Consider the following 55092-nt stretch of genomic DNA (forward strand, 5'->3'; position numbering starts at 1 on the left):
ACCAACCAGAACCAGATTCTCTGGAAGGAAGTGTCCACGGGCCGCTTCCACTTCTGGTCGCTCGACAGCAACTGGAACTACGTCTCCGCCGGACCCATCGTCTCTCCCACTAGTTCCACCGGCCTGCAGCTCCAGCAACAGTTCACGGTCACTGCCACCGGCGCGCCCCTGGTCAGCACGCCCCAGTTGGCCACCATTGAGACGGTCGACCCGATCATCGGCGGCGGCACCAGCCTCGCCCCGGCCGGCAGCGACGACATCGCCAGTGCCCCGATGGCCTTCGGCGACGCCCTGACCACCGATCCGCTGCTCGGCAGCGAGCCGATCATGGCCCTGACGGAGCTCGCCTCCCTCGGCGGCAGCCAACCCCTTGCCACCGATCCCCTGACCTCGCCGTTCCCGGCCGCCGGCTTCGGCGCCACAGCGACCACCCCCTGGCTGGTCGACACCCAGCCCCTGCTTTGACCCCTCGCCCACGCGCCGGCGTTTCACGGCTGATCGATCCAAGAGCCGCTGCCTCACCGCAGCGGCTCTTCTGCATGGGCCCTCAGGGGGATCAGGACGCCAGCCCCAGGGCCTCCTCCAGACCGGCCAGCACCACATCGGCGGTGATCTTGATCCGGTAGCGGCAGGCCTGGGTTTCGCTGCAGGCGAAGGTGCCGTGCTCCCAATACTTGTTGCTGCCGGCGCCGCCGCCACAGAGGCCGAAATAGGCGCACTCGTCCCGGCAGCGGTCGGTTCCGGCGCGCATGTCCGCCAGGATGCGCCGGAACTTGGGGCTTTCGGCGATCGAGACGAGGCTGTCGGTCTGGACGTGGCCGAGGACGAAGTCGCCGTAGGTGTCGGTGTGCACCGCCAGCAGCTCGGGGTCGAAGGTGGAGATCGAACCCCTCGCATCCACGTTGACGATCGCGAACGGGTTGTTCATGTCGGTGCAGGCCAGCCGGGCATCGGCCTGGGCCAGGCTGCAGATGCCCTCGAACTCCCGCACCCGCATCACCTCAGGCCGCTCCTGCCACAGCGCCCAGAACCGCTCCAGAAAACGGCGATAGGCGGCCTCGGCCCGGGGGCGGCTGAGGGTGGAGACGCGGTTCTCCCCTTCGGTCTCCTCCATGTTGAAGGCCACGTCGGTGATGCCGTTCTCCACGAAGAAGGCGTAGAGCTCATCGGCGTGGCCTAGGGACTCCTCGGTGATCACGGCGATCACCTGGAAGGGGATGCCGCGGCGGCGCAGGTGCTCGATACCGCGCAGTGTGGCGGCATGGGTGCCCAGGCCGGTGCGGGTGCGGCGGTGGACGTCGTGGAGAAAGGCCGGCCCGTCCATGCTCACGCCCACGGCGATGCCGTTGCGCTCGAAGCAGTCGCACCAGGCCTCGTTGATCAGGGTGGCGTTGGTCTGCACCGACTGGTGGATCGTCAGGGGCTCCCCCTGCCAGCCCTCCAGCGCCCGCCGCACACACGCCGTGGCCGCGTCGTAGAAGGCGATCGGCACGGTGAGCGGTTCGCCGGCGTGCCAGAGCAGGGTGAAGTCGCCGCCCACGTAGGGGCTCTCCAGCACCCGCGCCAGGGCCGCCTCCAGCAGCTCCAGCGACAACCGCTGCCGGTCGTCACGGTTGGGCAGATAGCAGTAGTCGCAGTCGAGGTTGCAGTAGGGCGTGGGCTGGACCACCAGCAGCTGCAACGGCCCTAACCCTTCCGGGTTGCCCGGTGGCGGGGTACCGGTGGCGGTCACCAGAAGTTGCGGAAGCCGCCGTTGCGGAAGCCGCCGTTGCCCCAGCCACCATTGCGGAAGCCACCGTTGCCCCAGCCGCCGTTGCGGAAGCCGCCGTTGCCCCAGCCCCCATTGCGGAAGCCGCCGTTGCCCCAGCCGAAGCGGGGCCCGCCGCCGTTCACGAAGATGTAGGCGAGGCGGCCATCCGGGGCCTTGGCCCGGCCCTCCGCACCCGCCGGCTGGCCCTCTGCCCCCGCCAGCTGGCCCGTGGCCTGTCCCATGGCCTCCGAGATGCGCCGCAGCCGGGCGTCGATGGAGCCGGGCGCCGCCGCCAGGGGGGGTGCGGACGGTGCGTCGATGACGGCCCTGGCCGCGGCGCCGGCCGGCGCCAGGGCGGCCAGCAACAGCAGGAAACCGAACAGACCGGAACGGGGGTGGTTCGTCATCGGGTTGCTGCCAGGAAGGAAGGGGAGGCGGAAGAGTGGGGCGGAACGGGGGGACTCAGGGGCGGGGCGCCGGGGCGGGGGCCGCCAGCAGGAGGCCTTCGCGGGTGATCAGCACCGATTCGAAGAAGGCCCGCACCCGGTCGGCGGGGAGCGCCAGCACACCGGTGGGGCCGAACCAGGGGGCGACGCTGGCCACGGCATCAGGACGACCCTCCAGGTAGCCCTGGAAGAGGCTGGCGATGGCCAGGTTGACCACATTCAGCAGCCGGGAGTTGTTCTCCGGCACGATGCAGCCGACGCCGTAGCTCACGTAGGGCTGCTCAGGCACCAGGGCCACGCCGGAGAGCTTGCGCTCGTGCCGCAGGCCGGCCAGCACGTTGGCATCGCCCAGCACCCCCGCCACCTTCTTCTGCTCGAGGGCCGAGACGGCCTGGGGCAGGCTGGGGAAGCTGACCGCCTTGGCACCGGGCTGGAGGGAGCCGAGGAAGCCCGCCCCGAGCGACCCCTCCACCACCGCGATCGGCTGGCCGGCGAGGGAGGCGGGGGACCCGTCGGGGCCGCCGCTGCGGGTGAGCAGCCTCAGGCCGGAGAGACCGATGGGCAGGGAGAAGTCCACCAGTTTCTCCCGCTCCCAGCTGAAGGGCACCCCACAGGCGAGGCCTGCCTTGCCACTGGCGACGGCCTCCACCGTGACGCCGGTGTTGTCGACGGGGGCGAAGCGGATCCGCACCGACTCACCGAGTTCCGCCTTGAGCTGGCGGTCGATGCGGCGGGCCAGGTCGATGGCGTAGCCCTCCGGCTCCCCCTTCGGCCCCATCCGGATCAGCGGCGGGCTGTCGGCGGGACCCACCATCAGCACTTCACCGGATTTGGCCGCCTGCTCCAGTACGGCGTCGGCGGCGTGGGCCGGCAGGGCGGCCCCCAGGGAACAGAGACAGGCCACCGATCCCAGGGCCAGGGCCCTGGCGCGGCGGGATCGGAGGGAACCGGGGGCCACCGCAGCGGGAGAATCCATTCGCCGATTCGTCAACGTGCTGCACCTTAGGGGCGGTTCGCTGGCTTGCCCACGGAAGCTTCCGGGCTTGAAACGCAGGCTCCGGTGCCGTCCCTGAAGGGGGCCTACCAGTTCCGGAAGGCCCCACCGCGCACGCCGCCCCCATTCACGAAGCCGCCCCCGCCCCTGGCATTGACGAAACCGCCGCCCCCGTTGCGGAAGCCGGCGCCGCCGCCGTAATAGGGGTGACCATTGACGAAGCCGCCGCCGCCGGCCACATTGCCCCATCCGCCCCGGCCGGCGTTGGCGAAGCCGTAGGCCAGCCGCTGATCACCGGCGGCGGCGCCGTCAGCACCGCTCAGGTCACCCTGGGCGCGGAACGCCGCGGTGATGCGCTGCAGCCGTTGCTCAATGGAGGCTCCGCTGGCCGGGGAGGGCAGCTGGGCCGCCTGAGCGGCGCCGGGTGCGGTCAGGGCCGCCAGGGCCAGGGAGAAACCGAGCAGGGCCGCGCGGGAGGTGATGGACATGGGAGGAATCCGCTTAGCGAGCAGGGGAGGTGGGGGCGACCGCCGATGGGGTCGTGGCCGACAGGGGCCGGACCCGTTCGTAGTTGAGCAGAACGGACTGGAAATAGGCCTTGATCACCTCGGGGGGCAGCTCCAGGACTCCCTTGGGACCCAGCCAGCGGTTGACGCTGGCCACGGCCGCCGGCTCATCGTCGAGGTAGCCCTGCACCAGCCGGGCGATGGCCAGATTGACCAGGTTGCGGAAGGTGGAGTTGTCCTCCGGAAGAATGCAACCCACCGCAAAGCGGGAGAAGGGCTCCGCGGGCACCAGGCTGTAACCCTTGCCCCCGAGGCTCTGGAGGGCACCGGCGAGCAGCAGGGAATCACCCCCCACGCCATCCACCTGGCCGGCCAGCAGCGCCCGCACCGCCGGCTCGATTCCGGCGAACGGGACCCGCACCGCCGTCGGCTGCACGGCCGCGATGGTGGCGCTGCCCAGGGAGTCCTTCACCACGCCGATCCGCTTGCCCGCCATCGAGGCCGCTGAGCCATCGAGTCCACCCTGCCGGGTGAGAACCCGGATCCCGGAGAGGGCGAAGGGCATGGAGAAGTCGACGAACATCTCCCGCTCCCAGGTGAACTGAACCCCACAGGCCAGGTCCACATCACCGCGGCTCACGTCACGGAACACCGCCAACGGATCCGCGTTGGCGGTGTAGACGATCTTCACCGGCCGGTTGAGATAGGTGGAGACCTCCGCCTCGATCAACCGGGCCACATCCAGGCTGTAGCCCACCAGCGTTTTGCTGGCATCGCGGTAGGCGAAGGGCACCATGTCGGTGGGGCCGGCCATGGTGATCTCGCCGGTGCGCGCCGCCTGCTCGAGCACCGATTCGGCCCTGGCTGCCGTGGGGCTGCCCAGCGCCGCCACCAGCGCCAGCACCAGGGAGGGCCCTGCCACGGCGCAGCGCCGCGCCCAGGCGGCGGCGCTCGGGACGGCCTTGCGTCGGGGTGTTGGCTGCGGAAGCTTTGGAAGCGGGAAGGGTCGCTGCGGCACGCGGGTCGGCGCTGGGGGGCATTGAGGCTCACTCTGACAACCGATCGGCGGCGAAGCCACGGCGGCCAGGGGAGTGAGGCGGTTCTCCACCATGGCGCCAGCCGGGCTCAGGCCACGGCTCAGGCCACGGTCGCCGCGAAGCGCATGCTCAGATCCAGCCAGGGGCTGCGGGTGACCGGGGCACTGGTGGAGATCAGATCGATGCCGGTGGCGGCGTAGGCGGCCAGCTGCTCGGGCCGCACCCCGGAGGCCTCGAGCACCACCGCCGGCGCCAGGGCCCGCAGCCGGGGCACCAGGTCCGCAAGGGCCGCAGGGGTGAAGTCGTCGAGCAGCACCGCATCGGCCCCGGCCCGCACGGCGGCCTCGGCTTCGGCGGCGGTCTCGGCCTCCACGATCAGCCGCGCCGGCCAGGGGGCCGAGGCCCGCACCGCCGCAATCGCCGCCGCCACACCGCCGGACCAGGCCAGGTGGTTCTCCTTGAGCATGGCGGCATCGTCGAGGCCGAGGCGGTGGTTGCAGCCGCCGCCGCAGCGCACCGCGTACTTCTCCAGCACCCGCAGGCCCGGGGTGGTCTTGCGGGTGTCGGCCAGCCGGACACCGGTGCCCGCCAGCACCTGCACCAGGGCGGCGGTGGCGCTGGCGATGCCCGAGAGGCGCATGGCCAGGTTGAGGGCCGTGCGCTCCGCCGCCACCAGGGCGGCCGCCGGCCCCTCCAGCTCCAGCAGCCGCTGGCCGGCCAGCACCGGCTCGCCGTCGCCCACCAGCAACCGCACCGAGGCCCGGGGATCGAGGATCGCCAGCAGCGGCGCCACCAGCACCCCGCCGCAGAACACGCCGTCGGCCCGGGTGACCCAGTGGGCCCGGCCGGTGCGGCCGACCAGGGCCGGGGCCGTCAGATCGCCGCGGCCGATGTCCTCATCCAGCCACTGGCGCAGCTGGGCCTCCAGGGCCGGGGAGAAGGACAGCACCGGGGCCTGGGCCCCACCGGGTGAGATCACAGGCCGCCTCAGCTGCCGGCGGCGCCGACGGGGGGGGCGGGCACCGGGGGTGGGGCGAAGGGCGGGCAGACCCGCTTCACCGGATCACAGGCATAGATGGTGGGTTTCTGCCAGGCCAGGGGGATCTCCAGCAGATCGCGGCTGCCGGTGATCCCCTGCGCCACGAACAGCACCGCCGCCAGGATGGAGGCGCTCAGGTGGATCCGGCGCCAGCGCAGCTCCTTGAGGATCTCCGGGCGGGCGGCCATCGAGAAGATCATCAGGCCCACCACGGCCACCCCGGCCCAGTAGTGGGACTGCCAGAACTCGGGGCTCAGCGGGTTGTCGCTGAGGCGCCACACCTCCGGCTGGGCGCCGAGGCCGAGCACCCCGGCCCAGGTGAGCAGGGCGAAGACGAGCCGGTAGCCCTTGGCCTTCACCCGCCAGAGGGCGAGCAGGGACACCACCGTGCCCACCAGCACCAGCAGCAGCTGCAGGGCACGGCCGGGGCCGCCCGTGAAGCCCTCCGCCGGCTGCTTGGTGACGATCACCACCGTGAGGGCCACAAGCACCAGCAGCACCACGCCCGCCGAGAGCCACTGGCCCAGGTCGGCGTGGTCGCGGCCGGTGGTGGGGGGCAGCTTGGCCTTCTCAACCCGGCGCTCCCGGGCCTGGACGCCCAGCCGCACCACCATGCCGATCAGGGGATAGATGAGCACCACCGCCAGGGCGGGGTGCAGGATCCAGAGCCAGTCGACCGTTTGCATTCGCCGCTGGGAATCGCTTCCCAAAGCATTGGGGCTGGAGGTTAAGCGGTCAACAGGGGTGAGCGTTTCGTGATGGCGGCCGGCGGACCGTCGGGGGGGCTACTTGCCGATGCAGAAGCGGGCGAAGATCCGCTCCAGCACCGCCTCGCTCACCTCCTCGCCGGTGATCGCCCCGAGGCCGGCGATGGCGCCGCGCAGGTCGATGGTCCAGAAGTCCCAGGGCAGACCCAGCGCGGCGGTCTCCAGCGACCGCTCCAGGCTGGTGGCCGCCGCCGCCGCCAGCTCCCGCTGCCGGCCGTTGAGGGCCACCTGCAGCCCCTGGATCTCGGCGGCGCCGCAGAGGCCCAGCAGGGCCGCCACCAGGCCGTCGCGGCCCGCGCCGGTGAGGGCGCTGATGCGAACCAGGGGCGCCTCGGGCGGCACGGACGGGACGGCGGCGGCGGCCGCCCCAGCCGGCAGGGCATCGAGCTTGTTGCCAACCAGCAGCAGGGGCACCCCCTCGGGCACCAGCGCCCGCAGTTCCTGGTCGGCGGCGGTCCAGCCGGCCAGCAGGTCGAAGAGCAGCAGCACCGCATCGGCGCCGGCCAGGGCCTGGCGGCTGCGTTCGATGCCCAGCAGCTCCACCCGGTCGTCCGTGGGCCGGATTCCCGCGGTGTCGAGCAGGGTGAGGGGCACCCCATCGAGCACCAGGTCGCTTTCCAGCAGGTCGCGGGTGGTGCCGGGCAGGTCGGTGACGATGGCCCGCTCGCGGCGACTGAGCAGGTTGAGCAGGCTCGACTTGCCCACGTTGGGCCGGCCGACGATGGCCACCCGCAGGCCCTCGCGCAGCAGCTCCCCCTGGCGGGACTCGGCCACCAGCCGCTCCAGCTCGCCCCGCACCGCCTCCAGTTCGGCCTGCACCGCCCGGCCATCGAGGGGGGGCAGGTCCTCCTCGAAATCGACCCTGGCCTCCAGCTCGGCGAGCTGATCCAGCAGCCGCTCCCGCAGGCCGCCGATGCGGCGCTGCAGACCGCCGTCGATGCCGGCCATGGCCAGGTCGGCCGCCCGGCGGCTGCGGGCGGCGATCATCTCGGCGATGGCCTCGGCGCGGGTGAGGTCGAGGCGACCGTTGAGGAAGGCCCGCTGGCTGAACTCCCCCGGGCCGGCCAGGCGGGCGCCGGCGGCCAGCACCAGCTCCAGCACCCGCCGCACGGCGACCAGACCCCCGTGGCAGTGGAACTCCACCACGTCCTCACGGGTGAAGCTGCGGGGGGCCCGCATCAGCAGCAGCAGGGCCTCATCCACCCGCCAGCCATCGGCCGGATCCACCACATGGCCGTAGAGCACCCGGTGGCTCTCCCAGGCCTGGGCGCCGGGGGCCACGAACAGGCGCCGGCCGATTGTCTCGGCCGCCGGACCCGAGAGGCGCACGATCGCCACGCTGCCGGACCCGGCGGCCACGGCGGTGGCGATGGCGGCGATGGTGTCGCCCAAGAGCGGGGGGGAGGGGGGAATCAAGACGGGGAGGGGCTGGGGCCGCTCAGGTTGCGCTGGAGGACACCCAGCAGGATCAGCCCGAGGCTGGCGAGAACGCCGGGCGTGAGCGGTTCGTGCAGGAAGGCCGCGGCCGTGAGCACCGTGACCACCACACTGGCGCTGCCGGCGAAGGCCACCTGGGTGACGCTGAAGCGGGCGGTGCTCAGCTGGCGCAGGATCTCCGTCCCCAGGCTGAGGGTGAGGCCGTAGATGACGATCACGCCGATCACCCACCAGAGCTGGAGATGGAAGAAGTGCTGGGGGCCATAGACCAGCAGGGCGATCAGTCCGAACACCAGGGCGCCCACCAGGTTGGTGACACCGCCGGTGAGGCCGCGGGACAGGTGCTGGGCCACCAGTTGGCGGCGCAGGCAGTTACGCGTGGCCGTGGCGATCACCGCCAGCAGCGCCCACAGCAGTCCCGGCAGCTGATCCATCCCCATCCCGAGGCCGGAGCCGAAGACCCTGCCGACCACCAGGCCCAGCAGGATCAGGGCCAGACTGAGGGGAAAGCGCTCCGGCAGCCGTTCCTTCAGCCACCACAGCGCCAGCAGGGCCGAGGCCGGCAGGGTGAGGGAGAACAGCAGGGTCTGGGTGATCACCGCCAGCTGGTCGAGGGCCATGTAGAAGGCGAGCGGGGCCAGAAAGCAGCCGAGGAACGCATCGGCGGCGATGGCGAGACGGACCCGGGGACGGAGGCCATCGATCTCCCGTCCCACATCCACGGGCTCGGCGATCAGCAAGGCCAGGCCGATCATCAGCTGCGAAATGAAGAAGACATTGCAGAAGCTGATCGGATTCTCACCGGCGATGGCATGGGCCGCCCCCAACAACTGCAACCCCTTGAGCACCGTGCTGCGCAGGCCAGAAACGACGCTGTAGGCGATCAGGACGAGCGCCGTCATCGAAGCGAGGCGGCGCCGGGCGGGAGGAGCTGGGGCTCGGTGGGGAAGGGCTCCCCCCCCTGCTGCAGCACGCGGCCCGTGAGGCCATCGACCTGCAGATAGCCGTCCGCCCAGCCGGACAGCAGCTCGAAGGTGGCGGGGCCGGTGGCGAAATACCGCCGAATCGCCGCCCGGGAGACGTAGCGACCCATGGCCTGATATCGCTCCAGCACCCTCCTTCGGCTGAGGGATTCGGGCACGCTCACATGCAGCAGAAACACCCTGTATCCCATCGCCCTGAGCTCGGGAATCAGGCGTCGGTAGCGATCGGCCCGGCTCATGGTTCCATCGTAAAGAAGGTCGAAACGGCAGGGCCGGCCGATGCCGGCCAGCAGGCGATCCACCAGCACGCCGCTCTCGGCCTGGGTGAGGTCCGCATTCCAGCCGCGGTACGCCGGTAGCTGGGCCCGCAAGGCATCGGCATCGATGCGCAGCGTGCCCGGTGCCAGGGCCACCGGAGCATGGGTGCGGAGCCCGGTGGATTTCCCCGCCCCAGGGGGGCCGCCGGTAAGGATCGCGATCGGTGACCTGTGCGACACACAGGCTGCCTCCTTCTGCGCTGCCGCGATGATGCGCTGCCGCTCCGATTCAGGGCTGCTGATCGGGGCGAAACGGCTCAGACATCGCTCCAGAAAATCGATCGCAGCCGGCGAGATCTGCGGCAAACCGGAAGGCTCCAGGATCTGGCAACTGGCGGGAAGCGCCTCGCTCGCGGTGGCCGCCGGCAGCGGAACGACGATGCTGACCAACCCCGCCAGGCCCCAGAGCGGCAGCAGGAGCGAGGCGTGCCGCACAGCCCATCCGATCACCCAGGGACGCTAGGCGGGACGCCCCGCCACGGCCAGGCCACGGTCGGGCTGGCCGCCGGGCAGCCGGGGATTCCTTCCCTTAACGTTTTTGCGGCGTTCGCCACGGCCCTCCGCGGCTGACCGGATGCCCCACCCTCCGCGCCCGGACCTCCACTTCTGGCCCTGCGAACCCTGAAACGTCGCTTCCGCCAGGCCATCGAATGGGTCTGGCGCCAGGAGGGCAGCCACGGCCAGCGGGCCCGGGGGCTGGCGGCCGGGGTGTTCATGGGCTGCTTCCCGATCTTCGGCTTCCAGACCCTGCTGGGGGTGGGCCTGGCCAGCCTGGTGCGGGGCAACCACCTGCTGGCCGCCGCCGGGACCTGGATCAGCAATCCGATCACCGACATCCCCCTGATCTGGTTCAACTACCAGCTGGGCAGCCTGCTGCTGGGCCCGGGCAAGGGCTGGCCGGGACGCCTGACCCTGCATCACGAGACCCTGCGCCAGCTGGGCTGGGACTTCACCTCCCGCCTGCTGCTGGGCTCGGCGGTGGTGGGGGTGGTGGCGGCCACGCTCAGCGGTTTCCTCTGCCTGCGGTGGCTGGAGCGCCGCCAACGGGCCTCCTGAGCAGGGTGTCTCCGGTGATCGACATTCTCGAGGCCGACTTCGCCAACCCGGCCCACGCCGCTGCAGTTCTGAGCCTGATGGAGGCCTATGCCCGCGACCCCATGGGCGGTGGCCAGGGCCTGTCCGCCTTCACCCGGGCGAATCTGGTCGACGCCCTGGCCCGCCGGCCTTCGGCCCACGGGATCCTGGCCTTCGCGGGGGAGGAGCCGGCCGGGCTGGCCATCTGCCTGGAAGGCTTCTCCACCTTCGCCTGCCGGCCCCTGCTGAACGTGCACGATCTGGTGGTGGCCAGCAACTTCCGCCGCCAGGGGGTGGGGCGGCGACTGCTGCAGCGGGCGGAGCTGATCGCCCGGCGGCTCGGCTGCTGCAAGCTCACCCTGGAGGTGCTGGAGGGGAACGGGGCGGCCCAGGGCGCCTACAGGAGTGCCGGGTTCCGTCCCTATCAGCTGGACCCCGCCATGGGCCGGGCCCAGTTCTGGGAAAAGCCGCTCCCTGATGGAGGCTGAAGCCTCAGGATTCGGCCAGTCCGGGAAACACCATCAGGTCGATGTGGCCGCCGGAAGGTTGACGCCACTCACGGAATTCCGCCGCCAGGGCCCTGTGCTCATGGTCGAGGGATTGCGACTCCAGATCCAGCAGGCGCTGATGCACCAGATCGAGCGTGTTGTCGATGAGCTGGGCGGCCTGTTCGGAAGTCATGGCATCGCTGCGATGGAGAAAGCCTGAGCTTCGAGGTGTTGTAGAAGACGCCGCCTGGGTCGGCTGTAGCCCCTGACACGGGCCGTCTCCAGCGTCGGCGGACCCGCACCGATCACACCGTCCGCGCCAGCCATTGCTGCAGGGGTCTCCAGTCGTCCTGTTCATCGATCGCCGCCCAGATCCGCTCGATCACCGGCCGCACCGGCGTCTCCGGCAGGTTCCAGCGCTGCAGGCAGGCGCTGATGGCGGCCTCGGCGGTGCCCTCCGGGGCGGCCACGGCCTGGCTCCAGTGCCACCAGCTGTCCCGCCAGGCGAGCCATTCGGCCCGGGGCGGCGCCGGGGCCTCCGCCACGAAGGGCGCCAGGCCCTCGGCCGTAGCCGGCAGCCCGCCGGTCCGGATGCGTTGGGCCAGGCCTGCGAAGAACGCGCCGTAGGCCACGGGCCAGCCGGCCAGCAGCCGCAGGGTGGGGGGCACCGGATCGGGGAGATCGGCCAGCGCCCCGGCAGGGAGGAGGGCGGCGTCGAAGCCGAGGCGGCGGAGCAGGCAGCGGCGGTAGTGGGCGTCGTAAACCTCACCGAACGGCTCCAGCGCCGCCTCCAGGGGCCCCCGGGGCAGCAGCATCGCCAGGGGCTCCTGCAACAGCCGCAGGTTGTGCTGGCAGACCAGCGGCTGGCGGCCGTAAGCGTAGAGGCCGTCGTGGTCGAAGTAGGCGGAGGTGAAGCCCGGATCCCAGGCCTGGAGGAAGGCGTAGGGGCCGTAGTCGAAGCTCTCGCCGGCCAGCGACATGTTGTCGGTGTTGAGCACCCCGTGGGTGAAGCCCGCCGCCATCCATTCGGCCGCCAGCCGCGCCAGCCGCTGCACCAGCTCGGCGTAGAAGCCCACCAGCAGCTGCTCGCCGTCGCTGTGGATCGCCGCCAGGTGCGGGTAGTGGACGGCAACCACGTGGCGCAGCAGCCGCTGCAGCTGGGCCGGCTGACGACGGAAGAGCAGTCGTTCGCAGGTACCGAAGCGCAGGTGGGTGCGGGCCAGGCGCACCATCACCGCACTGCGGGTGGGGGAGGGCTCATCGCTGCGCCAAAGGTCTTCACCGGTCTCGATCAGCGACAGGGTGCGGCTGGTGGTGACGCCGAGGCGCTGCAGGGCCTCGGCGGCGATCACCTCCCGCACCCCGCCCTTGAGGGTGAGGCGGCCGTCACCGCCCCGGCTCCAGGGGGTGGTGCCGGACCCCTTGGTGCCCAGGTCCTGCAGCTGGCCGTGGCGATCGCGCAGCTGGCCGTAGAGGAAGCCGCGGCCGTCCCCCAGCAGGGGGTTGTAGGTGCCGAACTGATGGCCGTGGTAGCGGAGGGCCAGCAGGGGCATGCGGCCCTCGAATCGCCCGTAGGCGGCCTCGATGTCGTCGTCGCTGACGCTGGCCGGGTCGAGGCCCAGCTGGTGGAGCAGGGGGTCGTTGCGGAACCGCAGGCGCGTGAGCGGAAACGCCGCCGCCTCCACCACATCCCAGTATTCCGGCCCGAGGTCCTCGAGGGCGCCCACGAAGGGCAGCCCCAGCAGGGGGTTGGGCCGGGCGGACATCGGTGACTGGCGCGGGGGTGGCGCGGTGGCGGGGCCGGTGGCCGACCCTAGGGAACGGGGCGCGGACGGCAGCGTTACGTTGATGGCCTCGCGGATGACTGCCTTGCGGACCGGTGCGATGGCTCGTCGGATCAGCCTCTCCATCCCCGCCCTCGCCCTTGCCGTGGGCGTGGGGTTGGGCGCCCCTCAGGCGCTGGCCAGCGCCACCGGCAACAGCGCCGGAATCACCGCCGCCCGGGCGGCCGCCATTGCCCTGCAGCGGGTCCCCGGAGGCACCGTCGTCGACATCGATCCCGGCCTCGAAGGCGGCCGGGCGGTGTGGGAGGTGCTGGTCCGCAGGCCCGACAACACCGGCAGCGAGATCTACCTCAACGCCACCACAGGGGCGGTCCTCCGGCAGGAACGGGAGTCGATCCCCCGTGAAGCCATGGGACCCGGACCGGCGGTCACCGTCCAGCAGGCGATCCAGACCGCCGCGGCCGCCGTCCCCGGGGGCCGGGTGATCGCGATCGATCTGGATACGGAGAACGGCCGCAGGGTGTGGGATGCCAAGGTCGCCGGTCCGGGCGGACGGATGGAGATCACCATCGATGCCGCGACCGGCAGGGTCCTCGAGCAGAAGCGCGCCGAGTAGGCCGGATCTGGGTACCGTCAGGAGCCGCCCCAGGGGCCGCCGGCATGTACTTCGTCATCGTCTTCGCCCTCATGCTCGTTCTGCCGGTGGCCGGCATCAGCGTGGAGGTGCTGGCGGGCCAGGCCGCCTTCACGCCGGCCCTGGTCGGCAAGTGGTTCGTGTTCTGGTCCGTGGGCGTTCGCCTGGGGATGGCGGGCCTGCGCCAGATTCTGCAGCCCCGCTATACGGCCGAGGTGATTCTTTCTCTCAAGTCAGAGGATTCTCTGGTGCTTGTCAGGGAACTCGGCTTTGCCAATCTGTCGATCGGACTGATTGGCCTGGCCAGCCTGATCCAGCCATCGTGGAGCTCCGCCGCGGCCCTGGCCGGCGGTGTGTTCTATGCCTTGGCGGGCGTCCAACACACGTTCCGCGCCGAGCGCAACGGGAAGGAAACGATCGCCATGGCCTCCGATCTGTGGGCAGCCGTCGTGCTGCTCTCCAGCCTCTCGCTGCAGCGCATTCCCTTGATCTGAGCAAAGCAACCGGCCGGACTGCAGCAGATCTGCACTGTCAGCATCCGTCAGGGGATTCCTGCATAAGGTTAAAGGGAGTGAAAGTCCTGACGCAGGAAGGGGTGATGATGAGAATCGCGCAGATTTCAACGCTCCATGAGAGAGTTCCGCCGATCGGCTATGGGGGAACGGAGCGGGTCGTTCATTACCTCACCGAGGAACTGGTCCGCCGCGGCCATGAGGTGGTGCTGTTTGCCAGCGGCGACTCCCTCACCAATGCCGAACTGTTCCCCTGTGTCCCGCAGTCCCTGCGGCAGAGCGGAAACGGCGGTGATCCCAGCGTTCATGAGGCCATTCAGCTTGATCATGTGGTGAAGAGGCACGATGACTTCGACATCCTCCACTTTCACAACGGCCATGGCCATTTCCCCCTGGCGTCACTGCTCGGGGTGCCCCACCTGAGCACGGTGCACGGCCCCCTGCATGCCCCCGAGCAGACGAAGCTGTACAGCCATTTCCATCAGATGCCGCTGGTCTCCATCTCGGAGTTCCAGCGCCTGCCCGTACCCCAGGCCAACTGGCTGGGAACCGTCTACCACGGGCTGCCCACCGACCTCTATCGCTACCAGGATTCCCCTTCCCCCTACCTGGCCTTCGTCGGTCGCATCTCACCGGAGAAACGGCTCGATCGCGCCATCGCGATCGCCACGGCGGTGGGGCTGCCACTGAAGGTGGCGGCCAAGATCGACCCTGTGGATCGTACCTACTTCCATGAGCAGATCGAACCACTGATGCTCAACAATCCGCTGGTGGAATTCATCGGCGAGGTCAACGATGACGGCAAGCAGGAGTTGCTGGCGGATGCCCTGGCCCTGCTGTTCCCGATCGACTGGCCGGAGCCCTTCGGCCTGGTGATGATCGAGGCCAACGCCTGCGGCACGCCCGTGATCGCCTGGCGCAACGGCTCGACCCCCGAGGTGATTCTCGATGGGATCAACGGCTTCCTGGTGGATTCGATCGAGGAGGCCATTGCCGCGATCGGCCGGCTGGAGCAGCTGGACCGCGCCCGGGTCCGCAGCCACTTCGAAGTCTGTTTCTCGGTCAGTCGTCAGGCCGAGGACTATGAGCAGCTCTACCGGCACCTGATCCAGGCCAGTCGCTGCCACAACAACGTCCACCGGATCCCGGTGCATGCCTGATCCGCTGCCTCCTTACGTTCTCAAGAACGAGGAAACCTTCGCGATCCTGGATTCCCGCGGCGAGATCTGCCCGGAACTGCAGCACGACACCGGCATCTATTTCCGCGGCACCCGCCATGTGAGCCGGCTGCAGGTTCTGCTCTGGAACCGGCCGCCAGTGGTGCTGGGCGCCACCGAGCGTGGGGCGGTGGGCGTGCTGGTCAGCCATCTCAGCAACAACGAGGACGGGGCCGGTGGCTCCGCCGCCATGACCCTGCATCTGGAGCGCAGCACGGTCCTGACGGCGACGGCGTTCCTGCAGCAGTTCTGCTTCACCAGCTACGAGGAGAAGCCCATCCAGATCCCGCTGAGCGTGCGGCTGGATGCCGACTTCCGGGACATCTTCGAGGTGAGGGGCTACAAGCGCCTGCAGCGCGGCCGCATTGTCCAGGGCGGGCCTGGCACGCTCGCGCTCACCTACAGGGGCCTGGACGGGGAGGATCGACTCACGGTCCTGCGGCTCAGCGATCCGGTCCAGGACGTCGATGGGGATCACGTCGCTCTGGTGCTCACCCTGGAGCCGCGCCAGACCCGCCGGCTCTACCTGGTGCTGGATTTCCAGCCCACGGATCAGCCCCTGGGCGCGGAGCAGCACTACAGCGCCGCCATGACCGCCACGATCGAGTGGTTCCGCGACGCCCGCCGCAGCGCGGCCTCCGTGATCACCGATAGCCCGGCCTTCAACAGCTGGCTGATGCGTTCCTTCTCGGATGTGCACCTGCTGGCCAGCCGGGTGGAGGATGGGCTCTACCCGTACGCCGGGATTCCCTGGTTCAGCTGTCCGTTCGGCCGGGACGGCCTGATCACGGCGCGCCAGATGCTGATGGTGGAGCCCCGCCTGGCACGGGGGGTGCTGGGCTATCTGGCCAGCAACCAGGCCCTCGTGGAGGATCCGGCGCACGACGAGGAGCCCGGCAAGATCCTGCACGAAGCGCGGCTCGGCGAGATGGCGGCCCTCGGAGAAGTGCCGTTCGCCAGTTATTACGGTGCCGTCGACTCCACGCCCCTGTTTCTGATGCTGGCGGGCGACTATCTGCGCCGCAGTGATGATCGCGATTTCATCGCCGGGCTGCTGCCGGAGCTGGAGGCGGCGATGGCCTGGATCCGCCGGGCCGAGGCCTCCAGTGCGGATGGGTTCGTCCACTACAGGCGGGCTTCCCAGGGGGGACTGCGCAACCAGGGGTGGAAGGATTCCGACGACGCCATCCACCACGCCGATGGCCGTCTGGCGGAAGGCTCGATCGCCCTCTGTGAAGTGCAGGCCTATGTCTACGGGGCGCGTCGGGCGTACGCCTCGATCCTGGAGCGCCTGGACCGGACCAGCGAGGCCCATGGGCTCCTGGAGGAGGCCGCCGCGCTGAAGCGACGGTTCCATCAGGCCTTCTGGACGCCGTCGATCGATTCCTATGCCCTGGCCCTGGATGGTTCAGGTGAGCCCTGCCAGGTGCGCGCCTCGAATGCCGGCCATTGCCTCCTGACCGGCATCGCCAGTCCCCAGGCGGCGGCGGCGATCGCCCGGCGCCTGATGGCCCCCTCCAGCTTCAACGGCTGGGGCATCCGCACCCTCGATGAACGGGAGCGTCGCTACAACCCGATGAGCTACCACAACGGCTCCGTCTGGCCCCATGACAACGCCCTGATCGCCATGGGCCTGGCCCGTTACGGCCATCGCTCCGAAGCGCTGCAGATCCTCACGGGGATGTTCGAGACCGCCTGCGCCTTGCCGATGTACCGCCTGCCGGAGCTGTTCTGCGGCTTCCAGCGCCGGGAGGAGGAGGGGCCCACCTCCTACCCGGTGGCCTGCAGCCCCCAGGCCTGGGCCAGCGCCAGCGTGTTCGGTCTGCTGGAGGCGATCACCGGGATGTCGATCGAGCGCGACCAGGGCAGCGGCCGTGTGCAGGTGCGTCTGCGCAACCCCACCCTGCCGATGGGGCTGAACGTCCTCGACTTCAACGGGCTGCGCCTGGGGGACGAGGAGATCAACCTGCAGTTCCACCGCGGCGACCACGACGTGGGCGTCCTGGTGCGCAGCCGGACCCCGGGGGTGGACGTGCTGATCATGAAGTGACGGCCAGGCCGCATGGCCACGTCACCCCGACATGTCATCGGGAGAGCCGAGAAATTCGGCGGATCGCTCCAGACTGGAGGATTGCTCCGCTGGACCCTTCCACCATGACCGCCTTTCGTGCCGCTCTCGTGCTGCTGTGGCTGGCCGTCGCCGGTTACACGCTGGTGGTGGTGCCGCACCACGGCATCGACCTGGTGCGTGTCTTCATCGCGGACGTTCGGGCGATGGGCTGGCCCGGGCAGTTCGATCTGGATTTCCTCGGCATGCTGCTGCTCACGGGCCTCTGGGTGGCCTGGAGAGATGACTTCTCCGCCAAGGGACTGGGCCTTGGCCTGCTGGCCGCGGTGGGCGGGATTCTGTTTCTGGCGGCCTATCTGCTGGTGCTGTCCCTCCAGGCCAACGGCAGCATGAAGCAGGTTCTGCTGGGTGCCCGCCGGGCCGCCGCCTAGGGGCGGCAGGGCTCGCGGTGGTTCAGCCGATGCCGGTGCGGCAGAGGTCGAGCACGTCGGCCATCGAGCGGATCTGGTCCATGGTGGTGCGCAGCTGGGCGGCGCTGAGCAGCTCGACCCGCAGGTCGATGCGGGCCGGCTTGCCGGCGCTGGTGCGCACCCGGGCATCGCTGACGTTGATGCGGTGGTCGGAGAGGCGCATCAGGATGTCCTTCAGCACCCCCACCCGATCCAGCACCTCGATGCGCAGCCGCACCGGGTAGCGCCGCTGCTGGGCCTCGCCGAGCGGGTTCCAGCGCACCGGCAGCCGCCGTTCCACCGGCACCTGGGGCACGTTGGCGCAGTCCTGGCGATGGATGGTGATGCCGTGGTTGCCCAGGGCCACGGTGCCCACGATCCCCTCCCCGGGCAGGGGGCTGCAGCAGCCGCCCAGGCGGTACTCCAGTCCCTCGAGGCCCAGGATCGGGCTGTTCGACGGGTGCCCGTGGGGGGCGTGGCGCGGCTGGGCCGCGGCCACCCCGGCGGCCACCTCCTCGTTGGTGGGGGTGGGGGCGGCGGCGGCGGTGCTGAGGCGCACCTCCTCCCGCAGGCGGTTGAGCACCTGCTGCAGGGTGACGCCACCGAACCCCAGGGCCGCCAGCAGGTCCTCGGTGCCCACCAGGTTGCAACGCTTCGCCACCCGGGCGATCGCCTCCCCGTTCAGCAGGGCGTCGAAGCCGTCACGGCCCAGCTCCCGTTCCAGCATCTCCGTGCCGCGCTGGATGTTGTCGTCGCGGTGGCTGCGCTTGTACCAGCCCCGGATGCGGTTGCGGGCCGTGGGGGTGGCCACGAAGTTGAGCCAGTCGAGGCTCGGGTGGGCGTTCTTGGCGGTGATCACCTGCACGAAGTCGCCGTTCTGCAACGGCGTGGCCAGGGGACAGAGGCGGTCGTTGATGCGCACGCCCTGGCAGTGGTTGCCCACCTCCGAGTGGATGCGGAAGGCGAAGTCCACGGCGGTGGAGCCCTTGCGCAGCCCCACCACATCCCCCTTGGGGGTGAACACGAACACCTCCTCGTCGAAGAGGTCCTCCTTGATCGAGGCCAGGAAGTCGCTGCTGTCCTCGCCGCCGTCATCCTTCTGCCAGTCGACCAGCTGCCGCAGCCAGTTGAAGCGTTCGGTGTCGCCGGCGGCCGGCGAGCCCCCCTCCTTGTACTTCCAGTGGGCGGCGATGCCGTACTCCGCCACCTGGTGCATGTCGGTGGTGCGGATCTGGACCTCGATGGGCCGGTGCCGGCCGATCACGGCGGTGTGCAGGGACTGGTAGCCGTTGGGTTTGGGCAGGCCGATGTAGTCCTTGAAGCGACCGGGGATCGGCCGGAAGATGTCGTGCACCACCGCCAGGGCCCGGTAGCAGCTCTCGACGCTCGGGCAGAGGATCCGCAGCGCCGCCACGTCGTAGATCTCGTGGAAGGCCTTCTGCTGGCGCTGCATCTTGCTCCAGATGCCGTAGAGGTGCTTGGGCCGGCCGCTCACCTCGCACTCCTGCAGCCCCGCCGCCACCAGCCGGTCGCGCAGCAGCTGCACCGTGGTCCCCAGCCGCTCCTCCCGTTCGCTCCGCTTGGTGGCGACCTGCTGCTGCACGTCGCGGTAGGACTCGGGCTCCAGCACCTTGAAGGCCAGGTCCTCCAGCTCCCACTTGAAGCGGCCGATGTCCAGGCGGTTGGCCAGGGGGGCGTAGATGTCGCGGGTCTCCCGGGCGATGCGCTGCTGCTTCTCGGGCTTGAGGGCGCCGAGGGTGCGCATGTTGTGCAGCCGGTCGGCCAGCTTGACCAGCACCACCCGGATGTCGCTGGCCATGGCCAGGAACATGCGGCGCAGGTTCTCCGCCTGGGCCTCGGTGCGGTTGGTGAAATGGATGCCGCCCAGCTTGGTGACCCCCTCCACCAGGGCGCGCACCTCCTCGCCGAAGCGGGCCTCGATCTCCTCGGGGGTGACCTGGGTGTCCTCCACCACGTCATGGAGGAAGCCGGCGGCGATCACCGCCGCACTGGCGCCGATGTCGCGCAGCAGGCCGGCGACGGCGATCGGATGGACGATGTAGGGCTCGCCGCTGGCCCGGAACTGGCCGTCGTGGAGCTGGTAGGCGAAGTCGAAGGCCGTGGCCACCAGGGCTTCCGGGTCGACGGGGCGCGCCTCCTCGCCGGCGGGCGGGAACTGCTGGAGGCTCTGGCGCAGCCAGGCCGGCAGGGGGACGCCGTAGTCGCGCTCGGGGGCGGCGGTGGCTGACACCTCCTGGATCCCCTCTGCACCAGGAGTTACGGCCGAGGCGTAAGCCAGCGGAGAGGAACCTTGATCCGGTGCCACCCTCAGCATCACACCCTTCAGGGTCCACCCATGGTATGGGGCAATCGTCACGAACCAGGGGATTTGCGCATTCGGCCATCCAGACTGGGCGCCGCCGGTGTCGTCCATGGCCCTGCCCGCCCCGTCCCAGCCTGCGGCCCCGGTGCTGCGGATCGGTGGTCTGCAGGTGCGCTACCCGGGCAGTGAGCGGCCCACCCTCGACGGGCTCGATCTGACCCTCAGCGCCGGTGAACGGCTGGCCCTGGTGGGCCCCTCGGGCTGCGGCAAGAGCACCGTGGCCCGGGCCGTGCTGCAGTTGCTGCCCCCGGGAAGCAGCTGCGACGGCGAGCTGCTGCTGGCGGGGCAGGATCCCCGGCGGCTCAGGCGCGGCGCCCTCAGGCGGCTGCGGGGCGAGGCGGTGGGCCTGGTGTTCCAGGACCCGATGACCCGGCTCAACCCCCTGCTCACCATCGGCGAGCACCTGCGCGACACCCTGGCCGCCCACCGCGGCGGGGGCCGGGAGCGGGCCCGGGAGCTGCTGGCCCGGGTGGGGATCGCCCCGGAGCGCTACGGCAGCTTCCCCCACGAGTTCAGCGGCGGCATGCGCCAGCGCCTGGCCATCGCCCTGGCCCTGGCCCTGCAGCCGCCCCTGGTGATCGCCGACGAACCCACCACCAGCCTGGATGTGGCCGTCGCCGGACAGGTGATGGCCCAGCTGAGCGAGCTCTGCACCGAAACCGGCAGTGCCCTGCTGCTGATCAGCCACGACCTGGCCATGGCCGGCCGCTGGTGCGACCGCATCGCCGTGCTCGATCAGGGCCGGCTGGTGGAGGAGGCCCCCAGCCACCGGCTGCTCACGGCCCCGGCCTCGCCCCTGGCCCAGCGGCTGGTGGGCGCCGCCCGGGAGCGGGAGGGCGGGCGCAGCGAGGCCCCCGCCGCCGCGCCGGTGCTGCTGGAGGTGGAGGAACTGCGCAGCTGGCACCCGCTGCCCTCCCTGCCCTGGCAGCCGCGCTGGATCAAGGCGGTCGACGGGGTGAGCCTGACCCTGCACGAGGGGGAAACCATCGGCGTGGTCGGGGCGTCGGGCTGCGGCAAGAGCAGCCTCTGCCGCGCCCTGATGGGGCTGGCGCCGGTGCGGGGCGGGGCGGTGCGGCTCCAGGGGGTCGACCTGCGGCGCCTGGGGGGACGGCCCCTGCGGCGGGCCCGGCGCCGGCTGCAGATGGTCTTCCAGGATCCCCTGGCCTGCCTCAACCCCCAGATGACCGTGGGGGAGGCGGTGGCCGATCCCCTGCTGATCCATGGGCTGGCCGGCCGGCCGGAGGCCCGCCGCCGCGCCAGGGAGCAGCTGGCCTTGGTGGGGCTGAATCCGCCCGAATCCTTCGAAAACCGTCTGCCCCGCCAGCTCTCGGGCGGCCAGCAGCAGCGGGTGGCCATCGCCCGCGCCCTGATCCTGGACCCCCAGGTGCTGCTCTGCGACGAGAGCGTCAGCATGCTCGACGCCGAGGTCCAGGCCGACGTGCTGGCCCTGCTGCGCCGCCTGCAGGGCCAGCTCGGCCTGGGCATGCTGTTCATCACCCACGACCTTTCGGTGGCCGGCGGCTTCTGCCACCGCGTCCTCGTGCTCGAAGGCGGCCGAGTCGTGGAGCAGGGGGCCGGGGCCGCGCTGCTGGCCCATCCCCAGGCCGCGATCACCCGCACCCTGGTGGAGGCCTGTCCGCGCCTGCCGCCCCTGCCCTGACACCCCTTCCACCCCTGCCCGCCATGCTGCGCCGCCTGCTCGTCCGCGCCCGCTACCTCACCCTGGTGCCGATCCTGGCGCTGCTGGCCAGCTGCCTGGCCCTGTTCATCCGCGGCAGCCGGCTGATCCTGGAGCAGTTGCGGCTGGCCCTGGTCAGCATCACCGACCTGGTGGACCTCAACCGCTTCGAGATGGACATCCTCGAAGGGATCGACCTGCTGCTGGTCGGAACGGGCTGCCTGGCCCTGGCGATCGGCATGTACTCGCTGTTCATCAGCGAGCTGAAACTGCCGAAGACCCTCAGCTTCCGGAACTTCCACGAAGTGAAGGGCATGTTCGCCAACTTCATCATCCTGGCGATGGCGATCTCCTTCCTCGAGCTGCTCAACAGCTTCGACGCCGAGGACCTTGCCCACTCCGTCGCCGGCTCTGACATCTTCCTGGCCGGCGCCGGCATGGCCGTGGTGACCCTGGCCCTGCTGGCCTTCAAGTACTGGGGCGGCGAGCGGGAGGACCATCACCCCACGGCAGCGCCTGAGCGCGAGTGATCCCCTCCCGAACCCGCGGGATGCCTCAGAGAACCGCGCCCAGCAGGTCGGCGATCAGCAGGTTGTCGAGGGAGAGGAGGCCGCCGCCGGAGGTGATCAGCACCAGGCACATCACCACATACATGGCCGCCTTCTCCCAGCTGGGCGGCTCGCCCACACCCATCGGTCCGGCGTAGTCACCCTCGGGAATCTGATAGGGATCCGGGGCGATGAACGGGAACCCGGAGACCAGCTCCAGCACCATGGCGTAGGCCATCGACACCAGGATCGCCAGGGCCGCCAGGGGGGTGAGCAGGCCAGGGATCAGGGCGATCCCGGCGCCCCACATCGAGGCCGCCGAGAGGAAGCAGAGCCATTCCGGCGTCTTCATCGCCGTGGACCAGGTGCGCAGGTTGCGCAGCTTCGGCCAGCCGTGGCGGATGAAGGCCACCCCCACGAACAGCCGCAGCACCAGCAGCGCGGCGCCGGCCGCCAGCGAAGGGCCGGTGGGCACGAGCAGGGTGACGATCTCGAGATCCATCGGCGGGCGCACCAGCTGGAGGGCTTGCCGGCTCACCGTAAGCAGGGTCGACGGACGGCGCCGCGGCGGGGCCGGGCGAAACCGGGGGTCCTGGCCATCATGCGGTGGGCGGGCCCCCTGTCCCCTCCACCCCTGCCGACGCCATGACCTCATGCACGGCGGCCCTGCCGTCCCCGGGCAGCAGTGCCCCCCTGGGCGCCTCGGTCAGCGAGGGCTGGGTCAACTTCAGCCTCTATGCCCGGCGGGCGACGGCGGTGGAGCTGTGCCTGTTCGCGCGCGTCGAGGATGCCGTGCCCAGCCAGCGCCTCCGCCTCGATCCCGACCGGCACCGCACCGGCGACTACTGGCACTGCCGGCTGGAGGGGATCGGGCCGGGCCAGCCCTACGGCTGGAGCGTCGAGGGACCCCGGCTGCCGCAGCTGGGGCTGCGCTTCGATCCGGCCAACCTGCTGCTCGATCCCCATGGGCTGGCCCTGGCGATGCCGCCGGGCTACGGCCGCGCCCCCGGCCGCAGCAGCTCCGGCGACTGGGGCACCGCCATGAAGAGCGTCGTGGCCGACCCGCACGCCTACGACTGGGAAGGGGATCGGCCCCTGCACCGGCCCTCCCGCGAGACGGTGATCTACGAGCTGCACGTGCGCGGCTTCACCGCCCACCCCAGCGCCGGCCTGCCGCCGGAGCAGGCGGGCACCTACCGGGGCCTGATCAGCAAGATCCCCTACCTCCAGGACCTGGGCATCACGGCGGTGGAACTGCTGCCGGTGTTCGCCTTCGATCCCCTGGCGGCCCCCGCCGGCCTGCTCAATTACTGGGGCTACCAGCCGGTCTCCTTCTTCGCGCCCCATCCGGGCTACGCCTGCAGCACCGATCCCCTGGCGGTGATCGACGAATTCCGCGACCTGGTCAAGGCGCTGCACCGCGCCGGCATCGAGGTGATCCTGGATGTGGTGTTCAACCACACCGCCGAAGGGGACGCCGAAGGGCCGGCGTTCTGCTTCCGGGGCCTGGCGGACGGCGACTACTACCTGCAGAACGGGGACGGCACCTACATCGACGACACCGGCTGCGGCAACACCTTCAACGCCAACCACCCGGTGGTGCGGCGCCTGATCCGCGAAAGCCTGCGCCACTGGGTGCAGCACCTGCATGTCGATGGCTTCCGCTTCGATCTGGCCTCGGTGCTGGACCGGGACCAGACCGGCCGACCCACCCCCCTCTCGCCGGTCCTCTGGGACATCGACACCGATCCGGTGCTGGCCGGGACCAAGCTGATCGCCGAGGCCTGGGATGCCGCCGGGCTTTATCAGGTGGGCAGCTTCGTCGGCGACAACTGGCAGGAGTGGAACGGCCGCTTCCGCGACGATGTGCGCCGCTTCATCAAGGGGGACGGGGGCCTGGCGGCCAGCGTCGGCCAGCGGCTGATGGGCAGCCCCGACATCTACGGGCACAAGCAGCGGGAGGCCGAGGCCAGCGTCAACTTCATCACCTGCCACGACGGCTTCACCCTGGCCGACCTGGTCAGCTACGACGCCAAGCACAACGGGGCCAACGGCGAGGGCAACCGCGACGGCAGCGACGACAACGCCAGCTGGAACTGCGGCATCGAGGGGGACACCAGCGACGACGAGGTCCTGGCCCTGCGCGCCCGCCAGAGCCGCAACCTGCTGACCATGCTGCTGCTGGCGGTCGGCACGCCGATGCTGGCCATGGGCGATGAGCTCGGCCGCAGCCAGCAGGGCAACAACAACGCCTACGCCCAGGACAACCCGATCAGCTGGCTCGACTGGTCGCTGCTGGGGCGCAACGCCGACCTGCACCGCTTCGTGCGGGAGCTGCTCGCCTACCGCCAGCGCCGCGACGTGGTGATCAACGCCCGCAACCTCAGCCTCGGCGAGCTGGTGCGGCGCCATCACGTCCGCTGGCATGGGGTCGAGCCCGACCAGCCCGACTGGAGCGAGAGCTCCCGCTCCTTCGCCACGACGATCACCAGCGTCGACCACCGTTTCCGCTGGCACGCCATGGTCAACGCCTGGTGGGAGCCGCTGCGCTTCCGGCTGCCCGCCGCCGAGGGCGACCAGCCGAGCTGGCGCCGCTGGATCGACACCTCCCGGCCCAGCCCGGAGGACATCGTGCCCTGGATCAGTGCGCCATCCCTGGAGGCGGACACCTACACCCTGGGCCCCCGCTCGATCGTGGTGCTGGTGGTGGGTCTCAGTTCTGCAGCAGCTGCAGGCGATGGCCATCCGGATCCGCCAGCTGCAGGGCCCGACCAGCCCCGAACCACTCCGCCTGATCCCCCAGCGTGATGATCCCTGGGGAGATCGGACGCCCGCCCAGGGCCACGGCCCGCTCGGCGACGGTCTCCAGGTCGGCCACCCGCAGGCGCAGCTGCCAGTGGGCCAGGTCCTGGAGGCCCTGGTCGGCGGGCATCGGCCTGCCACCGTTGGGTTCGCGGTAGTCGAGGCACTCGACACCGGCGCCGCTGGGGCAGCGGTGGCCGGTGATGCGCACCCGGGTGCCCGCCAGGCCATCGAGGCCGTCCTGCTCCGGGCCGCTGTTGACGCCGTCGCCGCCGGCGGCCAGGCCCAGCAGGGCTCGGTAGAAGCGGACGCTGGCGACCGTGTCGGCGATGCCGATGGCGCTGTGGTCGATGCCCAGCACCGGCCCGGGGGCGTCGCCATGCCAGCGGGCCTCCCCCTTGTCCGGCGGGAACTGCAGCAGCTCCAGGGGATGGCCATCCGGGTCGCGGAACTTGAAGGCGACGATGCCGGCGGCGGCCGCATTCCAGTCCGGCAGCCGCTGGGGCGCCGAGGAGATCGCCGTGATCCGGCCGGCGGCGAAGGCCGGCTGCAGGGCCGCCAGGGCCGCCTCCATGCTGTTGACCACCAGGCAGGCGTGCTGGAACCAGCGGTCGTTGCTGCGGGATCCGGCCGGGATCGGCCGCCCCGGACGGGCACCGGGCCCCGGCGCCAGCACCTCGGTGAGCTCCAGCACCTCGGCGCCGATCGCCAGCCGCAGCACCCGGAGGTGGGCTCCGGGCAGGCCCACCAACCGGGCGTAGGGGCCGCCCTCCAGCACCACGGCCTCCCCCAGGCGCCGGAAGCCCAGGCAGGTCTCGAAGAAGGCGGCGCTGGCCTCCGCATCGGCCGTGGTGAAACCGAGGCTGTCGATGTGGGGAAGGGTCAGTGTCATTGGACAGCCAGAGTCATGGGGCAGCCAGAGTCATGGGACCGTTGGGGGCGGGTTCTGCCCCACCAGGCTCAGCACCCCACCGACACAGATCAGCACCGTTCCCACCACCACACCGGCGTTCGGGATCTGGCCGAACCAGATCCAGCCGATCAGGCCGGCGAAGACCACGGAGGCATACTGAAACGCCCCGATCGCACTGGGATCGGCATAGCTGTAGGCGCGGATCAGCAGAAACTGGAAACTGAGCAGGCAGAGGGCCGAAGCCAGCACCCACAGGAACTGATCCGACGTGATGGCATGGAAGCGCCCCACCATCATCAGGCTGGAGACCAGACCGCCGATGGTCAGAAAGTAGACGAGCTGCGTCAACGCCGACTCGCTCCTGCCCAGGGCCTTCACCGCCAGAAACTCAATGGCGCAGACGAATCCGGCCGCCAGGCCAAGCAGATCACCGGGTTTGTCCAGGAGACTGGCATTGGGCTGAACGACGATCACCATCCCGGCAAATCCCACCGCCAGGGCCTTCCAGAGGCTGGCAGGAATGCGCTGCCTGAGCACCAGCCAGGCCAGCAACGGGATGAACATCGGCGTCGTGTTCAGCAGCACATTGGCATTGACAAGATTCACCAGCTGGGCCGCCGACATGAACAGCAGAAAACCGCCCATGCCCATGCCGCCACGCAGCAGGTGAAGGGGAAACACGCGCGTCGGCAGATCGCGGCCGCCGCGCACGACCAGCAGGGGAATCAGCAGGAGCAGCGCCAGAATGAACGTCAGCCAGGTGAACATCAGGGCGTCCATGCCGCTGCCCACCGCCCGCGCAAACGCGCTCTGCAACGTGTTGGCGAGGAAGGCCGCCACCAGCAGGGCCGCGCCCCGGGTCACCGAAGGGCGGACCGACCCGTTCCGGTTCCCGTTGCTGTCCGGCCCCCGCAACGCCTCGCCGTCCATCGGGCTGGTTCCACTCGCTTTCGCCACAGACTAGGGGCCATCAGGAGTGGCGCCACGGTGACCGCATCCTGGTGATCAGTTGCCGATGCTGACAGCAACAATTCACTGAGCCGTTTCGGTGGCCGTCCCTAGGATGAAAGCGTGGAGATCCCTCCCCATTCCTTTCCCGGCCCCACCCGATGACGAGCTCCAACCCCCTGGCCGGCAAGGCCCTCTCCACCCTGCTGCAGGGCAAGGTCGCCATCGTCACCGGTGGCAACAGCGGCATCGGCAAATCGATCGTGGAGTATCTGGCCGAACTCGGTGCCAAGGTGGTGATCGATTACCGCTCCCATCCCGAAGCCACCGAAGAGCTCGAGCGTGAAATCGGCGCCTATGGCGGCAGCAGCTTCGGGGTTCAGGCCGATGTGGGCAAGCTCGATGACCTGCAGCGCCTGGTGGACACCACCGTGGAGAAATACGGTCGGCTCGATGTGATGATCAACAATGCCGGCATCGAAACCCGCACCTCGATCCTCACCACCACCCCGGATAACTTCGACAAGGTTCTGGATGTCAACCTGCGGGGCGTCTTCTTCGCCACCCAGTTCGCCGCCAAGCAGATGATCGCCCAGGGCGGCGGCGGCCGCATCATCAACATCTCCTCGGTGCACGAGGACTGGCCGATGCCCGACAACACCCCCTACTGCTGTGCCAAGGGCGGCGTGCGCATGCTCACCCGAACCGCGGCCCTGGAGCTGGCGCCCCACGGCATCACCATCGTCAATGTGGGCCCGGGAGCCGTGGCCACGCCGATCAACGACTCCACCATGAACAATCCCGAGCTGCTGGCCAAGCTCAACGCCGCCATCCCGATGGGCCGCATGGCCCAGCCGGAGGAGATCGCCAAGGTGGTGGGCTTCCTGGCCAGCGACGCCGCCAGCTACATCACCGCCACCACGATCTTCGCCGATGGTGGCCTGATGCACAGCAGCCCCGGCCTCTGAGGCGCCCCCCTTCAAGCCGGCGCAGGATCCTCCGCCCGTTCGGCCCGCTCCAGCCCCACCTCCACCCCCAGGTGCTGGTCGGGCCGGCCGGTGATCAGCAGGCTGGCCCGCTGCTGGGTGGCGATCACCCACAGCCACTTGGTCAGCAGGGTGAGGCGGTTCTCGTTGGCGGGCATGAAGGCGAGGTGGGCCAGGCCCCAGAGCAGCCAGCCCACAGGCCCGGTGAACTTCAGGCCCCGCAGATCGGCGACGGCGCAGAGGGGACCGATCACGGCCATGCTGCCGAAGTCGAACCAGCGGAACGTGGCCTGGCGCCGACCCACCAGCTGGGCCAGCAGGTCCTGGGCGACCCAGCCCCCCATCTGCACCGCCGGGCCGGCCATGCCCGGCAGGGGCTTGCCGTCGGCCGTGTGGGAATAGGAGCAGAGGTCGCCCACCACCCGGATCTCGGGATGGCCGGCGATCGAGAAGTCCGGCTCGACCACCACCCGCCCGCCGCGGTCGACCGTGCAACCGGTGCGCTCCGCCAGCAGCTTGCCGAGATGGGAGGCCCGCACCCCCGCGCTCCAGCAGATGGTGGCCGCCTCCAGCACCCGCTCGCTCGGCATTCCCGGCGCCGGTGCCTTGAAGGCCACCGTGAGCCGGCCCGCCTCGATGCTCTGGACCCGCCCTCCCAGCACCAGCTCGACACCGCAGGACATGAGGTAATCGCCGGCCGCTTTGGACAGCGACGGGTCCATGGCCCGCAGCAGCCGATCGCCGGGGTCGACGAGCACGACGCGGCAGAGCCCGGGGTCCAGCTGGCGGAAGTCGCGCTGGGCCGCGTGGCGCATCAGCTCGTTGATCGATCCGGCCAGTTCGCAGCCGGAGGGGCCGCCGCCGACCACCACCACCGACTGCAGAAAGCGGCAGCGTTCCGGATCCGGGGTCTGCTCGGCCTCCTCCAGGGCCGTCAGCACCCGCCGCCGGATCTCATCGGCGTGCTCGAGGATCTTCATCGGCGGCGCCAGTTCCCGCCACTCCTCATGGCCGAAGTAGGTGCTGCCGGAGCCGGTGGCCAGGATCAGGCTGTCGTAACGCAGGCGGCGATCGTTGAAGACCACCTCCCGGGAGGCGGCATCCAGATCGACCACTTCTCCCAGCAGCACCTGCACGTTGGCCGCCTTGGCGAGCAGCAGCCGCAGGGGCGTCGCCACATCGCCCTCGGACACCAGGCCGGAGGCCACCTGATACAGCAGCGGCTGGAAAAGATTGAAATTTCGCTTGTCCACCAGGGTCACCCGCACCGGCTGGCCGGCCAGCCGGTGGGCCGCCTTGAGGCCGGCGAAACCGCCGCCCACGATTACCACATGGGGCCAACTCTTCATCACGGCTTCGCTCGGCTCCAGCTCGAGGAAGAAGCGTTCCTTCGCCATCGATGCGGTCCGCGGGTTGCCTGAAAGGTAGGGAGGATCCCAGGAACGGCGAGCTCCCGGTCGCGTCGGGATATCGTCACAATCCTGCAATAAAAGCTCACAGAGCCAGGACAGCTCTCGGGGTCCGGCCATGGTGAAGGGGCACAGCGTGGCCGGTGCCCATGCAGCAACTGCTGCCAGCCCTCAATGACCACAACCTGCCCTGGATGGACACCCTCCATCCGATCGTGGTCCACTTCGTCATCGCCATGGCGGTGATCAGCGTGGTCTTCGATCTGATCGGTGTCGTGCTGCGGCGGCCGAATCTGTTTGAAGTCAGCTTCTGGAATCTGCTGTTCGCCACCGGGGCGATCTTCGTGGCGATCATCTTCGGCCAGGTGGAGGCGGGGCTGGCCGATCCCTATGGCGCCTCCCGGGCGATCCTCAACCTGCACAGCACCCTGGGCTGGTCCCTGGCCGGCATCCTCTCGGTGCTCACCGGCTGGCGCTACGTGTTGCGCAACCGGGACCCAGAGAGCCTGCCGCTGCCCTTCCTGGCCGCCGGCGGGGTGCTGGCCGCGCTGGTGGTGGTGCAGGTCACCCTGGGCAACCAGCTCATCTGGGTGTACGGGCTGCACACGGTGCCGGTGGTGGCCGCCGGACGGGCCGGGTTGATCTGATGGCCCCCTCCGTGCTCCAGGCCGAGGCCCCGATCCGGCAGCTGGGCGACTGGCTGGGGCCCAACGACCTGCCCTACAGCCTGCCGATCCACCCGAATCTGGTCCACTTCACGATCGGCCTGTTCGTGATCGCCATCGCCTTCGACGTCGTCGGGGCCCTCTATCCCCTCGAAAAGCGGGTGTTCCGCTTCCTGGCCCTGCCGATCACCCGGGCCGGTTTCCACGACGTGGGCTGGTACAACCTGCTGGCCTGCGCCATCGTCAGTTTCTTCACCGTGGCGGCCGGTTTCTTCGAGATGCTGCTGGCGGTGCCCCTGCCGGGCGTCACCAGCAGCATCGGCCTCCAGAGCATGGAAACCATGCTCTGGCATGGCGTCGGCGGGGTGGCGATCCTGCTGGCGATCATCGCCATGACCGTGTGGCGGGGCTACCAGCGCTTTCTGTGGCGCCGGGACATGGGCCGCCAGGTCCAGTGGCTCTACCTACTGGTGGGCCTGGCCCTGTTCCTGGTGATCGGTCTGCACGGCACCCTCGGGGCCGAACTGGCGGCCGAATTCGGCGTCCACATCACCGCCGACCAATTGCTGGCCAACGGCGCCGACCTCCGCGACGCCCTTCCTTGAGGGCCCCCCTGCCATGACCTCCGCACCCCCGCGTCGCCCCAGCCCCATCGCCCTCATCGCCCTGGCCCTCTGGGCGGGGCTGTTGGTGCTGGTCAGTCTCTGGGTTGCGGGGCAGTCGCTGCGCTGGCTGCCGGTCCAGGCCTCCAATGCCGCCCCGCTGGTGGACGGTCTGTTCAGCTTCGAGACCGGCGTCGGCACCTTCGTGTTCCTGGGGGTGATCTCGGTGATGGCCTGGGTGATGCTCGTGCACCGGGCCGAGAAGTACGACGAGAGCGACGCCGAGCCGATCGAGGGCAACACCCGCCTCGAGGTGATCTGGACCGCCATCCCGCTGGTGCTGGTGATGGCCATCGCCTGGTACGCCATCCAGGTGAACACCGAGCTCGGCGTGCTCGGGCCGATGGAGCACGTCCATCTGAGCGAACCCGTGCCGATGGCGATGGGCGCCTCGAAGGGCCAGGGGCCGGCAGAGGAGGTGGAGGTGATCGCCCGGCAGTGGTCGTGGGAGTTCCGCTATCCCGGCCAGCACGTCTCCAGCACGGAACTGCACCTGGAGCTGGATCGGCCGGTCACCTTCCGCCTGACCTCCGAGGACGTGCTGCACGGCTTCTTCATTCCGGCCTTCCGGCTCAAGCAGGACGTGATCCCGGGCCGGGCCATCGACTTCAGCCTCACCCCCACCCGCGTCGGGCGCTACCGCCTGCGCGACTCCCAGTTCAGCGGCACCTGGTTCGCCGCCAACCAGGCCGATGTGGTGGTCGAATCCGCCGACGACCATGCCGCCTGGCTGAAGCAGGCCGCCGCCGCCCCCCTGCAGCCGGGCCTCAGCGTCGCGGTCGACGAATACGCCGACCGCCAGACCAACCCCCGCGGCGGCTGGCCCACGGTGGTGCCGGCCCCGCCGCCCCTGGTGAACGCCCCCGGTTCCAGCTCCCTTCCCCACGACGCCTGAGGCCATGACCAGCACCGCCCTCTCCCCCGAAGCGCCCGCCTCCTGGCGCCGTTACTTCGGCTTCAGCACCGATGCCAAGGTGATCGGCATCCAGTACATCGTGGTGTCCTTCTTGTTCTTTCTCGTGGGTGGCCTGCTGGCCATGATCATGCGGGGGGAGCTGATCACGCCCGAGGCCGATCTGGTGGATCGCACCGTGTACAACGGTCTCTACACGATGCACGGAACGATCATGCTGTTTCTGTTCATCTTTCCGGTGCTCAACGGACTCAACAACCTGTTGATTCCCACCATGATCGGTGCCCCCGACATGGCCTTCCCCCGGCTCAACACCGCCGCCTTCTGGCTGGTGCCGGTGTTCGGCATCCTGCTGATCGCCAGCTTCTTCGTGCCCAGCGGCCCGGCCACCTCCGGCTGGTGGTCCTATCCGCCGGTGAGTCTCCAGAACCCCCTCGGCCATCTGATCAACGGAGAGTTCCTCTGGGTGCTGGCGGTGGCCCTCTCCGGCGTCTCCTCGATCATGGGGGCGGTGAACTTCGTCACCACGATCCTGCGGATGCGGGCGCCGGGCATGGGTTTCTTCCGCATGCCCGTGTTCTGCTGGACGGCCCTGGCGGCCCAGACCCTGCAGCTGATCGGCCTGCCCGCCCTCACCGGCGGCGCCGTGATGCTGCTGCTGGATCTCAGCGTCGGCACCTCGTTCTACCGGCCGGAAGGGGGCGGCGATCCGGTGCTGTATCAGCACTTCTTCTGGTTCTATTCGCACCCGGCGGTGTATGTGATCATCCTGCCGGTGTTCGGCATCTTCTCGGAGCTGTTTCCCGTCTATTCCCGCAAGCCCCTGTTCGGCTACGTCTATGTTTGCCTGGCCTCCTTCATCATCGTCGGCCTGGGGCTGATCGTCTGGGTGCACCACATGTTCCCCAGTGGCGTCACCCAGTGGATGCGCAACCTGTTCATGGTCACCACGATGCTGATCGCCGTGCCCACCGGTGTGAAGGTGTTCGCCTGGCTGGGCACCCTATGGCGGGGCAAGATCCGGCTCACCACCCCGATGCTGTTCTGCCTGGGTGGCCTGTTCAACTTCGTCTTCGCCGGCATCACCGGCATCATGCTGGCCACCGTGCCGATCGACATTCACGTCAGCAACACCTACTTCGTGGTGGGTCACTTCCACTACGTGATCTATGGCGCGGCCGTCATGGGCGTGTTCGCCGCCATCTACCACTGGTTCCCCAAGTTCACCGGCCGCATGCCCTACGAGGGCCTCGGCAAGCTGCACTTCGTGCTCACCTTCATCGGCGCCAACCTCAACTTCCTGCCCATGCACCCCCTCGGCCTGATGGGCATGCCCCGACGGGTCTCCTCCTACGACCCGGAGTTCGCCTTCTGGAACGTGCTGGCCAGCCTGGGGGCCTTCCTGCTGGGGGTCTCGATCATCCCCTTCCTGCTCAACATGATCAGCTCCTGGGCCCGGGGGCCGAAGGCCCCGCACAACCCCTGGAACGCCATCGGCCTGGAGTGGCTGCTGCCGTCACCCCCGGCGGAGGACAACTTCGGTGAGCACGTTCCCACCGTGATCAGCCGCCCCTACGGCTATGGCACGGGTGAACCGCTGGTGGAGCACCAGGCCGAGATCGAACGCGCCCTCACCCTTCAGGAGGCCAACCGATGAGCAGCACCCCCGCCACCCCCGGCGACACGGCCGCGACCCACGGCCACGGCGAAGGGCAGCACGCGAACCACAACCTCACCGGCTTCATCATCTTCCTGTGCTCCGAAAGCGTCATCTTCCTGGCGTTCTTCAGCGGTTACGCCCTGCTGCGGCTCTCCGCCCTCGACTGGCTGCCCGCCGGCGTGGACGGCCTCGAATGGCGCCTGCCGCTGATCAACACGGTGGTGCTGGTCTCCAGCTCCTTCACGATGGTGGTGGCCGAGCATTTCAAGGGCAAGGGGAAGATCTGGCTGTTCCGGGGCTTCTGGTTACTGACCATGGCCATGGGGACCTATTTCCTCTACGGCCAGGCGGTGGAGTGGCGCGGCCTCAGCTTCGGCTTCACCTCCGGCACCTTCGGCGGCACCTTCTATCTGCTCACCGGCTTCCATGGCCTGCATGTGCTCACCGGCATCCTGCTGATGGGCCTGATGCTGGCTAAATCCTTCGTCCCCGGCAACTACGACCGGGGTGAAGAAGGCGTCATCGCCACGTCCCTGTTCTGGCACTTCGTGGATGTGATCTGGATCATCCTGTTCGTGCTGCTCTACGTCTGGAGAGCCTGAACCATGATCATCGACGACACCCACTACGACGTGATCCTGATCGGCAGCGGCGCCGGTGGCGGCACCCTGGCCGCCGCCCTCGCCGATGGGGGCCACACCGTGCTGCTGCTGGAGCGCGGTGGGGTGATGCCCCAGGCGGATCAGAACGTGGCCGAAGTGGGGCTGTTCCGCAAGCCCCGCTACCACCCCGAGGAGAAGTGGTTCGGCACCGACGGTGATCCCTTCTCCCCCCAGATGGTGCACGCCATCGGCGGCAACACCAAGATCTGGGGCGGCGTGCTCGAACGCATGCGGGAAGCGGAGTTCACCGGCGTGGCGCTCCAGGAGGGTCCGTCCCCGGACTGGGAACTGCGCTACGACGACCTGGCCCCCTGGTACGAGCGGGCCGAAGCGCTCTATCGCGTCCACGGCGTGGCCGGTGCCGACCCCACCGCCCCGGCGATGCAGGGCGCCTATCCCGCCGCGCCGCGGCCGGTGGAGCCATTCCTGGTGGAACTGCGCAGCGCCCTGGAACGCCAGGGACTGCATCCCTACGACCTGCCCCTGAGCTGGTCCGACTCGGCGGTCGATCCCTCCGGCGATGCCGAGCTGTTCGGGGTGGATCCGGCGCGGGGCTCCAGCACCGTGACGGTGCGGGAGAACGCCCGGGTGCTGCAGCTGCACGTCAACCCGTCGGGCCAGGAGGTGCGCGGCGTCGAGGTGGAGATCGACCACCAGCGCTGGCTGTTCCGCAGCCACCAGGTGGTGCTGGCCGCCGGGGCCATCGGCACGCCGGAGATCCTGCTGCGTTCCGCCACCGACCACCACGCCCGCGGCCTGGCCAACGGCTCCGACCAGGTGGGCCGCAACCTGATGAAGCCCCAGCTCACCTCGATCCTGCAGCTGGCGGCCGCCCCCAACTCGGGCCGCTACGGCCGGGGCCATGGCATCACCGACTTCTACTGGGGCGACAAGAACGTCGACTTCCCGCTCGGCTCGATCCAGAGCGGCGGCGGGGTGCTGCAGGACGCCCTGTTCGCCGAGTCACCGCCGGTGCTCTCCCTGGTGACCCGCCTGCTGCCGGACTTCGGCCTCGAGCAGCTGGCCGCCCGCTCGATCACCTGGTGGGCGATGAGCGCCGTGCGGCCCGATCCCCACAACCGGATCGCCCTGCGGGGCCAGCAGCTGCAGGTCCACTACACGGCCAACAACCGGGAGGCCCACGACCGCCTCGTCTACCGCTGGATCGACTGCCTCAAGGCCGTGGAGGCCGACCCCCTGACCCTGGTGGCCAAGGCCGCCCCCACCCATCCCCGCGGCGAGGCGCCCCTGCCGGTGATCGGCGGCGCCTGCGGCACCTGCCGCATGGGCTCGGATCCGGCCACCTCGGTGGTGAACCTCGACGGCCGCAGCCACGAGCTGGCCAACCTCTGGATCGCCGATGCCAGCGTGCTGCCCTCCTGCCCTTCGGTGGGGGTGGGACTCACGGTGATCGCCAATGCCCTGCGCATCGGCGCCGCCCTGAAGGCCTCCCTATGACGGCCAGCGTCCCCAGCCGCGCCGCCATCGACGCCATCACCCCGTCGGAAACCCGGCGCATGGCCGAGCGCGACCACGGCCTCGCCCCCTGGAACCTCTGGGGCAGCTACCTGAGCGAGCGCCAGTGGGGCACGGTGCGGGAGGACTACTCCGCCGACGGCGACGCCTGGACCTCCTTCCCCCACGACCACGCCCGTTCCCGCGTCTACCGCTGGGGCGAGGACGGCCTGCTGGGCCTCTGCGACGACCAGTGCCGCCTCTGCTTCTCCCTGGCCCTCTGGAACGGCGTGGACCCGATCCTCAAGGAACGGCCCTTCGGCCTCGGCAACCCCGAAGGCAACCACGGCGAGGACCTCAAGGACTACTTCTTCCATCTCGCCAACACCCCGACCCACAGCTTCATGCGGGGGCTGTACAAGTACCCGCAGCGGGCCTTCCCCTACGCCGATCTGCTGGTGGAGAACGGCCGCCGCGGCCGGGACCAGCCCGAGTACGAACTCGTCGACACGGGCATCTTCGACGACAGCCGCTACTTCGATGTCCTCATCGAGTACGCCAAGGCCGGACCGGAGGACCTGCTGATCCGGATCCGGGCCACCAACCGCGGCCCCGATCCCGCCCCCCTCACCCTGCTGCCCAGCCTGTGGCTGCGCAACACCTGGCGCTGGGGCTATCCCGATGAGGTCGAGCACGGGATCCGCCCGCTCGCCGGCGCCGGTGATGGCTCTGCGGGTGACGCCGGCGGCCCTTCGATCGTCACCGATGCCCTGCCCCATCTGGGGGTGTACCAGCTCGACTGCCGGGAGCCCGGCACCTGGATCTTCACCGACAACGAAACCAACAGCGAGCGGCTCTGGGGCCAGCCCAACGCCACACCCTTCCAGAAGGACGGGTTCCATCGCCATGTGGTCGAGGGCGAAGCCGGCGCGGTGAATCCGGCCCTGCGGGGCAGCAAGGCGGGGCGCGTGCTGCAGCGCACCCTGGCCGCGGGCGAGGAGTGGCTGGTGGAGCTGCGCCTGCATCGGATCGACGGCCCCGCAACGGGCCCGACCGAGCAAGGGGAGGCGTTCGGGGAGGCGTTTGGGGAGGCGTTTGGGGAGGCGTTTGGCGCGATCTTCAGCGAGCGCGAGCGGGAGTGGCTGGAGTACTTCGACCATCGGGTGCCGGGGCTGTCCGAGGACGACCGCCGCATCCACCTGGCCGGCACCGCCGGACTGCTCTGGTGCAAGAAGTACTACGGCTGGAGCGTGATGCGCTGGCTCGAGGGGGACCCCACCGGCACACCCCCGCCGGCCGAGCGGCGCCACACCCAGAACGCCTTCTGGCAGCGGCTGCACGCCCACGACGTGATCTCGATGCCGGACAGCTGGGAGTACCCCTACTTCTGCCAGTGGGATCTGATGTTCCACTCCGTGGCCTTCGCCGTCTTCGATCCGGCCACGGCCAAGGAGCAGTGCATGCTGCTGCGCAAGCCCCAGTACACCGCCCCCAACGCCCAGACCCCCGCCTATGAGTGGGCCCTGTCCGATCCCAACCCCCCGATCGGCGCCTGGGCGGCGATGCGCATCTATCAGATCGATCGCAAGAACAGCGACGCCGCCGATCTGGCCTTCCTGCGCGCCGCCCTGCGCAAGCTGATCCTGGAGTACGGCTGGTGGGCCAACCGCAACGACCGCTCCGGCGACAACGTCTTCGAGGGGGGATTCCTGGGCCTCGACAACATCGGCGTGTTCGATCGGCGCTTCCCCCTGGCCGACGGCAGCATCATCGAGCAGTGCGACGGCACGGCCTGGATGGCCTCGCTCAGTCTCAACCTGCTGCAGATCGCCGTGGAGCTGAGCCGCGAGGAACCGGAGTACGCCGACATCTGCGAGCGGTTCGTGGTGGATTTCGTGCAGCTGGCCATCGGCCTCAACAATCCCGCCGGCCGCAACTACCTCAACTGGGACGAGGAGGACGGCTTCTACTACGACGTGATCAAGCGGCCCAACGGCAGCGTCGACTATCTGCGCACCCGTTCACTCTCGGGCCTGGTGCCCCTGCTGGCGGTGCAGAGCTTCGACATCGACACCGTGGCACGGTTGCCGATGCTCGATGTCACCCACACCCTGGCCTGGTTCACCCATGAGCGCACCACGCCCTCCTGGATTGTGGAGAACCTGGGAATCTGGAACAACGACCGGGTGCTGTTCACCCTGGTGCCCCGGGAGCGCCTGCAGCGCATCTGCGAGCGGCTCTTCGATGAGGAGGAGTTTCTCTCCCCCTACGGCATCCGCTCCCTCTCCAAGGTGTATGCGCAGCACCCCTACACGTACACCGAAGGCAGCGAGAGTGAGACGCTCGCCTACAGCCCGGCCGACAGTCCGGTGGCGATGTTCGGGGGCAACTCCAACTGGCGCGGGCCGGTGTGGATGCCGATGAACTTCCTGCTGATCGAATCGCTGCAGAAGTTCGCCCACTTCTACGGGGACAGCTTCAAGGTGGAGTTCCCCACCCGCTCGGGCCACTGGATGACGCTCTGGGAGGCCTCCCTGGAGCTGGAGAAGCGGCTGGTGGGTCTGTTCCGGCGCGACGGACAGGGCCGCCGCCCCTTCAATGGCGCCGTGGAACTGTTCCAGAGCGATCCCCACTGGCGCGATCTGATCCTGTTCAACGAATACTTCCACGGCGACAATGGCCGTGGCGTCGGCGCCTCCCACCAGACCGGCTGGAGCGCCATGGTCTGCAAGATGCTCAACCAGCTCAATCGCTACCCCATCCAGCCATGAGCACCCCGTCCCCCAGCGCCGCCATCGCCGCCATCGCGGATCCGAGCCTTCACAGCTCGCCCCTGCCGGAGGCGGCCCAGCTGCAGGTGAGCCACGGCGCCCACTTCGACGTGGTGATCATCGGCAGCGGCGCCGGCGGCGGCACCCTGGCCCGCCACCTGGCCCCCACGGGCCTGAAGGTGCTGGTGCTGGAGCGGGGCGACTGGCTGCCCCAGGAACCCCAGAACTGGGACGCCGAAGCGGTGTTCCAGCAGAACCGCTACGTGTCGAAGGATCCCTGGCTCGACAAGCACGGCAAGCCCTTCCAACCCGGCAGCCATTACTTCGTCGGCGGCGCCACCAAGATGTATGGCGCCGCCCATTTCCGCCTGCGCCAGCAGGACTTCGAGGAGCTCGCCCACTTCGACGGCACCTCGCCGGCCTGGCCCCTGCGCTACGCCGACTTCGAGCCCTGGTACCAGAAGGCCGAGGAGATGTACCACGTGCACGGCCAGCGCGGTGAGGATCCCACCGAGCCGCCCTGCAGCGGCCCCTATCCCCATCCGCCGGTGGCCCATGAGCCGCGGATGCAGCAGCTGGTCGACGACCTGCGCTCCGCCGGGCTCCATCCCTTCCACGCCCCCAGCGGCGTCCAGCTGGATGAAGCCCACATGGCCTTCAGCCGCTGCCGCAAGTGCAACTGCTGCGATGGCTTCCCCTGCCTGGTGCACGCCAAGTCGGACGCGGAGGTGCTGGGCATCCGGCCGGCCCTGGCGCAGCCGAACGTGTCCCTGCTGACGCGGGCCCAGGTGAAGCGCCTGATCACCGATGAATCCGGCCGCACGGTGAAGGCGGTGGAACTGGAGCGGGACGGCGAACCGCTGACGGTCAGCGGTGATGTGGTGGTGGTGAGCTGCGGCGCCGCCAACAGCGCCCGGCTGCTGCTGCAGTCGGCCAACGACCGCCATCCCCGGGGCCTGGCCAACGGCTCCGACCAGGTGGGTCGCCACTACATGTTCCACAACAGCAAGGCGATGGTGGCCCTGGCCCATGAGCCGAACCGCACCATCTTCCAGAAAACGGTGTCGATCAACGACTGGTATCTCGGGGATGCCGACTTCGATTACCCGATGGGCAACATCCAGATGACGGGCAAGACCAACGGCACGATCATGAAGGGCTACGCGCCACTGGAAACCTTCCTGATGCCCGGCTGGAGCATGGACAAGATCGCTGAACATGCGCTCGACTTCTGGATCTCCAGTGAGGATCTGCCCGATCCGAACAACCGGGTGACCGTCACCAGCTCGGGCCAGATCCAGCTTAGCTACACCCCCAACAACCTCACCGCCTCGGCGCGCCTGGTGAGCCGCCTGGAGGGCCTGCTGGACCGCCTCTATCTCCGCAACCACCTGGTGGAGCGCCAGTTCTACATCGCCAACAGCATGGGCATCGCCGCCGTGGGGCACCAGGCCGGCACCTGCCGCTTCGGCAGCGATCCGGCCACCTCGGTGCTCGACCTCAACTGCAAGGCCCACGAGCTCGACAACCTCTACGTCGTCGACACCAGCTTCATGCCGACGATCGGCGCCGTGAACCCCTCCCTCACCGCCATCGCCAATGCCCTGCGGGTGGGCACCCAACTGGTGGAACGGCTGCGGGGCTGAGGGTGGCCATGGAAGCGTCGGAGGAAGCGGCGGAACGGCGGGTGCTGGTGGCCCTGGGCAGCGCCTGGGCCCTGACGGCCGGCTGGTTCCTGTTCTGGCCGGTGCCCACCGAGGTGGTCGGCCGGGGGGTCGTGATCGTGCCCGGCGGCGCCACGGTGATCGATTCCCGGGCCGAGGGCCAGATCCTCAGCTTGCCGGTGCGGGAGGGCCAGCGGGTGAGCCGGGGCCAGACCCTGATCCGCCTTTACCTGCCAACCCTGGAGCAGCAGCTGCGCCGCCAGGAGAAGGACCTGGCCGAACTGATCCGCATCAACGCCGATCTCGACCGCCGCGACCGGGCGCGGCTGGCCTCGGCCCTGCGCCTGCGGGACACCGCCCTGGCCAAGCTGGAGGGCAACCGCGGGCGCCTGGACGCCCTGCGTCGGGTCTACGACCGGAAGGTGGCCGATTTCCGCCATCTGGCCCGCCGCGAGGTGGTGGCCCCCCTGGCCGCGGAAGTGGTGGCCAGCGAGGACCGGGCCATCCAGCTCGACAACAGCGTCGCCGAACTGGGCATCCGGCAGCGGGAGGCCATCGACGCCTGGGAGAAGGTCCGGCTCGCCATCGACACCGAAGCCCAGCGGCGGCGCTTCGCCATCCAGGACGCCCGCCGCGCCGTCCGGGTCACCCAGACCCGCCTGAGCTACGACGGCACCCTCACCGCCACCCGGGACGGGCGGCTGCTCGACCTGCAGGTGGTGCGGGGCCAGACGGTGAAGCCCGGGCAGCGCCTCGGCACCCTGGGGAGCCCCCGGGCGGACCGCGGCAACGCCGACGGCGGCGGCCAGGCCCTGCAGGCGGTGGCCTACTTCGCCCCGGCCGATGCCCGCCGCCTGCGCTCCGGCCTGGCCATGGAGGTGGTGCCGGACTGGAACGAGCGGGGCCGCTTCGGCGGCATCCGCGGTCGTGTGCGCAACATCAACCTGCTGCCCGCCACCCGCGAGGACGTCAACACCACCATGGGCAACCCCCAGCTGGCGGAGGCCCTGGTGCGCAACGGGCCGGTGATGCGCACCGAGATCGCCCTGCTGCCTACAGCCGGCGGCTCCGGCCGCGACGGCTACCGCTGGACCCTCAGCCGCGGCAGCAGCGTCTTTCCGATCCGCGAGGGGCTGACGCTCAAGGCCCACGGCTACGTCGAATGGCGCCCGCCGGTCAGCTACCTGCTGCCGCTGCTGCGCGACCTCACCGGCAGCTACCGAACCCTGCGCCAGCAGGAGCGCCAGGACCAGCCGGCCCTGCGGCAGCGGGACGCCCTGCCATGACCCGCGAACTTCCCTGGCTGGTGCTGGAGGGGGCCCTGCTGGTGGTGCTCCTGCATGCCAATGCCCCGGAGGTGTGGTTCTGGTTCGCCGCCCTGCTGGTGCTGCTGCTGTGGCGCTCGTTCGCCTGGCGCCAGCGCCGCTGGCAGCGGCTGCAGGAACGCCAGGGCAACGCTCAGGAGCCGTCCAGCACCAGCGGCAGCGCCACCGGCTGATCGGGCCGGTCCGGCACCGGCAGCAGTTCGCGCAGCAGCTGGGCGTAGCTGACATTGGCCAGGGTGGTGGATTCGGCCACCCCCTCCATCGCGCCGGTGAGGGTGGCGACGGTGTCGGCCACGTCGCTGTAATCGGCCAGCCCCAGCTGGTAGCGGGCCCGCACGTCACGGAAGGCCTCGCGGGAGGCGCTGTAGGAGGCGCGGGCCGCCACGATCTGGCGCAGGGCGGCCCGATGGTCGTAGAAGGCGGCCTCGAGGCGCTGGCGGATGGCGTTGCGCTCCCGGGCCAGCTGCTGGTCGGTGCGGGCGGCGGCGCTGCGGCTGGCGGCCACGGCGCCGGCGGTGACGCCGCCGTCGAAGAAGCGCCAGTGCAGCTGCAGCCCCGCCGCCCAGTCGGAGCGCTGGTTGAGCAGCTGGGGGATGAGGGCCGAACTGCAGCAGCCCTCCAGCTGGATCACGGGCTGGGTGATCAGCCCCTGGCCGTAGCCACCGGTGGCCACCAGCCGCAGGCTGGGCAGCAGCTCGGCGGCGCGGCGGTCGGCCTGGCGCAGCAGGGCGTCGCGGGCGGCCTGCAGGGCCCGCAGCTGGGGATTGTCCTGCCAGCCGCGCACGATCGTCTGCTCCAGATCGAGGGGCCAGGGGGGCTGCAGCCGCACCGCATCGCTGGCCCGCAGGCTGACGTCGAACGGCACGTTGATCAGGTTGCTGAGCTGGCGCTGGCGACTCAGCTGCAGGGCCTCCGCCTGCTCGAAGCGATAGCGGCTCTGCTGCAGGGCGGCCTCGGCGCGGAGCCGGTCGAGCCGCGGCACCAGGCCCGCCTGCTGGAGGGCCGCCACCTGGTCGCGCACCACCGTGTCGCTGTCGACGACGGCCCGGCGGATCCGCAGCAGCTGGTCGGCGAGCTGCAGGCCGTAGTAAGCGATGCTCACGTCCAGCTGCAGCTGGCGCAGCCGGTCGGCGTAGCGCTGGCGGGAGGCCTTGAGGCTGTCGTCGGCCTCGGCGATGGCGGCGGCGCGATACGGGCTGAGCAGCTCCCAGGCCAGCTCCACCCGGGCGGCGGCCGCCCCGACGTTGGACTGGACCACATTCCAGCCCTGGTTGCGGACCAGAAACGGGGAGCCCGACGGATAGATGCCGGCGTTGTCGGTCCAGACCTGGTTGTAGGAACGCTGCTGGCTGAAACCACCCGCCAGGTTCAGGCCCAGCTCTGGCCAGCGGCGGCCCCGGGCCGAACCGGCCAGGTCCTGCTGCTCGCGCACGCCGAGCACGGCGGCGGCCAGATCGGGATCGTTGCGCACGGCCACAGTCAGGGCCTCGGCCAGGCTGAGCCGCTGGCGCCGCTCGATCCGCACCGCCTCGGGCACCTGGGGCAGGGCCGTCGCCGCCGGCGCCGGCAGCGACGGATCGGGCAGGCCGGGGAGGGTGGCGTCCGGCCCCCCGGTGGCGTCGGCCTCGGGCGCGGCGGGCAGCAGGGTGCGGTCCAGGCGCTCAAGGTCGTCCTGGAACCCCTGGAGGCTGCGCAGCAGCGCCGGGGAGGGGGGCGGCAGGCGCCGGGGCCGGGGGGCGGCGATCAGCTCCTGGCCCCAGGCCTGGGCCATCGGTGCCGCCAGCGCCAGGCCCAGGACCGGGGCCAGGCAGCGTCGGACCTGACGCCGGATCACGACGACCGGGCCCCGCCGGAGGCCCCCGGTGGGGCGACAGGGGGTGCCTCCGGCGGGGCGCCCGTGCTGCGGGCCTGCATCAGATCGTGGAGACCCAGGCTGGTGCGGGCCAGGCAGCCGATCGAGAAGCAGATCGCGGCACTGCCGAACAGCCCCAGCTGCGCCTCCCTGGTCTCCCCTTCGATGCGCGTCATCGCCAGCAGCACCACCCCGGCGGCCAGCCAGGGCAGGGTGACGACCAGGCCGAGCTGGGATCGGGTCATCGCCATCAGCGCAGGCCCAGCTCCCGGCGCAGCTGCAGCTCCAGCTGGCGCACGGCACCGACCCGCGCCATGGCCCAGGAGAGCTTGCAGACGCAGCCGATCGAGAAGCAGATCGCGGCGTTGCCGAACAGCCCCCAGGCGTGGCTGTGGAGGTTGAAGTCCTCCGCCAGCAGGAGCCGCAGCGCCAGGATCACCAGCAGGCCGGCCACCACCCAGGGGCCATACACCCAGCCGACGAAGAACTGGTCGACGAACAGCCGTCGCGGCGGCGGGGCCATGACACCGGGATCCAGGGTTTCAAGTCTGCCGCAGCAACGCCCTCAGGACGACCGCCGCCGCAGGGCCAGCAGCAGCTTCTCGAACACCTCCGGCAGGGGCGCCTCGCACACCAGCCGCTCGCCGCTGATCGGGTGGTCGAGGGCCAGCCGCACCGCGTGCAGGGCCTGGCCGGGCAGCGCCACCGGCAGCTTGCGGCAGCGGCCATAGGTGGCATCCCCCACGATCGGGTGGCCCGTGTGGGCGCAGTGGACCCGGATCTGGTGGGTGCGGCCCGTGTCGAGCTTGAAGCGCAGCAGGGCGTAGTCGCCCAGGGCTTCGATCAGGCGCCAGTGGGTGCAGGCATGGCGTCCGGTGGTGTCCGTGACCACGGCGTACTTCTTGCGATCGGCTGGATGGCGGCCGATGGCGCCCACGATCGTGCCGCTGTCCGCCGCGGGCTGGCCGTGCACCACCGCCAGGTACTCCCGCGAGGCGATGCGCTTCTGGATCTGCACCTGCAGCTTCACCAGGGCCTCCTGGCTCTTGGCGACGACGATGCAGCCGGTGGTGTCCTTGTCGAGGCGGTGGACGATGCCGGGGCGCATCTCGCCGCCGATGCCCGGCAGGTCGGGGCAGTGGTGGAGCAGGCCGTTCACCAGGGTGCCGTCCTTGTTGCCGGGGGCCGGATGGACCGTGAGCCCGGCGGGCTTGTTGATCACGATCAGATGCTCGTCCTCGAACAGCACCTCCAGCGCCATCGGCTGGGGAACCAGATAGGGCAGGGGCTCCGGCGGCGGCATCCACAGCTCGACGGTGTCGTCGGTGCGCAGGGGGGTCTTGGCCCGGCCCGTGACGCCATTGACCCGCACGTAGCCCGCATCGATGAACTTCTGGATGCGGGCCCGGCTCTGCTCGGGCCGCTGGGACACCAGCCAGCGATCCAGCCGCATCGGCAGCGGCTTCGGGTAATGGAGCGTCAGCAGCTCCCCTTCGCCTTCCCCGAAGCCAGCCATCAGAACCCCATTGGAATGCCTCTCCCCATGAAGAGCCGCAGGACGACGGTAGGGACAGCGGGGCCGGGACCTGATCGAAGGGTTCATGGCCACCTGTCCCAACGCCGGTCCGGGGCTTGGATGGGGTGGCCCCAGCGGCCGGCGAACCCCGATCAGCGGTGAGCCGCGCGCCGTCTCGATGACCCACCACCCCTCAGGCCAGCGTCATGAAACCTCGCAGCCTCCCATCGTGGCGTCACGAAAGGCGGAGCCGATCGGCTGGCCGCAGGCCCGAGGTTCTGTTCTGGACAGCCATCGGCGTCCTGACCCTGATCAGCCTGACGGTCAGCAGCAACGACAGCAGTTTTCATGACTTCCTCGGGGGGCGGTTTCCAGTCGCGGACGGCTTTGACTGGCTGAAGGCGTCCCTGGACGCAGCCAGTGGCTACCTGACGGACTACGGGGTCCGAAGACCCTGGAATCTGCCGTTCAATGCTTCCTCCCTCTGGCTCGGGCAGCGGATCGGACCGGATCCCCTGGTGAGCGCCCTGACGGTCAAACGACTGCTGGCCTGGGCGAGCATCGCCACCCTGCTGACGGCACTCCGGCCACGCCTGAGCCTGGTCTCCACAGCAGGGCTCGGCGTCCTCCTGTTCAGCACCCTGCCCAGGTGGGGGGAATCGCCACTCCATGAGCTCATCGGTCAGGGCCTTGGCTACACCCACGGCTCCGAGCTGAATGCCTTCATCTTCGTGAATGTGGCCCTCGCCTGGTTTGTGCTGGGGGTCAACGCTCTGGACGCCGGCCGCTTCCGCAGGAGTGCCCTTCAAAACACGGCCGGCTTTGCTTTCCTGTGTCTGGCGCTTCAGGAACGCCCGGGGACTCTGGGTCTGCTCCCGGCCCTGACGGTCCTGGTGGCCGTTGCCGCCGCTAGCGGAGGTTTCCAGGGGAAGCGGTCCCCATGGCGATGGCGCCGTGCCGTCTCCATCGTGATCCTCGCGGTTCTGGGCTGGATGCTGATTTCGGGAGGGCAGCTGGCCCTTGAGCGCTCCCTGGCCAAATCCGCCTGCGGATCGATCGGCGCCAATTCGGGCGGTTCGTTGATGGGAATGTCCACCGGTCAGACCTGGCGCGAAGGCATGCAGGAGACCAAGGAGATCGGATTGACGGGATGCGGGAAAGCCCTCTCGAGAAAGCAGACGGACATCGCCATTGAGCGCATCCGAACCAACCCACTTCCGTTTCTGAATCTTCTCGGACGCAACACGATCAAGCTCCTGCAAGTACCGTCCCTGGAACTGGGACTCGTGGCCCTTGGGGGCTTGGTGTGCCTGGCCGCCCGACGCGTCTGGCGGCACAGACGGGACGGGACAGAGGATCCCCCCGGAAACCATCTGATCACAGGCCTGGCCGCCTGCGGCAGCCTCAGCGTCATCGCCTTTCAGATCATCTTCTTCGGCGAGGCAGGCTTGAGGCCATCTGTTCCCTACAGTGCTTTTCCATTTCTGCTACTGATGCTCGCAGCAGAGCAGGGGTACAGAGTCATCTTCCACTCCCCTTCTGCGACCATCATTCCATCTGGACATCGCAACCATCTCACCCCGTTGATGAGCATGCTCCTGGTGTCCTACATTGGCATCGGAGTGTTGCTGATCCAGCGGCAGGCCCTCCGCAGTGCCGGCTATCACTACGTGACTGGATCCATCCATGTCTCCCAGGAGTGGCTGGAAACGTGGATGGCTTATCGGGCTATTTCACCCTCCATGGGAACCATGTATGACGTGAAGATCTCCCCGAAGATTGCCTCGATGGCAGCCTTTTCCCGTCGAGAAGACACGCCCCTATGCCTGACCTATCGCCGCAGAGGTCTTCCTTGGGGAATGCCCTACGGGAAGCTCCAGATCAGCCCTGGGGGCTGCTGACCGTGTCCGCCGCGTGTGCCGCGGGCAGTTCCAGGGAGATCGGCCCCAGCAGGGAGCGGCGGAAATCATCGAGCAGGCGCTGGGCCATGCGGGCGGTGTCACCGCTGGTGTGGCGAGCCGCGGCCGCGGCGAACCAGGCTTCGGCATCCGGAACCGGCCGCTCGGGGTCCGCTCCGGGCAACGGCGGCACCTTCACTCCGTAGCGGCGCTCCAGCAGTCCGGGCGCCACCCCGGCCGCCGCCACCGGCTCCAGCTGGGCCAGCAGGCGCAGGAAGGCCTGGGCCACCGCCTCGCCGTCGTAGGAGGCCTGGCCGATGTCGTCGCAGAGGGCCAGCCGCAGCCCGGCCAGCTGGTCATCGAGGCGGGGGGGCAGCACCCCGGGGGCGTCGAGCAGGTCGAGGTCCTGCCCCAGCCGCACCCAACGCAGGCTGCGGGTGACCCCGGCACGACGGGCGCTCTCCACCACCTTCTGGCGCACCAGCCGGTTGATCAGCGCCGACTTGCCCACGTTGGGGAAGCCGAGCATCAGGGCCCGCACGGGGCGCGGTTTCATGCCCCGACCGGCACGGCGGGCGTTGAGCGCCTCGCCGGCCCGGATCGCCGCCTGCTGCAGTTGCTTGACGCCGGTGCCGACCTTGGCGTCGCACCACCAGGGCACCTCCCCCCGCTGGCGGAACCAGCCATCCCAGGCCATGCGCGCCGCCGGGCTGACCATGTCGCGGCGGTTGATCACCAGCAGATGCTGCTTGCCCCGGATCCAGCGCTGCAGCCGCGGGTGCCCGGTGGCCAGGGGGATGCGGGCATCGCGCACCTCGATCACCAGGTCCACCTTCTCCAGGTTGGCGCTGAGGGCCTTCTCCGCCTTGGCGATGTGGCCCGGGTACCACTGGATCGGTGGGGCGGCGGTGCTCAGTCGGACCGTGTCGCCGACGTCCGCCATCAGGGCACCACCAGCACCGGACAGGGCGCCAGCTGCAGCACCCGGGCGGCGGTGCTCTGGTGGTCGCCGTCGAGGGTGATGCCGCGGGTGCCCATGACGATCACGTCGGCGTTGATCTCATCGGCGACATCGCCGATAACGAAGGCCGGCTTTCCCTCCCGCTCCAGCACCTCGCAGGCCACACCGGCCTGGGTGAAGCTGGCGCGGGCCTGCTCCAGCAGGCGGGCCACATCGGCCGGATCGTGCATCACCCCTTCTTCGGCCTCCACCACCGAGAGCAGCACCACGCGGCTGCCGTGGCGCTGGGCGAGCTGCAGGGCGACGGCCGCCGTTTCCATCGTCTGGCGGCTCTGGTCGATGGGGAACAGGACGGTGTCGAACATGGCGGAAGGCCCGGCCCTCTTGTCCTAGCGCTGACCGTTGCGGCCGCCAGGGAGCGGGGGTGGGAAGAACCGAATCGCGGCGGCGGCGGCGCGGGAGGCGCCGGACGCTAATCTCCCCCGGCCTTTCCTTATCCGTAATCATGGCGAAGCGATCCCTCTCCAGCCTCAGTGCCGACGATCTCCGCGGCAAGCGGGTGCTGGTTCGGGTCGACTTCAACGTGCCCCTCGATGAGGCCGGGGCGATCACGGACGACACCCGCATCCGGGCCGCCCTGCCCACCGTGCGCCACCTGATCGACCACGGCGCCCGGGTGCTGCTGGCCGCCCACTTCGGCCGGCCCAAGGGCCAGGTGAACGAGGCCATGCGCCTCACCCCGGTGGCGGCCCGCCTCAGCGAACTGCTGGGCAAGCCCGTGACCAAGACCGACAGCTGCATCGGCCCCGACGCCGAGGCCAAGGTGGCCGCCATGGCCGATGGCGATGTGGTGCTGCTGGAGAACGTGCGCTTCTTCGCCGAGGAGGAGAAGAACGACGCCGCCTTCGCCGAAAAGCTGGCCGCCCTGGCCGACGTCTATGTGAATGACGCCTTCGGCGCCGCCCACCGGGCCCACGCCTCCACCGAGGGCGTGACGAAGTACCTGAGCCCCAGCGTGGCCGGTTTCCTGATGGAGAAGGAACTCCAGTACCTGCAGGGCGCGATCGATGAGCCCAAGCGTCCCCTGGCCGCGATCGTGGGCGGCTCCAAGGTGAGCAGCAAGATCGGCGTGCTCGAGTCGCTGATCGACAAGTGCGACAAGGTGCTGATCGGCGGCGGCATGATCTTCACCTTCTACAAGGCCCGCGGCCTGGCGGTGGGCAAGAGCCTGGTGGAGGAGGACAAGCTGGAACTGGCCAAGGAACTCGAAACCAAGGCGGCCGCCAAGGGCGTCCAGCTGCTGCTGCCCACCGACGTGGTGCTGGCCGACAACTTCGCCCCCGACGCCAACAGCCAGACCGTGGCGATTGACGCCATCCCCGATGGCTGGATGGGCCTCGACATCGGCCCCGATTCGGTGAAGACCTTCCAGGACGCCCTGGCCGACTGCCAGACCGTGATCTGGAACGGGCCCATGGGCGTGTTCGAGTTCGACGCCTTCGCCGCCGGCACCAACGCCATCGCCCACACCCTGGCCGATCTGAGCGCCAAGGGCTGCTGCACGATCATCGGCGGCGGTGACTCCGTGGCGGCGGTGGAGAAGGTGGGCGTGGCCGAGAAGATGAGCCACATCTCCACCGGGGGCGGCGCCAGTCTGGAGCTGCTGGAGGGCAAGGTGCTGCCCGGCGTGGCCGCCCTCGACGAGGCCTGAGGCCCCGTCTTCACGGCCGGCCCCTGGCCGGCCCCTGGCCGGCCTCAGAGGCTGCTGGAGCCCGGGCCACGGCCCTCTCCCCAGCCCCCTTTGCGGTCCCCCTTGCCCCACTGGGGCAGGGGGATGCCGTTGCGCTCGAACAGGGCCTTCATCGCCGCCCGGTGCTGCTCCCGCTGGCCCTGGCTGGCGCTGCGCTGTTCCTTCATGCAGGTGCGCAGGGCCTCGCTGCTGCCGGCGGCCGACAGGCAGCGCTCACCGCGCTGAAGGATGGCGATGCGGGCCTGCTGATCGCTGAGCGCCAGCCGCTTCTGTTCGGGGAAGATCTTCTGCATCTGGGCCGGCGTGGGGCGGCCGGCCGGGGTGGGCCCGCTCTGGGCCATGGCGGCACCGGTGGACCCCAGGACCATCGCCAGCACGGCGGCGCGTAGGGGTTGGAGCAGGGGGAAGGGCATGGGAGGACTTTTCATGAACGTCTCCATCGTGACCGGCAGGTGTGACGGCGATCAGACTGGCCACCGGCGAGATGTGACCGGATGCAACTGAAGCCCCCTCACCCCCCGGCCAGGGGCCAGGCCCGCAGCGCCACGGCGAAGCGCCCCGGCAGCGCCTCGGCGGTCGCGGTGGCCTCCAGCCGGCGCAGGTCGCCGCCATGGTCGCGGGCCACCTTGGCGGCGATGGCCAGGCCGAGGCCGCAGTGCCCCTCGCCGCCGCGGGCCCGGTCGAGCCGCTGGAAAGGGGTCATGGCCTTGCTCCACTGCTGCGGGTCGATGCCCTCGCCGCAGTCCCAGACCTGGATCTCGAAACCGCTCTCCACCGCCGCAGCCTCCTCGTGGGGCCGACCCTCCCCCGGCCCCAGGGGCCGCAGCACCACCCGCAGGGGCGGCCGGCCGTAGGTGAGGGCGTTGTCGAGCAGGTTGCCCACCGCCCGTGCCACGGCGGTCGGGCGTACCCGCCGCACCAGCGGTTCCAGATCCAGCTCCAGGGGCACGTCTCCGACCGCCGCCGCCGCCTCGGCCACCAGGGCATCGAGGGGCACGAGCACCGGTGTCTCGTCAGCTTCGGCGCCGGCGAAGATCATGAACTGGCGGGTGATCCGCTCGATCGAGCGGATGTCGGCCTGGGCCCGCTCCAGCTCCTGCGGCGCCATCGGCCCCTCGGCGGCGAGAGCAAGGCGCAGGCGCAGCCGGGTGAGGGGGCTGCGCAGGTCGTGGGCGATGCCGGCCAGCATCGTGGTGCGCTCCCGGCCGGCGTCCTCCAGCCGCAGCAGCATGGCGTTGAAGCGGGCCATCAGCTGGCGCACCGCCGGGGCCCCCTGGTCCGGCAGGGCCCTGGGCAGGGCCTCGAGGCCCACGTCGGCCAGGGCCTCCTGCAGGCGGGTCAGGGGCCGCTGGATCTCCAGGGTGAGATAGAGCAGCACCGCCCCGAGGGCCCCCAGACCGACGGACAGGGTCAGCAGCAGGGGATCGGGCGGCCAGCCTCGGGGGGAGGGCAGGGAGACGAACAGCCACACCGGCTCCAGGGGGGAGGCCATCTCCACCCATACCCCCCGCCGCGGCGAGGAAGCCGGCCGCACCGCCGGACAGCGCGCCAGGCGGTGGCAGAGCTCCGTCTGCAGCCGCAGGGTCTGCCAGCGCAGCCGCCGGTCCCCCCTGAGGCGGGGCCTGGCCCCAGGCTCCGGCTGCTGGCCCACCACCAGCTGCATGCCGCTGATCTGGCCGAGCACCTCGGGGCTGAAGCGCTCCAGGGCCACCTCCCCCAGCACCACGTTCGCGGCCACCTCCGAGCCGGTCTGGACGAGCTGCTGCTGGGCCAGCCGGCGACCCAGCAGCAGCTGCAGCAGCAGCAGGCAGAAGGCGGCGGCACCGGTGCCCGCCAGCAGATACCCCAGGGTGCGCCTCAGCGACGGCCGCCAGGCCCGCTCAGGACTGACGGGGCTTGCCATCGGGGACGAACACGTAGCCGTAGCCCCAGACCGTCTGCACGTAGCGGGGCCGGGCCGGCTCCGGTTCGATCAGCCGCCGCAGCCGTGACACCTGCACGTCCATGCTGCGGCTGTCGGTGTCGCTGCCCGGGCCCCGGGCCAGCTCGATCAGCCGCTCCCGCGACAGGGGCCGGTGGGGGTGCTGCACGAAGGCCGCCAGCAGGGCGAATTCGCCGCCGGTGATCGTCAGCGCCTCCCCGTCGCGCTCCAGGGTGCGGGCCGCCAGGTCCACCTCCAGGTCGGCGAAGGCGATCCGGGCCCCGTCGGGCTGGGGCAATCCACCGGGCAGGGTGCCTCGGCGACGCAGCACGGCCTCGATGCGGGCGGTCAGCTCCCGGGGCAGGAAGGGCTTGGCCAGGTAGTCGTCGGCCCCCTGTTCCAGGCCGATGATGCGATCCACCGCATCGGCCCGGGCGGTGAGCATCAGCACCGGCAGGTCGTCGGCCCCATCCCGCAGGCGCCGCAGCAGGGTGAGGCCGTCGTCGCCGGGGAGCATCAGGTCGAGCACCAGCAGATCGGGGCGCTGGCCCTCGAGCCGGGCCATCAGCTGGGCGCCATCCCCCATGCAGCGGACCTCGTAGCCCTGCTCGCCCAGATAGGTGGCCAGCAGCTGGCGCAGCTCCGGATCGTCATCCACCACCCAGATCCGATGCGGTCGGCCCATGGCTCAGGGCTCGAGCGATTTGCGGTCGGCAACGACCCGCACCCGCTTGGTGGCACTGACGATGCCGTCGGGATGGACCAGCAGCACCGCCCAGGTCTGGGAACCGGGGGACAGGGGGGCCTGGACGATCTTGAACAGGCCACCACCGCCGAGGGCGCCCAGCTCCATGCTGGGGCTGGCCATCGACGCCTGCTGCTGGGGGGTGATGGCCGTGATGCCGCCCGCGGCCAGGGCACCGTCGAGGGGTTCGTCGAAGATCACGTCGACGTCGTAACGCTGGCCGGTCAGCACGGCATCGGGGATCAGCAGGCTCACCGGCACGGGCTTGTCACCGCTGCGCAGCAGGGACCGCTCCCGCAGCACCGTCTGGCCGTTGATGCGGGTGCCGTCGCTCTGCAGGGCAAGCAGCTGCTCCGCCTCCAGCCGGTAGGTGGTGCCGCCCTGGCGCCGGGTGCCCTCCACGCGCAGGGTGACCGTGGGCTGACCATCCCGGAGCTGGGTGCCGGAGCTCAGCTGCCAGCGGGCATCGGGGAACTGCTGGCGCAGCAGGCGGCGACGGTTCTCCAGCTGGGCGGGATCCAGACCGGGACCGGCCTGCAGCAGGCCGGCCAGGGCCGATTCGGAGCTGCTGTTGAGGGCGCTCTCCAGGGCCTGCAGCTGGGCCGCCGAAGGCGGTGCCGCCAGGGCGGGGGCCACGCCAACGCTGGCCACCACCGCCAGGCCGGCCAGGCAGGCCCCGAGCAGCTGCGGCGTCCGGACCGGGGGCTTGGGGGCGTTCAGCGGGCAGGGCGGAGCCATGGAGGGGGAGGGATCCGGGGCGGCGGTGGGCGGACCGGAGTCGGCTTTTAAGTTAGGCGCGCTCGTCCCACCCGCCCATGCCGACCCTGCTGATCGCCGCCAGCGGCACGGGTGGCCACCTGTTCCCGGCCCTGGCGGTGGCCGAGGCCCTGCCGGACGACTGGCAGGTGCACTGGCTGGGGGTGCCGGACCGGCTGGAGACCGAGCTGGTGCCCAGCCGCTACCCCCTGCACACGGTGCGGGCCGGCGGGCTGCAGGGGAAAGGACTGCGCAAGCTCTGGAACCTGCTCCAGCTGCTGCTGGCCGTGATGCCGGTGCGGCGCCTGATCCGGCGCGAGGGGGTGAGCGCGGTGTTCAGCAGCGGCGGGTACATCGCCGCGCCGGCGATCCTCGCCGCCCGCTGGTGCGGGGTGCCGGTGGTGCTGCATGAGAGCAATGCCGTCCCGGGCCGGGTGACGCGGCTGCTGGGGCCCCTGTGCACGCGCGTGGCGGTGGGCCTGCCCCAGGCGGTCGAACGGCTGCCCCGCTGCCGTCCCCTGGTGTGCGGCACGCCGGTGCGGCGGTCGTTCCTCACCCCCGCGGACCTGCCGGCGTGGGTGCCCCTGGGCGCCGGCCCCCTGCTGCTGGTGATGGGCGGCAGCCAGGGCGCCCTGCGCCTCAACCGCATGGTGCGACCCCTGCTGCCCCTGCTGGCGGCCAGCGGCTGCCGCGTCGTCCACCTCACCGGCAGCCAGGATCCGGACGCCGGCCAGCTGCGCCTCGACGGGGTGGTCGAGCGGGCCTTCAGCGATGAGCTGCCGGGCCTGCTGCAGCACTGTGACCTGGCCATCAGCCGCGCCGGCGCCGGCAGCCTCAGCGAACTGGCGGTCTGCGGCACCCCGGCGATCCTGGTGCCCTTCCCCCAGGCCGCCGACCACCATCAGGACGCCAACGCCGCCGCCGCCGCCGCCGTGGGTGCCGCGGTGATCGTCTGGCAGCACGACCCCGGGGAGCCCGCCCTGGAGCGGGCCGTCTGGCGGCTGCTGGGGCCCCGCCTGCGGGGCAGCGCCGCCGCCGCCGACCCCCTGGTGGCCATGGGCGACGGCATGGGAACCCTGGCGGTGCGGGACGCCGACCGCCGGCTGGTGCAGGTGCTGGAGCAGCTCATCGGCCGCGGCTGATCTGCTCCAGGGCCGCCAGCAGGCGCCGGTTGCCGGCCCTGTCCTGGACGGCGATCCTCAGCCAGTCCTCCCCCAGTCCTTCGAAGGAGCGGCAGTCGCGCACCAGGATCCGGTGGCGGCGCTCCAGCTCCAGCCGCAGCGGCTGGAGCGAGGCGGCCGGCGGGCGGCTGCGCACCAGCAGGTAGTTGGCGGCCGAAGGCAGGGGCTCCAGGCCCGGCACCGCCGCCAGGCGGGCCGCCAGCCAGGCCCCCTCCCCGGCCACCCAGCGCTGCACCCGCCCCTGCCAGCGCCGCAGGCCGGCCTGATCGGCCAGCAGGAACCGGCCCGCCGCCGCCGCCAGCCCGTTGACGGGCCAGGGATCGCGCCAGCGGGCCCAGCGGGCCAGCCGCCCGGGGTCGCCCAGGGCGTAGCCGAGCCGCAGCCCGGCGATCGAAAACAGCTTGGTGAGGCTGCGGATCACCACCAGCCGCGGGTGGTCCGCCAGCAGCGGCACCAGGGACTGCTCCTCGCCGCCGGGCACCAGCGGCAGGAAGGCCTCGTCCACGACCACCAGGGCGAAGCGCTCCAGCAGGGGCTCCAGCGACCGCCGGCTCCAGAGCTGGCCGGTGGGATTGTGGGGATTGGTGAGCCAGAGCACGGCCGCGCCGGACCCGGCGGCGTTGGTGGCGGCCTCGGCCAGGGGCCAGGGGCCCGGTCCGGCCCCGGACCAGTCGAGCGGCAGCGGCAGCTGGCGCCAGGCGCCGCCCCAGCAGTCCAGGGCGCGGCGGTAGTCGGCGAACCCCGGCGCCGGCAGCAGGCTCAGGCCGGCGGCCGCCCCATCCCGGGCCGCCCAGGTGAACAGCTCGGCGGCCCCGTTGCCGGGCAGGACCCGGGCCGGATCCAGGCCGTGCCAGGCGGCGATGGCCTCGCACAGGGCCGTGTAGTCCCGGTCGGGATAGTCCCGCAGATCGCTGCTGAGGGCCCGGATCAGCAGGCGCCGCAGCCGGGGCGGCGGCCCGAAGGGCACCAGGGAAGCGCTGGCATCGAGCAGCTGCTCCGGGCGACAGCCGAGCCGTCGGGCGGCCGCCTGGAGGTTGCCGCCATGGGGATCCGGCGGTTCAGGCGTCCCCATCGCCGGGTGGAGGGCTGGCACCGGCTCCAGCGAACATTAAGGCGGTTGTAACACGGAAGCCTGGCCGGGCTGCTGCAATGGGTGGGCCATCGGTGCACCGCATTCCCCCGTGCCCTCTTCCCCCCTCCAGCCGGTCATCAGCGCGATCGGCGAGGTGCTGCTGGGCAAGGAGCATCAGGTGCGGCTGGCCCTGGCCTGCCTGCTGGCCCGCGGCCACCTGCTGATCGAGGACCTGCCCGGCATGGGCAAGACCACCCTGGCGGAGGCCCTGGCCCGCAGCTTCGGGCTCGGCTTCAAACGGGTGAGCTTCACCAGTGACCTGCTGCCGGCGGATCTCACGGGCCTGAACGTGTTCGACCCCGCCGCCGCCAGCTTCCGCTTCCAGCCCGGTCCCCTGTTCAGCCAGGTGCTGCTGGCCGATGAGATCAACCGGGCCAGCCCCCGCACCCAGAGCGCCCTGCTGGAGGCGATGGCCGCCGGTCGGGTGAGCGTGG

Annotated in this window: 54 protein-coding genes (1 of these 54 only partly in view); 26 read left to right on the forward strand and 28 right to left on the reverse strand. The window is 70.4% G+C overall.

Translation table 11 applies throughout. The features are described from left to right. Positions 1-465, forward strand: a 465-nt coding sequence (locus KUG39_RS01525; RefSeq protein WP_216913844.1) for a hypothetical protein, incomplete at its 5' end; no start/stop codon positions are given. A 91-nt stretch (positions 466-556) separates the two neighbouring features. Here the strand turns inward: KUG39_RS01525 and grrM are convergent. From grrM to KUG39_RS01575, 10 genes are all read right to left on the reverse strand, one after another. Beyond that, a complete protein-coding gene (gene grrM, locus KUG39_RS01530; RefSeq protein WP_216913842.1) occupies positions 557-1732 on the reverse strand; it encodes a cyclophane-forming radical SAM/SPASM peptide maturase GrrM/OscB in 1176 nt (391 codons plus the stop codon). Then, complete coding sequence (gene grrA / locus KUG39_RS01535) at positions 1729-2157, reverse strand: GrrA/OscA1 family cyclophane-containing rSAM-modified RiPP (RefSeq protein ID WP_216913840.1); 429 nt, start codon at positions 2155-2157, stop codon at positions 1729-1731. The genes grrM and grrA (KUG39_RS01535) overlap by 4 nt, the downstream gene beginning before the upstream one ends. Positions 2158-2212: 55 nt before the next feature. Further along, positions 2213-3172, reverse strand: coding sequence for an extracellular substrate binding-like orphan protein GrrP (gene grrP / locus KUG39_RS01540; RefSeq protein WP_216913838.1), 960 nt, complete (start codon positions 3170-3172; stop codon positions 2213-2215). A 104-nt stretch (positions 3173-3276) separates the two neighbouring features. After that, entirely contained in the window at positions 3277-3678 is a 402-nt protein-coding gene (gene grrA / locus KUG39_RS01545; protein WP_216913836.1) for a GrrA/OscA1 family cyclophane-containing rSAM-modified RiPP, read from the reverse strand. Positions 3679-3691: 13 nt separating this feature from the next. Further along, complete coding sequence (grrP, locus tag KUG39_RS01550) at positions 3692-4618, reverse strand: extracellular substrate binding-like orphan protein GrrP (protein WP_353617346.1); 927 nt, start codon at positions 4616-4618, stop codon at positions 3692-3694. A gap of 215 nt (positions 4619-4833) precedes the next feature. Then, positions 4834-5709: a carboxylating nicotinate-nucleotide diphosphorylase gene (gene nadC, locus KUG39_RS01555; protein WP_216913854.1), complete on the reverse strand. Its 876-nt coding sequence runs from the start codon at positions 5707-5709 to the stop codon at positions 4834-4836. Between the two features lie 11 nt (positions 5710-5720). Next, positions 5721-6458: a DUF4079 domain-containing protein gene (locus KUG39_RS01560; protein WP_216913832.1), complete on the reverse strand. Its 738-nt coding sequence runs from the start codon at positions 6456-6458 to the stop codon at positions 5721-5723. A 99-nt stretch (positions 6459-6557) separates the two neighbouring features. Further along, positions 6558-7952, reverse strand: coding sequence for a tRNA uridine-5-carboxymethylaminomethyl(34) synthesis GTPase MnmE (gene mnmE / locus KUG39_RS01565; protein ID WP_216913852.1), 1395 nt, complete (start codon positions 7950-7952; stop codon positions 6558-6560). Next, positions 7952-8878: an EamA family transporter gene (locus tag KUG39_RS01570; protein ID WP_216913830.1), complete on the reverse strand. Its 927-nt coding sequence runs from the start codon at positions 8876-8878 to the stop codon at positions 7952-7954. Before KUG39_RS01570 ends, mnmE begins: the two co-directional genes overlap by 1 nt. Beyond that, positions 8875-9726 (reverse strand): zeta toxin family protein, encoded by an 852-nt coding sequence (locus tag KUG39_RS01575; protein WP_216913828.1) that lies wholly within the window; start codon positions 9724-9726, stop codon positions 8875-8877. Before KUG39_RS01575 ends, KUG39_RS01570 begins: the two co-directional genes overlap by 4 nt. A 171-nt stretch (positions 9727-9897) precedes the next feature. Here KUG39_RS01575 and KUG39_RS01580 point away from each other — a divergent pair, with 171 nt between their 5' ends. Both KUG39_RS01580 and KUG39_RS01585 read left to right on the forward strand, forming a co-directional pair. Beyond that, complete coding sequence (locus tag KUG39_RS01580) at positions 9898-10332, forward strand: DUF2062 domain-containing protein (RefSeq protein ID WP_216913850.1); 435 nt, start codon at positions 9898-9900, stop codon at positions 10330-10332. A gap of 14 nt (positions 10333-10346) precedes the next feature. After that, positions 10347-10838 (forward strand): GNAT family N-acetyltransferase, encoded by a 492-nt coding sequence (locus KUG39_RS01585; protein ID WP_216913826.1) that lies wholly within the window; start codon positions 10347-10349, stop codon positions 10836-10838. Positions 10839-10842: 4 nt separating this feature from the next. Here KUG39_RS01585 and KUG39_RS01590 read toward each other — a convergent pair whose 3' ends face one another. After that, positions 10843-11031: a hypothetical protein gene (locus KUG39_RS01590; RefSeq protein WP_094585766.1), complete on the reverse strand. Its 189-nt coding sequence runs from the start codon at positions 11029-11031 to the stop codon at positions 10843-10845. A gap of 112 nt (positions 11032-11143) precedes the next feature. Further along, positions 11144-12604, reverse strand: coding sequence for a protein adenylyltransferase SelO (locus KUG39_RS01595; RefSeq protein WP_216913824.1), 1461 nt, complete (start codon positions 12602-12604; stop codon positions 11144-11146). Between the two features lie 118 nt (positions 12605-12722). Between KUG39_RS01595 and KUG39_RS01600 the strand changes: the two genes are divergently transcribed. The 5 genes from KUG39_RS01600 to KUG39_RS01620 all read left to right on the forward strand — a co-directional run bounded on the left by KUG39_RS01600 (position 12723) and on the right by KUG39_RS01620 (position 17484). Continuing rightward, positions 12723-13238 carry a PepSY domain-containing protein gene (locus KUG39_RS01600; protein WP_216913822.1) on the forward strand — a complete coding sequence of 172 codons (516 nt, stop codon included), beginning with the start codon at positions 12723-12725 and terminating at the stop codon, positions 13236-13238. A 71-nt stretch (positions 13239-13309) separates the two neighbouring features. Continuing rightward, on the forward strand, positions 13310-13750 hold the full coding sequence (locus tag KUG39_RS01605) for a DUF6790 family protein (RefSeq protein WP_353617634.1): 441 nt from the start codon (positions 13310-13312) through the stop codon (positions 13748-13750). A gap of 107 nt (positions 13751-13857) precedes the next feature. Continuing rightward, positions 13858-14928 carry a glycosyltransferase family 4 protein gene (locus KUG39_RS01610; protein WP_216913818.1) on the forward strand — a complete coding sequence of 357 codons (1071 nt, stop codon included), beginning with the start codon at positions 13858-13860 and terminating at the stop codon, positions 14926-14928. Continuing rightward, positions 14921-17035 (forward strand): amylo-alpha-1,6-glucosidase, encoded by a 2115-nt coding sequence (locus tag KUG39_RS01615; RefSeq protein WP_094585762.1) that lies wholly within the window; start codon positions 14921-14923, stop codon positions 17033-17035. Before KUG39_RS01610 ends, KUG39_RS01615 begins: the two co-directional genes overlap by 8 nt. A 104-nt stretch (positions 17036-17139) precedes the next feature. Continuing rightward, positions 17140-17484: a hypothetical protein gene (locus KUG39_RS01620; RefSeq protein ID WP_216913816.1), complete on the forward strand. Its 345-nt coding sequence runs from the start codon at positions 17140-17142 to the stop codon at positions 17482-17484. Between the two features lie 22 nt (positions 17485-17506). Here the strand turns inward: KUG39_RS01620 and KUG39_RS01625 are convergent, their stop codons facing one another. Next, positions 17507-19837 (reverse strand): RelA/SpoT family protein, encoded by a 2331-nt coding sequence (locus KUG39_RS01625; RefSeq protein WP_216913814.1) that lies wholly within the window; start codon positions 19835-19837, stop codon positions 17507-17509. 97 nt (positions 19838-19934) lie between these two features. Between KUG39_RS01625 and KUG39_RS01630 the strand changes: the two genes are divergently transcribed. After that, complete coding sequence (locus tag KUG39_RS01630) at positions 19935-21545, forward strand: ABC transporter ATP-binding protein (protein ID WP_216913812.1); 1611 nt, start codon at positions 19935-19937, stop codon at positions 21543-21545. A gap of 23 nt (positions 21546-21568) precedes the next feature. Beyond that, positions 21569-22093: a YqhA family protein gene (locus KUG39_RS01635; protein ID WP_190610396.1), complete on the forward strand. Its 525-nt coding sequence runs from the start codon at positions 21569-21571 to the stop codon at positions 22091-22093. 25 nt (positions 22094-22118) lie between these two features. Here the strand turns inward: KUG39_RS01635 and KUG39_RS01640 are convergent, their stop codons facing one another. Continuing rightward, entirely contained in the window at positions 22119-22613 is a 495-nt protein-coding gene (locus KUG39_RS01640; RefSeq protein WP_190610546.1) for a DoxX family protein, read from the reverse strand. A 143-nt stretch (positions 22614-22756) separates the two neighbouring features. On the opposite strand from KUG39_RS01640, the gene glgX reads away from it, so the two are divergent. Next, positions 22757-24919: a glycogen debranching protein GlgX gene (gene glgX / locus KUG39_RS01645; RefSeq protein WP_216913810.1), complete on the forward strand. Its 2163-nt coding sequence runs from the start codon at positions 22757-22759 to the stop codon at positions 24917-24919. On the opposite strand, the gene KUG39_RS01650 is transcribed toward glgX, so the two are convergent. Further along, on the reverse strand, positions 24825-25805 hold the full coding sequence (locus tag KUG39_RS01650) for a VOC family protein (protein WP_286192986.1): 981 nt from the start codon (positions 25803-25805) through the stop codon (positions 24825-24827). The two genes, glgX and KUG39_RS01650, sit on opposite strands and share 95 nt — an antisense overlap. Before the next feature lie 30 nt (positions 25806-25835). Then, positions 25836-26690, reverse strand: coding sequence for a DMT family transporter (locus KUG39_RS01655; protein WP_216913809.1), 855 nt, complete (start codon positions 26688-26690; stop codon positions 25836-25838). A 245-nt stretch (positions 26691-26935) separates the two neighbouring features. Here KUG39_RS01655 and KUG39_RS01660 point away from each other — a divergent pair, with 245 nt between their 5' ends. Next, positions 26936-27742, forward strand: a complete 807-nt coding sequence (locus tag KUG39_RS01660) for an SDR family NAD(P)-dependent oxidoreductase (RefSeq protein WP_094585754.1) — start codon at positions 26936-26938, stop codon at positions 27740-27742. An 11-nt stretch (positions 27743-27753) separates the two neighbouring features. On the opposite strand, the gene KUG39_RS01665 is transcribed toward KUG39_RS01660, so the two are convergent. Further along, positions 27754-29157 carry an NAD(P)/FAD-dependent oxidoreductase gene (locus tag KUG39_RS01665; RefSeq protein WP_216913807.1) on the reverse strand — a complete coding sequence of 468 codons (1404 nt, stop codon included), beginning with the start codon at positions 29155-29157 and terminating at the stop codon, positions 27754-27756. Between the two features lie 161 nt (positions 29158-29318). Here KUG39_RS01665 and KUG39_RS01670 point away from each other — a divergent pair, with 161 nt between their 5' ends. The 10 genes from KUG39_RS01670 to KUG39_RS01715 are packed head-to-tail and all read left to right on the forward strand — an operon-like array spanning position 29319 to position 41119. After that, a complete protein-coding gene (locus KUG39_RS01670; protein ID WP_216913805.1) occupies positions 29319-29816 on the forward strand; it encodes a DUF2231 domain-containing protein in 498 nt (165 codons plus the stop codon). Beyond that, the gene (locus KUG39_RS01675) at positions 29816-30439 is read left to right on the forward strand and encodes a DUF2231 domain-containing protein (protein ID WP_216913803.1); all 624 of its coding nucleotides are present in this window, start codon (positions 29816-29818) and stop codon (positions 30437-30439) included. The genes KUG39_RS01670 and KUG39_RS01675 overlap by 1 nt, the downstream gene beginning before the upstream one ends. Positions 30440-30452: 13 nt before the next feature. Beyond that, the gene (locus tag KUG39_RS01680) at positions 30453-31391 is read left to right on the forward strand and encodes a cytochrome c oxidase subunit II (RefSeq protein WP_216913801.1); all 939 of its coding nucleotides are present in this window, start codon (positions 30453-30455) and stop codon (positions 31389-31391) included. A 4-nt stretch (positions 31392-31395) separates the two neighbouring features. Then, positions 31396-33066, forward strand: a complete 1671-nt coding sequence (locus KUG39_RS01685) for a cytochrome c oxidase subunit I (protein WP_216913799.1) — start codon at positions 31396-31398, stop codon at positions 33064-33066. Beyond that, positions 33063-33671: a cytochrome c oxidase subunit 3 gene (locus tag KUG39_RS01690; protein WP_216913797.1), complete on the forward strand. Its 609-nt coding sequence runs from the start codon at positions 33063-33065 to the stop codon at positions 33669-33671. Before KUG39_RS01685 ends, KUG39_RS01690 begins: the two co-directional genes overlap by 4 nt. Positions 33672-33674: 3 nt before the next feature. Beyond that, positions 33675-35189 (forward strand): GMC oxidoreductase, encoded by a 1515-nt coding sequence (locus tag KUG39_RS01695; protein ID WP_216913795.1) that lies wholly within the window; start codon positions 33675-33677, stop codon positions 35187-35189. Continuing rightward, complete coding sequence (locus tag KUG39_RS01700) at positions 35186-37957, forward strand: MGH1-like glycoside hydrolase domain-containing protein (protein ID WP_216913793.1); 2772 nt, start codon at positions 35186-35188, stop codon at positions 37955-37957. The genes KUG39_RS01695 and KUG39_RS01700 overlap by 4 nt, the downstream gene beginning before the upstream one ends. Next, positions 37954-39603, forward strand: a complete 1650-nt coding sequence (locus tag KUG39_RS01705; RefSeq protein ID WP_286192985.1) for a GMC family oxidoreductase — start codon at positions 37954-37956, stop codon at positions 39601-39603. Before KUG39_RS01700 ends, KUG39_RS01705 begins: the two co-directional genes overlap by 4 nt. Positions 39604-39611: 8 nt before the next feature. After that, positions 39612-40907: an NHLP bacteriocin system secretion protein gene (locus tag KUG39_RS01710; RefSeq protein WP_216913791.1), complete on the forward strand. Its 1296-nt coding sequence runs from the start codon at positions 39612-39614 to the stop codon at positions 40905-40907. Then, the gene (locus KUG39_RS01715; protein WP_216913789.1) at positions 40904-41119 is read left to right on the forward strand and encodes a hypothetical protein; all 216 of its coding nucleotides are present in this window, start codon (positions 40904-40906) and stop codon (positions 41117-41119) included. The genes KUG39_RS01710 and KUG39_RS01715 overlap by 4 nt, the downstream gene beginning before the upstream one ends. On the opposite strand, the gene KUG39_RS01720 is transcribed toward KUG39_RS01715, so the two are convergent. From KUG39_RS01720 to KUG39_RS01735, 4 genes are read right to left on the reverse strand one after another with little or no spacing between them, the layout of a single operon-like run. After that, a complete protein-coding gene (locus tag KUG39_RS01720; protein ID WP_216913787.1) occupies positions 41080-42780 on the reverse strand; it encodes a TolC family protein in 1701 nt (566 codons plus the stop codon). The two genes, KUG39_RS01715 and KUG39_RS01720, sit on opposite strands and share 40 nt — an antisense overlap. Continuing rightward, positions 42777-43043 carry a hypothetical protein gene (locus KUG39_RS01725; protein WP_216913785.1) on the reverse strand — a complete coding sequence of 89 codons (267 nt, stop codon included), beginning with the start codon at positions 43041-43043 and terminating at the stop codon, positions 42777-42779. Before KUG39_RS01725 ends, KUG39_RS01720 begins: the two co-directional genes overlap by 4 nt. A 5-nt stretch (positions 43044-43048) precedes the next feature. Next, the gene (locus tag KUG39_RS01730; protein ID WP_094585743.1) at positions 43049-43321 is read right to left on the reverse strand and encodes a hypothetical protein; all 273 of its coding nucleotides are present in this window, start codon (positions 43319-43321) and stop codon (positions 43049-43051) included. A 42-nt stretch (positions 43322-43363) separates the two neighbouring features. Then, positions 43364-44314: an RluA family pseudouridine synthase gene (locus KUG39_RS01735; RefSeq protein WP_216913784.1), complete on the reverse strand. Its 951-nt coding sequence runs from the start codon at positions 44312-44314 to the stop codon at positions 43364-43366. Positions 44315-44520: 206 nt separating this feature from the next. Between KUG39_RS01735 and KUG39_RS01740 the strand changes: the two genes are divergently transcribed. Further along, positions 44521-46215 carry a hypothetical protein gene (locus KUG39_RS01740; protein ID WP_216913783.1) on the forward strand — a complete coding sequence of 565 codons (1695 nt, stop codon included), beginning with the start codon at positions 44521-44523 and terminating at the stop codon, positions 46213-46215. Here the strand turns inward: KUG39_RS01740 and ylqF are convergent. Next, positions 46196-47155 carry a ribosome biogenesis GTPase YlqF gene (ylqF, locus tag KUG39_RS01745; RefSeq protein WP_190610371.1) on the reverse strand — a complete coding sequence of 320 codons (960 nt, stop codon included), beginning with the start codon at positions 47153-47155 and terminating at the stop codon, positions 46196-46198. The genes KUG39_RS01740 and ylqF overlap by 20 nt on opposite strands. Beyond that, positions 47155-47538 carry a universal stress protein gene (locus tag KUG39_RS01750; RefSeq protein ID WP_094585739.1) on the reverse strand — a complete coding sequence of 128 codons (384 nt, stop codon included), beginning with the start codon at positions 47536-47538 and terminating at the stop codon, positions 47155-47157. The genes ylqF and KUG39_RS01750 overlap by 1 nt, the downstream gene beginning before the upstream one ends. 140 nt (positions 47539-47678) lie before the next feature. Between KUG39_RS01750 and KUG39_RS01755 the strand changes: the two genes are divergently transcribed. Beyond that, positions 47679-48884, forward strand: a complete 1206-nt coding sequence (locus KUG39_RS01755) for a phosphoglycerate kinase (protein WP_190610370.1) — start codon at positions 47679-47681, stop codon at positions 48882-48884. A 44-nt stretch (positions 48885-48928) separates the two neighbouring features. Here KUG39_RS01755 and KUG39_RS01760 read toward each other — a convergent pair whose 3' ends face one another. The 4 genes from KUG39_RS01760 to KUG39_RS01775 all read right to left on the reverse strand — a co-directional run bounded on the left by KUG39_RS01760 (position 48929) and on the right by KUG39_RS01775 (position 52327). Continuing rightward, on the reverse strand, positions 48929-49336 hold the full coding sequence (locus KUG39_RS01760) for a hypothetical protein (protein WP_094585737.1): 408 nt from the start codon (positions 49334-49336) through the stop codon (positions 48929-48931). 98 nt (positions 49337-49434) lie between these two features. Next, the gene (locus KUG39_RS01765; protein WP_216913782.1) at positions 49435-50826 is read right to left on the reverse strand and encodes a sensor histidine kinase; all 1392 of its coding nucleotides are present in this window, start codon (positions 50824-50826) and stop codon (positions 49435-49437) included. Further along, the gene (locus tag KUG39_RS01770) at positions 50804-51529 is read right to left on the reverse strand and encodes a response regulator (protein ID WP_216913781.1); all 726 of its coding nucleotides are present in this window, start codon (positions 51527-51529) and stop codon (positions 50804-50806) included. The genes KUG39_RS01765 and KUG39_RS01770 overlap by 23 nt, the downstream gene beginning before the upstream one ends. 3 nt (positions 51530-51532) lie before the next feature. Further along, positions 51533-52327 carry a DUF8623 domain-containing protein gene (locus tag KUG39_RS01775; protein ID WP_216913780.1) on the reverse strand — a complete coding sequence of 265 codons (795 nt, stop codon included), beginning with the start codon at positions 52325-52327 and terminating at the stop codon, positions 51533-51535. Between the two features lie 77 nt (positions 52328-52404). On the opposite strand from KUG39_RS01775, the gene KUG39_RS01780 reads away from it, so the two are divergent. After that, on the forward strand, positions 52405-53487 hold the full coding sequence (locus tag KUG39_RS01780) for a UDP-N-acetylglucosamine--N-acetylmuramyl-(pentapeptide) pyrophosphoryl-undecaprenol N-acetylglucosamine transferase (RefSeq protein ID WP_216913778.1): 1083 nt from the start codon (positions 52405-52407) through the stop codon (positions 53485-53487). Here KUG39_RS01780 and KUG39_RS01785 read toward each other — a convergent pair. Further along, on the reverse strand, positions 53471-54598 hold the full coding sequence (locus KUG39_RS01785; RefSeq protein WP_216913776.1) for a pyridoxal phosphate-dependent aminotransferase: 1128 nt from the start codon (positions 54596-54598) through the stop codon (positions 53471-53473). The genes KUG39_RS01780 and KUG39_RS01785 overlap by 17 nt on opposite strands. 109 nt (positions 54599-54707) lie before the next feature. Between KUG39_RS01785 and KUG39_RS01790 the strand changes: the two genes are divergently transcribed. Beyond that, on the forward strand, positions 54708-55092 hold the 5' portion of the coding sequence (locus KUG39_RS01790) for an AAA family ATPase (protein WP_094587455.1). It continues 527 nt past the right edge of the window; 385 of the gene's 912 nt are visible here — the first part of the coding sequence; the start codon lies at positions 54708-54710; its stop codon lies beyond the right edge, outside the window.

The sequence above is a fragment of the Synechococcus sp. CCAP 1479/10 genome (genome assembly GCF_019038515.1).
Classification (GTDB): Bacteria; Cyanobacteriota; Cyanobacteriia; order PCC-6307; family Cyanobiaceae; genus Cyanobium.

What these genes read in the sequence shown, in the direction of transcription:
- KUG39_RS01710 (WP_216913791.1), top strand. Translation starts at nt 39,612, where the DNA reads ATGGAAGCGTCGGAGGAAGCGGCGGAACGGCGGGTGCTGGTGGCCCTG.
- KUG39_RS01600 (WP_216913822.1), top strand. Translation starts at nt 12,723, where the DNA reads ATGGCTCGTCGGATCAGCCTCTCCATCCCCGCCCTCGCCCTTGCCGTG.
- grrA (WP_216913840.1), bottom strand. Translation starts at nt 2,157, where the DNA reads ATGACGAACCACCCCCGTTCCGGTCTGTTCGGTTTCCTGCTGTTGCTG.
- KUG39_RS01775 (WP_216913780.1), bottom strand. Translation starts at nt 52,327, where the DNA reads ATGGCTCCGCCCTGCCCGCTGAACGCCCCCAAGCCCCCGGTCCGGACG.
- KUG39_RS01740 (WP_216913783.1), top strand. Translation starts at nt 44,521, where the DNA reads ATGAAACCTCGCAGCCTCCCATCGTGGCGTCACGAAAGGCGGAGCCGA.
- KUG39_RS01675 (WP_216913803.1), top strand. Translation starts at nt 29,816, where the DNA reads ATGGCCCCCTCCGTGCTCCAGGCCGAGGCCCCGATCCGGCAGCTGGGC.
- glgX (WP_216913810.1), top strand. Translation starts at nt 22,757, where the DNA reads ATGACCTCATGCACGGCGGCCCTGCCGTCCCCGGGCAGCAGTGCCCCC.
- KUG39_RS01590 (WP_094585766.1), bottom strand. Translation starts at nt 11,031, where the DNA reads ATGACTTCCGAACAGGCCGCCCAGCTCATCGACAACACGCTCGATCTG.
- KUG39_RS01670 (WP_216913805.1), top strand. Translation starts at nt 29,319, where the DNA reads ATGCAGCAACTGCTGCCAGCCCTCAATGACCACAACCTGCCCTGGATG.
- KUG39_RS01630 (WP_216913812.1), top strand. Translation starts at nt 19,935, where the DNA reads ATGGCCCTGCCCGCCCCGTCCCAGCCTGCGGCCCCGGTGCTGCGGATC.
- KUG39_RS01635 (WP_190610396.1), top strand. Translation starts at nt 21,569, where the DNA reads ATGCTGCGCCGCCTGCTCGTCCGCGCCCGCTACCTCACCCTGGTGCCG.
- KUG39_RS01730 (WP_094585743.1), bottom strand. Translation starts at nt 43,321, where the DNA reads ATGGCCCCGCCGCCGCGACGGCTGTTCGTCGACCAGTTCTTCGTCGGC.
- KUG39_RS01750 (WP_094585739.1), bottom strand. Translation starts at nt 47,538, where the DNA reads ATGTTCGACACCGTCCTGTTCCCCATCGACCAGAGCCGCCAGACGATG.
- ylqF (WP_190610371.1), bottom strand. Translation starts at nt 47,155, where the DNA reads ATGGCGGACGTCGGCGACACGGTCCGACTGAGCACCGCCGCCCCACCG.
- KUG39_RS01665 (WP_216913807.1), bottom strand. Translation starts at nt 29,157, where the DNA reads ATGGCGAAGGAACGCTTCTTCCTCGAGCTGGAGCCGAGCGAAGCCGTG.
- KUG39_RS01785 (WP_216913776.1), bottom strand. Translation starts at nt 54,598, where the DNA reads ATGGGGACGCCTGAACCGCCGGATCCCCATGGCGGCAACCTCCAGGCG.
- KUG39_RS01605 (WP_353617634.1), top strand. Translation starts at nt 13,310, where the DNA reads ATGCTCGTTCTGCCGGTGGCCGGCATCAGCGTGGAGGTGCTGGCGGGC.
- KUG39_RS01615 (WP_094585762.1), top strand. Translation starts at nt 14,921, where the DNA reads ATGCCTGATCCGCTGCCTCCTTACGTTCTCAAGAACGAGGAAACCTTC.
- KUG39_RS01770 (WP_216913781.1), bottom strand. Translation starts at nt 51,529, where the DNA reads ATGGGCCGACCGCATCGGATCTGGGTGGTGGATGACGATCCGGAGCTG.
- KUG39_RS01640 (WP_190610546.1), bottom strand. Translation starts at nt 22,613, where the DNA reads ATGGATCTCGAGATCGTCACCCTGCTCGTGCCCACCGGCCCTTCGCTG.
- KUG39_RS01765 (WP_216913782.1), bottom strand. Translation starts at nt 50,826, where the DNA reads ATGGCAAGCCCCGTCAGTCCTGAGCGGGCCTGGCGGCCGTCGCTGAGG.
- KUG39_RS01570 (WP_216913830.1), bottom strand. Translation starts at nt 8,878, where the DNA reads ATGACGGCGCTCGTCCTGATCGCCTACAGCGTCGTTTCTGGCCTGCGC.
- KUG39_RS01610 (WP_216913818.1), top strand. Translation starts at nt 13,858, where the DNA reads ATGAGAATCGCGCAGATTTCAACGCTCCATGAGAGAGTTCCGCCGATC.
- KUG39_RS01625 (WP_216913814.1), bottom strand. Translation starts at nt 19,837, where the DNA reads ATGCTGAGGGTGGCACCGGATCAAGGTTCCTCTCCGCTGGCTTACGCC.
- KUG39_RS01755 (WP_190610370.1), top strand. Translation starts at nt 47,679, where the DNA reads ATGGCGAAGCGATCCCTCTCCAGCCTCAGTGCCGACGATCTCCGCGGC.
- KUG39_RS01760 (WP_094585737.1), bottom strand. Translation starts at nt 49,336, where the DNA reads ATGCCCTTCCCCCTGCTCCAACCCCTACGCGCCGCCGTGCTGGCGATG.
- KUG39_RS01735 (WP_216913784.1), bottom strand. Translation starts at nt 44,314, where the DNA reads ATGGCTGGCTTCGGGGAAGGCGAAGGGGAGCTGCTGACGCTCCATTAC.
- KUG39_RS01780 (WP_216913778.1), top strand. Translation starts at nt 52,405, where the DNA reads ATGCCGACCCTGCTGATCGCCGCCAGCGGCACGGGTGGCCACCTGTTC.
- KUG39_RS01660 (WP_094585754.1), top strand. Translation starts at nt 26,936, where the DNA reads ATGACGAGCTCCAACCCCCTGGCCGGCAAGGCCCTCTCCACCCTGCTG.
- KUG39_RS01595 (WP_216913824.1), bottom strand. Translation starts at nt 12,604, where the DNA reads ATGTCCGCCCGGCCCAACCCCCTGCTGGGGCTGCCCTTCGTGGGCGCC.
- KUG39_RS01620 (WP_216913816.1), top strand. Translation starts at nt 17,140, where the DNA reads ATGACCGCCTTTCGTGCCGCTCTCGTGCTGCTGTGGCTGGCCGTCGCC.
- KUG39_RS01650 (WP_286192986.1), bottom strand. Translation starts at nt 25,805, where the DNA reads ATGACACTGACCCTTCCCCACATCGACAGCCTCGGTTTCACCACGGCC.
- KUG39_RS01695 (WP_216913795.1), top strand. Translation starts at nt 33,675, where the DNA reads ATGATCATCGACGACACCCACTACGACGTGATCCTGATCGGCAGCGGC.
- KUG39_RS01690 (WP_216913797.1), top strand. Translation starts at nt 33,063, where the DNA reads ATGAGCAGCACCCCCGCCACCCCCGGCGACACGGCCGCGACCCACGGC.
- KUG39_RS01725 (WP_216913785.1), bottom strand. Translation starts at nt 43,043, where the DNA reads ATGACCCGATCCCAGCTCGGCCTGGTCGTCACCCTGCCCTGGCTGGCC.
- grrP (WP_216913838.1), bottom strand. Translation starts at nt 3,172, where the DNA reads ATGGATTCTCCCGCTGCGGTGGCCCCCGGTTCCCTCCGATCCCGCCGC.
- grrA (WP_216913836.1), bottom strand. Translation starts at nt 3,678, where the DNA reads ATGTCCATCACCTCCCGCGCGGCCCTGCTCGGTTTCTCCCTGGCCCTG.
- KUG39_RS01705 (WP_286192985.1), top strand. Translation starts at nt 37,954, where the DNA reads ATGAGCACCCCGTCCCCCAGCGCCGCCATCGCCGCCATCGCGGATCCG.
- KUG39_RS01560 (WP_216913832.1), bottom strand. Translation starts at nt 6,458, where the DNA reads ATGCAAACGGTCGACTGGCTCTGGATCCTGCACCCCGCCCTGGCGGTG.
- KUG39_RS01700 (WP_216913793.1), top strand. Translation starts at nt 35,186, where the DNA reads ATGACGGCCAGCGTCCCCAGCCGCGCCGCCATCGACGCCATCACCCCG.
- KUG39_RS01685 (WP_216913799.1), top strand. Translation starts at nt 31,396, where the DNA reads ATGACCAGCACCGCCCTCTCCCCCGAAGCGCCCGCCTCCTGGCGCCGT.
- KUG39_RS01680 (WP_216913801.1), top strand. Translation starts at nt 30,453, where the DNA reads ATGACCTCCGCACCCCCGCGTCGCCCCAGCCCCATCGCCCTCATCGCC.
- KUG39_RS01715 (WP_216913789.1), top strand. Translation starts at nt 40,904, where the DNA reads ATGACCCGCGAACTTCCCTGGCTGGTGCTGGAGGGGGCCCTGCTGGTG.